The following is a 57671-nucleotide window of genomic DNA, read 5'->3' on the forward strand; positions in this document are numbered from 1 at the left end:
GTGCAGCGAAGCGGAGCGTTGGGGGCAATATCGAATATATCATCAATACCCAAGGGGCAAAGCCCTGTATTATTTTAGCCCAATGTGCAGCGAAGCGGAGCGTTGGGGGCAATATCAAGTATATTATCAATACCCAAGGGGTAAAGCCCCGTATTATTTCAGCCCAATGTGTAGCGAAGCGGAGCGTTGGGGGCAATATCAAATATATTATCAATACCAAAGGGACAAAGCCCCGTATTATTTCAGCCCAATGTGCAGCGAAGCGGAGCGTTGGGGGCAATGCCGAGTACATTATCAATACCAAAGGGGCAAAGCCCCGTATTATTTCAGCCCAATGTGCAGCGAAGCGGAGCGTTGGGGGCAATATCGAGTACATTATCAATACCAAAGGGGCAAAGCCCCGCATTATTTCAGCCCAATGTGCAGCGAAGCGGAGCGTTGGAAGCAAGGTCAAGTACAATATCAACAACAAAGGGATAAAGCCCCGCATTATTTTAGCCTAATGTGCAGTGAAGCGGAGCGTTGGGGGCAATATCAAATATATTATCAATACCCAAGGGGTAAAGCCCCGCATTATTTTAGCCCAATGTGCAGCGAAGCGGAGCGTTGGGGGCAATATCGAATATATCATCAATACCCAAGGGGCAAAGCCCTGTATTATTTTAGCCCAATGTGCAGCGAAGCGGAGCGTTGGGGGCAATGCCGAGTATATCATCAATACCCGAGGGGCAAAGCCTCGCATTATTTTAGCCCAATGTGCAGCGAAGCGGAGCGTTGGGGGCAATGTCGAGTACGTAATTCAGGAGGGCTGAAAGCCTGACATAAAAAGAAAAATATGCCTCAATCATTAGCTAAACTTTATATTCATATTATTTTCCATATAAAATCTACGAGTGTCCCAATCCGAAAACAGGATGCTCACGAATTGTATGCATATATTGGCTCCATTATTAAATCTGCGGAATCCATTCCCATTATGATTAACGGTATGGAAGATCATATTCATATTTTGTGTGCCCTGTCAAAAAATATATCTTTGGCTAAATTAATTGAGAAAATAAAAAGTTCAAGCAGTAAATGGATAAAGGGGAAAGATAACTACTATCATCATTTCGCATGGCAAGGAGGGTATGGAGGTTTTTCCGTAAGTCCTTCTTTACACGACAAAACGACGCAATATATTTTAAAACAAGAAGAACATCATCGAAGATTAACATTTAAAGAAGAATATCTACTTTTTCTAAAAGAATATAATATACAATATGATGAAAACTATCTATGAAAAAATAAATCCGGACATTCCATGCGCTGCATTATATAAAACTTTTACGCGTAAGGTTTATGCCATTGGAATGAAATATCGTGAAAAGAACAAAGCCCTGCCTTATTTCAGTCTGATATGTAATAAAGCAGAGACTTCGGTAAAAAGAATTTACGTTTAATTCTTCTTATTTATGATCAAATTTCTTCTTCAACGTCCTGTTGCTGTGCTGATGGTTTTCCTCGCTTGTGTGATTATCGGCATCATTACCTACGCCACGCTGCCCGTGTCGCTCTTGCCCGACATTGCCATCCCCGAAATCACCGTGCAGGTAACCGGCGACAACATGTCCGCCCGCGAATTGGAAAACACCGCCGTCAAACCCGTTCGCCGTCAGCTCATGCAGACCGGCAAACTCCGCGATATTCGCAGCGAGACCCGCGACGGATCCGCCATCATACGCTTAAAATTCGACTACGGCACCAATACCGACCTCGCCTTTATCGAAGTAAACGAGAAAATCGACGCGGCTATGAACAACCTTCCGCGCGACTTCCGCCGCCCCCGCGTTATCAAAGCCAGCGCCGCCGATATTCCCGTCTTCTACCTCAATCTTACGTTGAAGGACGACAAACCTTATACCGTGACCGACGAACAAAAGTTCCTCGATCTTTCCGAGTTCGCCGATAACATCGTTAAACGCCGCATTGAGCAGTTATCCGAAGTCGCGATGGCCGATATGACAGGCTTGATGCACCGTCATGTACAGATTGTTCCCGATATTGACAAGTTGAAATCCGCTTCTATCAACTTGAACGATATTGAAAGAACGTTGGCAGCCAACAATATCGAGCCCGGCAGCATGATTGTGCGCGACGGTTATTATGAATACAACATTAAATTCTCATCGCTGCTGCGCACGCCCGATGATGTCCGCAACATTTATTTGCGTAAGGACGAACGTATTTTTCAGCTCAAAGACTTGGCTAAAATTAACGTCGTGCGTCAAGCCGAGACAGGCCTTTCGCTTATTAACGGCAAGCGCGCCGTCACACTCGGCATCATCAAGCAAGCCGACGAAACGATGAAAAATCTTAAAAACTCGCTCGGCGAAACCATTACCGACCTTGAGCGCAGTTATCCCGACGTAGAATTTACGATTAACCGCAACCAGACCGAATTGCTCGACTACACGATTTCCAACCTCAAGGAAAATCTTTCGCTCGGCTTCCTGCTTGTGTTTATCGTCGCCCTGCTCTTTTTAGGCGATGCCCAGTCGCCCATTGTAATCGGCATCAGTATGGTAACTTCGCTCGTGACTTCGTTTATCTTTTTCTATCTTTTCGGAGAATCGCTCAACATCATTTCTTTATCCGGGCTTATCCTCGCCTTGGGAATGATGATCGACAGCTCCATTATCGTGACCGATATTATCAGTCAGTACCGTATGCAAGGAACCTCCCTCGAAGACGCTTGTATACGCGGTACGAACGAAGTAATCACTCCCATTCTCAGTTCGACGTTCACTACCATCGCCGTATTCGTGCCTCTTGTATTTATGAGCGGCATCGCGGGCGCTATCTTCTTCGCGCAAGCCTTTGCCGTCAGCGTTGGGTTGCTTGTGTCATACTTTACGGGCATTATGCTGTTGCCGGTGCTGTATAAAATCATCTACGGCATACGTTTTCGGAAGTTGTCGGCCGGTAATTTCTTCGTGCGCGTACAAGAAGGCATCGACCGTTGGGCATTCGGATGGTACGACCGGGGGATTGAATGGGTCTTCCGTCATAAAACCGTCACCTTTTTGTTTTTACTGCTCTCCATTCCTTTTTGCGTGCTGATGTTCCGCGTTATGCCGAAGTCTACCATGCCTCATATCGACCACACCGAAACGATGGTCATGGTAGAATGGAACGAAAACATTCACGTAGACGAAAATAACCGGAGGATTTGCGAATTGATGAAGTATGCCGATACGTTGACGATCGAGCATGCCGGTTATGTCGGGCACCGTCAATATCTTCTCGACAAAGAAAACGACTTGTCCCCGTCCGAAGCGCGACTTTACTTCCGCACGGCCAAAGCATCGGATATCGATGAATTAAAAGGCCACCTCGCCCAATGGACGAAAACGAACTATCCACAAGCTGTCATTACATTTTCTCCTCCCGAAAACATCTTCGAGAAAATATTCGACACCTCCGAAGCCGATGTCGTCGCGCAGCTTTATCCTGTCAAGCGCGATCACATCCCTGACGCCGCTGCGATCCGTCATATCGAGCAGCGGCTGAAGTCGGTCACCGAGGTCGAAGCCGAAGGCATTCCCTTTGAACAGCAGTTCACCGTTGCCATCGATAAGGAGAAGTTGCTGCTTTATGATGTCGATTATAACGAAGTATATCGCACGTTGCGCACCGCTTTTCGCGAGAATCGGATCGCCACGCTGCGCTCCTATCAGCAATATCTCCCGATCTCGCTCGCTGGAAAGCAGCAGACCGTCGAAGAAGTCTTGCGTGAAACGCTTGTGCAGACCGTTCCGGCCGCCGGTCGCGCCTCCATGTCTATACCATTACAGGCACTGGTAAGCATCAGTCGCGGCGAAGACGTTAAAACCATCGTTGCCGGCAAAAATGGCGAATATGTTCCCATAAATTATTACGACGTAAAAGATCCTGAAGCCTTGATTAAAAAAGCCGACGAGGTGATTCGCAGCGACGCGTCGTGGGAAGCCGTTTTCGGAGGAAGTTTTTTCTCCAATCAACAGATGCTGGGCGAATTGGTCGTGATTCTGCTCGTATCTATGCTGCTCATGTACTTTATCCTTTCTTCGCAGTTCGAAAGTTTCCTGCAACCGCTCATTGTACTGGCCGAAATCCCCATCGACATCGGTTTCGCACTCGCTTTGCTCTGGCTCACCGGTCATACGCTCAACCTGATGAGCGCCATCGGACTGATCGTTACCAGCGGAATCATCATCAACGACAGTATCTTGAAGCTCGATATGATCAATGAATTGCGCAAACAAGGCATCCCTCTGATGGAAGCCATTCATACAGCGGGGGTCAAACGTTTGCGCGCCATTATCATGACATCACTGACGACCATTTTCGCCATGGTCCCCTTGCTCTTCTCCTTCGATTTGGGTTCCGAATTACAAAAGCCCCTTGCGCTCGCCATGATCGGGACGATGACGATCGGAGTGCTCGTCAGTTTGTTTATTATCCCGTTGGTTTATTGGGCAATCTATCGGAAAGCAGATCATCGGTATCACGAAATCAAAAAATAAAAAACGGATATGAAAACGCTAAAGAAATACGAAGATTTAATCAAAAAGTGCGGCTTTATCACGTTCGCGGTTCTGCTATGCGGGCTGTGCGGCTTCCGTTTATCGGCGCAACAACCCGGCACGGTCACCCTTAACCTCAAAGAAACCGTGCGCCTTGCCGGCGACAGTTCCCTGTCCGCCTTTCGTGCCAAGAACATGTACATGGCTAACTATTGGGAATATCGTTCTTTCCGGGCCGATCGCTTACCTTCGCTGAGCCTCGGCATGACTCCGCTGAGCTATAAACATTCTTTCACCAACCGGTACGATTCGCAGCAGGATATCGACATCTATCGCCGGCAACAGACGCTTGCTTCTTACGGTAATTTATCCGCGAAGCAAAATTTTGACCTTACGGGAGGAACATTTTCCATCCATACGGGATTAGGTTATATTCAGAATTTCGGGAAGAACGAAAAAAGTCAGTTTAGCAGTATTCCTGTCAGTATCGGATATAATCAGGAGCTGATCGGTTACAATCGTTTCCGCTGGGAAAGAAAAATTGCACCCCTCAAATTTGAAAAAGCGCAGAAAGAATTGATTGCACAGTTGGAAGAAACGGCCGAAGTCGCCGCGGGTTATTTTTTCGACTTGGCGATGGCGCAAGCTGAATATGAGCTGGCCGAAGAGAATCGCAGCAATACGGAAAAACTGTACCGTATCGGCGAAGAGAAATACAAAATCGCGTCCATCGGACAGGCCGAACTGTTTACGTTGAAGCTCGACCGCGTAAATGCGCAGAATTCGTTTCAGAATGCCGAAATTCGTCTCAAACGTGCCATGTTCGCGCTCGCTGCTTACCTGAACTTCGACAAAAACACGAAAATTACGCTGCAATTACCCGACTACCCCAAAACATTCGCCATCTCGACAGACGATGCACTCATGCACGCCCGCCAAAATAATCCCCGCTACCTCGAATCGAAGCGCCAACTGCTCGAATCTCAACAAAAGTTGGACAAAACACGAAAGGAAGCGCTGTTTAACGCCGGCTTCTCGGCCAGTATCGGCTTTAACCAAATTGCCAATACCTTCCGCGATGTCTATCGTAATCCTTCGCAGCGGGAATTTGTGGAGCTTACGCTTTCCATTCCCCTCGTCGACTGGGGCGTGCGCAAGGGACAGTACAATATGGCCAAAAGCAACCTCAATATCGTGCAACTCACCGCGCAGCAAGATGAGCTTCGCCTCGAGGAAGACATCATTATGACCGTTGGCGATTTCACCATGCAGCAACAGATGATCCGCAGCGCCGAAGAAGCCGTCGAATTGGCAAAAGTCGCCTACGAACAGACGCAGGAACGGTTTATTATCGGCAAAGCAGACATCAGCAGTCTCACTCTTTCAACGAACCGTCGGCAGGAAGCGCAGCGCAACTATATCGCCGCCCTGAAAAACTATTGGCAAAGCTATTTCAAGCTGCGTAAACTCACCCTCTTCGATTTTGAAAAGAACCGCACCATCGAAATAGACTTCAACGCAATCAGAAAATGAATGGATAATCCGATGTCTGCTAAGAAATCCATATCCGCTTTTACCGTTATCGTAGCGTTTCTGAGTGTGGCGCTCATGGGACTGGCGCTTGTTCCGCTGTTGCCCGTCAAACTTGCGCCCTCACACACGTTGCCCGGTCTGACGGTCTACTTCTCGATGCCCAATAACTCCGCCCGCGTAATCGAGATGACGGCGACCTCGAAGCTCGAAGCGATGCTGGCACGTATCAAAGGCGTCAAAAACATCTATTCTACATCGGGCAACGGATGGGGAAGCGTCACCCTCGAACTCGACAAACATACGCCCATCGATGCCGCCCGCTTCGAAGCATCGACCATCGTTCGGCAAACATGGCACGACCTGCCGCGCGAAGTCTCGTACCCCTACATTTCCGTGCGTCGCCCCGACGAAAATGCGGCGCGCCCCTTCATGACTTTTACGGTCAACTCTGCCGCAGTACCTGTCGTCATCCAGCAATATGCCGAGAACAATATCAAACCCCGGCTCAACGATATTGCCGGACTTTACAAGATCGAAGTACACGGCGCCACACCGATGGAATGGCAACTGATGTATGACAATGACCGGTTGCAAGCCCTCGGTGTGACCGTCAACGACATCCGTGAAGCCGTTTCGCAACACTACACGACCGACTTTCTGGGTATGGCCGAGACGCGCAGCGCCGACGGCACAGCGGCATGGATGCGTATCATGCTGATGTCGGGCAGTCGAAACGATGCTTTTGATGCCACAGCCATCACCGTAAAAAACTGCGACGGCGCACTGATTCGTTTGGATCAGCTCGTCGAAGTAGTGCATACCGAACAGGAACCGCAAAGCTATTACCGCATCAACGGCTTGAATTCGATTTACATCTCGCTCACGGCCGAAGAAAGCGCCAACCAGCTTCGTCTCAGTGAACGCGTTCAAGAGACTATGGACGAAATCCGTCGCCTGCTTCCGCCCGGATACGAGATACACAGCAGCTACGACGCCACCGAATATATCCATGCCGAACTGAACAAAATCTACCTGCGCAGCGGCCTGACCGTCCTTATCCTGCTGCTCTTCGTCCTTCTGATTACCCGAAACGTGCGCTATCTGTTCCTTATCACCGTAAGTCTGACCATCAATCTGGCTATTGCCGTAATTTTCTACTATCTCCTCGGATTGGAGATTCAACTCTATTCGCTGGCCGGGATTACCATTTCATTAAGCCTGATCATCGACAATACGATCATCATGACCGACCACCTCATGCACCACGGCAACCGTAACGTTTTCATGCCCGTGTTAGCGGCGACGATGACAACCGTAGGCGCCCTCTCGATCATCTTTTTCCTCGACGAGAAAATACGCCTGAACCTGCAGGATTTCGCTGCCGTAGTGATGGTCAACTTGTGTGTGTCGCTCGCGGTAGCCTTGTTCTTCGTTCCCGCCATGGCTGAGAAAATACGCCTGAAAAAACGCATCTCCCGCACGCGTATTCTACGGTGGTTTCCTCTGCGTCCCAAGCGACTGATCGTATGGTTTAACCGTTTTTACGGTGCGATGATCCGCCTGCTCTCACGTCGCAAATGGATTCCTTTCACTGCCATCGTACTGACTTTCGGACTGCCTGTCTTCCTGATTCCCGACAAGATTGAAAAAGAAACGAAATTCGCAGAACAATACAACCGAATTTTCGACAACGCCACGTATAAGGAAAAAGTCAAACCCATTGTCAACAAAGTACTGGGTGGCACGTTGCGGCTTTTTGTCGACAAAGTGTATCAAGGCAGTTACTTCACCCGTAACGAAGAGTTGATTTTGACCATCACCGCTTCGATGCCAAACGGTACCACACTGGCGCAGATGAACGCGCTCGTCGAGAAGATGGAGCATTATCTAAGCAGTTTCTCCGAAATACGACAGTTTCAGACCCATATTCCCAATCCTCGCCGTGCATCCATCCGGGTATTTTTTACCAAAGCAGCTGAACGAGGCGGTTTTCCTTACCTGCTCAAAAGTAATGTCATCACCAAAGCGCTGGAGCTGGGCGGAGGCAGTTGGAGCGTCTACGGGTTGCAGGATCAGGGCTTCGATAACAGCGTGAGGGAATTTGCGGGCAACTATGGCGTGAAATTCTACGGATATAATTACGACGAGCTGGGCGCGTGGGCCGATACGCTCAAAAACACGCTCCTGCTCAACCGGCGCATCAAGGAGGTAACGATCAATTCCGACTTCTCGTGGTACAAAGATGACTACCGCGAGTTCTCTTTCGATCTGAAAAAAGAACGCCTCGCCGCCGACGGCTTTCTTCCGGGCGATCTGTTCGCATCGCTGCAACCCATCTTTGCAAGAGACATGTGGGCGGGTTCGCTGATTATCGAAGGTGAACGCGAAGACATCAAGCTGGCAAGTCATCAGGGGAAACATTACGACATCTGGGCCTTGCGACACGTCGCACATCGCATGGGAGGGCGTATGTACAAATTGGACGAACTGGCCGACATTTCGCAGGGACAGGCACCGCAGGAAGTGGCTAAGGAAAACCAGCAATATCGCCTCACGTTACAGTACGACTATATCGGTTCGGGGACACAGGGGCGGAAGATGCTCGAACGTGAAGTAAAGGCGCTCAGTGAACGTCTGCCGATGGGCTACACCGTCGAACAGCGAGACACCCAATGGGGATGGGGACATAAAGATAAGAAACAATACGGACTGCTCGGGCTGCTGATTATTATCATTTTCTTCACCTCGTCAGTGCTGTTCAACTCCATCAGGCAGCCGCTGGCCGTCATCTTCGTGATTCCTGTTTCGTTTATCGGGGTATTTCTGACGTTTTACTGGTTTAGGCTGAACTTCGATCAGGGTGGGTTCGCATCGTTTATCCTGCTTTCGGGTATCACCGTCAATGCCAGCATCTATATCCTGAACGAGTACAATCGTGTACGCCGACTCCGTCCACGTCTGGCTCCGATACACGCATATCTTAAAGCGTGGAACGCCAAAATCATCCCCATCTTCCTGACTGTCGTCTCTACGATGCTCGGTTTCGTCCCGTTTATGGCAGGCACGGAAAAAGAAGCCTTCTGGTTTCCGTTAGCTGCCGGCACCATCGGCGGATTAGCCATGTCGATCCTCGGCCTCTGGATCTTCCTGCCGCTTATGACCATAAGAGGAAAGAAAGCCATCAAATAAACCCCAAGCCTATGTTGACAGAATATTTATGTTATACAACACATCCAGCACATTTTTAACAAAAAAACACAATAACAAAATCAATGAAATCCATACACATACTTATACTATGGCTATTTTTTCAGCCTGTTTTCCCACAGAAAACAACAGACCAGTTCCTATTTCGGGCAAGCTATACATTCTCTTATAAAACAGATCCGCTGCAAAAAGATTTTGTAGAGACCGATCTGATATATTTGGATATTGGCAATAATTCATCTAAATATTATAGCCGTTATACGCAAGTCAGGGATTCAAATAAAATCGCAGGATTGAAGAAAGGGCTATCTGCTTACGATGTGGTTGAGGATAATCGCCGGTTTAAGAAAGGTACAAAGACCACGATTTATAATATGGATGAACCTGGTCAATTTCATGTAATAGAACATTTGGTTGATTACTATTATTATGATGAAAAAAGATTCCTTCCGGCTTGGACGTTTGGAGCAGGAGAGAAAACAATTGCAGGTTATGCCTGTAAAGAAGCGCAAGCCATATATCTGGGAAGAAAATGGACCGTTTATTTTGCACCAGAGATACCGCTGAATAAAGGTCCATGGAAGCTATGGGGACTGCCTGGATTAATTATTTATGCGATTGACTCTGAGCAACTTTTTCAGTTCGAACTACAAGGATTCGAAACCTTGAAAGATCAAACGCCTGTTTCGATAGAAAATAAAACACAATTTGGAAAGCTTTACAAAAAAACGACTAAAAAAGATTATCAGAAGATGGAAGCTCTTCGTTATCGCGATTTTATGACTTTCACCAACCTGTTTATCTTGGAAGGAAAAGGAGAAATTCTTCTTAGTCCCGAGCAGGAGCGAGAAAATGAACGGCATCGTGAAAAAGGTGGCACACCCTATATCCCCTTAGAAAAGCAGGAATAAACATCTTTTTATGAAATACGGTTTCTTGTTTTTTTTCTCTCTACCATCTTCTCTCTTTCTGCACAGCAGAAAATAAGAGGTATCCTAAAATGTGCGACGTCGGGACAACCAATTCCCGATGTATATATATATCATGCTCATGACTGAAGATGGAAAAAGAATTCTGGCCTATTCGTATTCGCAACCGGATGGTAGCTTTATACTCGAATGCCCACAAGACCCTCAACAAGAATTCCTTCTAACGACTTCGCGTCTGGGATACGAACCGTACCGGCAAAAAATACCGGCACAGACCCAACAGACGGAGATTCTGCTCAAAGAATCGTCCCTAACGCTACGTGAGGTAAAAGTCATTTCCTCTCCTATCCGCCGGCAAGGAGATACGATCAGTTACTATATGTCGAACTTTCATCGCCCGCAAGACCGAAATCTGGCCGATGTACTGGCACGTATGCCTGGAATCCATGTACAAAGTGACGGACGCGTACAATATGACGGAAAACCTATCAACCGGTTTTATATCGAAGATATGAATTTGCTCGGAGAACGCTATTCGCTTGCCACCAAAAATTTGTCACCCAGTGATATTGCTGCTGTGCAAGTTTATGAAAATCACGAACCGATAAAAATGCTTCGCGACCGTAGCCAGACGGAACAAGCCGCATTGAACATCAAGCTGAAAGACTTTTCCAGTCCATATACACTACGCCAGAAAATACATCTTCCGCGTGTGCACCTGAAAAATAACACCTCGATACTCCGACTTCTTGGCAACGTATCGGCCGGAATCGAGAATGAGTCCGAATACACACACCTCCCACAGAAGTTGATGCTCTCCTCATCCGACAGTTTGCCGCTATTTCGAGCCGGCAATGTCGGTCAATCTTGCAGATTTAATGAAGGTTTCAGCAACACGCATATTACGTTGAACTACAAAAAACACGACCAATCCTTCGGATTGAAATGTGGTATCGCATGGACCGGGCAAAAAATCGAATCAGATTTATCACCATGGCCGCTGGTGACAGATACCTTCGTTAACGATCTTACGTGGCACACGTCTCGGTTTTATGTAGAGCCTTCGTACCGACTGAATTACCGGAGTTGGACGATTTCATCGTCGGCCTCCGCCAATCACCTGCGAACAAATTACTCGGGAAAGAAAGCAACATATACCTATATCCATCCTCGCCTTCGTTTAATGTTCGCCCCCAGCGGAGATTTCAAATTCAATGCCGGATATTCATACACCACCCACTACGGCGATCTCAACGAGATGGGAACAGGCTATGTGCTCGAACGATATAATTTGTTTTCAAAAGGAATCGAGGCGTTACAGTTCAATGCTTCGCAAAGCATAAACTTTGGTGTTTTTAGTAAAAACATTTCACACTTTCTTCAGATGAGCTACCTAACTATTTATTCCCTCTATAAAGACAATCTTATACCAGCAAGCTTTGTTCGTGACATCTACACTTTCTCGTGGTGGGAACAAAAAGACCGATTGTCTTCCTTTTGGCTCAATACCCTGTCAGCGTCTAAATTATTTATGGAAATCTCGCTCACAGCAAGTATAAATTTGTCATATAATCAAAGCAAATCCGTGGTGGAACAGCAAGGATCGAGCATCAATTATACTCAACACTCATTCGGTGTGGAACCATCGTTGAAGTGGAAAGCTAAACGCAATCTAAATTTCGATTATACGATGAATGCTTTTTTTTCGGGAATAAGCATGAATCATAGGCCTATAGACTCATACATTCCTCTGATCAACCATCGGTTGTATACTTATTTCGGAGCAACCGATCGACTTTTCTTCACATGTAACCTGCAGCATTTCTACATCAAAGCTCCCTATACATCGACATCGAACCTACTATTTACCGACTTGGGTATCCAATATGATTTTCAACATCTTACCCTCAGCCTTGATTGGAGCAATATCTTCAACCGGAAACTGCATGTCATCAGTGATTATAACACGATAAACACGGTTACGCAAACAGATAAGTTACGTCCATCGGAAGTATTGATCAGTTTACGGTTTAAGCATTGATCGATGATTTAAGCATTTTCCGCTCAGCAGTCATATATCTCTCTGAGGAATGAAAAGTACATTTCATAATGAGTCAAACATACGTGATACGTCTTTCATTCGTAGCGGTATCATGGCAAAGCTGGCATACTATTGCCCCCGATCAACACCTCGAAAAGTTAATGAAAAGCACTTTCAATGTTTCATTTTGGGAAGCCTCCAATGGTATTTGACGGCAAGTATGCGTATCAGCAGGATCGTGGCCGATGAAGACAGTTCGCACACCTCATTGCTGTATGCCATGGTATAGCAAAGAGCAAAGACAATCCCTCCCATCACGCAGGCCAATGCATAGACTTCCTGCCGGAAGACGAGCGGTGTTTCGTTGATAAAAATATCACGCATGACTCCGCCTGCAATGCCTGTAATCGTCCCCATCGTAATGGCTACCCAGAACGGATAATTCAGCTCCAGCGTCTTCTCTACGCCGATGACGACAAAAAGCGCCAGACCAATCGCGTCGAAAATAAAGAAAGGCGTATCGAGCCGCACCAGCTGTTTGCTGAAGATAAACACAATCCCCATCCCCAGCAGGGTACAGTACATGTACGACGGGCTGAGCATCCAAAACGGAGTGACTCCGAGCAGCAAATCGCGCAGCGTCCCGCCACCGATGGCCGTAACAAGACCGACCACAAACGCCCCGAACCAGTCGAACTCCTTCGCTGCCGCCAACCGGATACCGCTGATGGCAAAAACGATCGTTCCCGCATATTCGATGATATCCCTGAGCGAAAACAGCGAGGCATCATATTGCAACGACTCCATTTTATTTCTCTTCTCTGTTTGTTTGAAGTTGCAAAGATATAATACATTATGATTTTTTATTAGATAAAACGAGAAAAATCATGTTTAATAACATAGTTTTTACTTTTCAAAAAAATGCCACTTTTAAAAAAATATCCTTTACTTTGAACCGTCTTACAAAAAAGACGAGTCGTGGTTTTTCTTTTTTTGAAACGTTCATACGGAAGCAAAGCTACAAGTCGTCTTTTGCAGACAGTACGAATTATAAACACAATCTTTAATTAATCTTTTCATTTTGTACCATGATGCACAAGCAATCAGTATTGAAACACGGAATGGGCATGGCGTTCGGCCTGTTGCTTACAACAGGAGTGCCTTCCTTTTCGTCGTATGCAGAGAATGTGACTGTTGCCGTTACGCAGCAGTCAAGAACCGTTTCAGGAACGGTAGTGGATGAACAGGGCGTCCCTTTGCTGGGAGTGAACGTATCCGTTTCCGGTACAACTACGGGAACGATCACCGACATTGACGGCAAATTTACACTCGAAGTACCGGCAGGAGCACAATTGACGTTCTCCTACATCGGTTTTATTTCCCAAACACTGCCCTCGTCCAACAATTTATCGAGAGTGGTTTTAAAAGAAGACACTCAAAAGCTACAGGAGGTTGTAGTCGTAGGGTACGGTACCCAGCAGAAGAAGGACATCACCGGCTCGGTAGCTGTGGTGAATGCAGACGAGTTGTTGAAAACACCTTCGGCTTCGGCTACTCAGCAGTTGCAGGGACGCGCCGCCGGCGTAGTGATCGGTTCCACCGGTTCGCCCGGCTCGAAGTCGATGGTGCGTATCCGCGGTATCGGTACGGTCAATGATAACGGCCCGCTTTACGTGATCGACGGAGTGTCAACCCGTAACCAGAACCTCAACAGCATCAACCCGAACGACATCGAGAGCATGCAGGTGTTGAAAGATGCGTCTTCGGCCGCGATCTACGGAGCAGAGGCCTCGAACGGTGTCATCCTAATCACCACGAAAAAAGGATTGAAAACCGCCCAGCGTCCGAAATTGACGTACGACGCGTACATCGGCGGATCGACGACTGGCAAGAAGTACGACGTTCTGAATGCCACCGACCGTCTGAACGTGGAATGGGCGGCACAAGCCAATGGCTACAAAATCAGAAACAGCAACGATCTGCCCTCGCATAAGCAATTCGGCACCGGAGCCACCCCTTCCATCCCCAATTATCTCTCGACCAAAGGAGCAGAGGGGCAGCAACTGAACCCTGCCGATTACAGTTATCCGGCGAATCAAATGGTTCCCTGGGATGCCCAAGGAACAGACTGGTGGAACGAATTAAGCCGTACCGGAGTGATTCAGAACCATCAACTCTCTTTGCAAGGCGGTTCGAACCACGGCTCTTACCTGTTCTCGGCCAATTATTACGATCAGGAAGGAACGGTCATTCACCAGTATTTCCGTCGTTATCAGATCCGCGCCAATACGTCGTATAATGTACGCGACTGGTTGCGCGTGGGGGAAAACCTGACATACGCATGGACAAAAGATAACGGTCTGAATGAAAAATCGAACGAAGCCACCCCTTATTCGTGGACGTACCGCGCCTCACCGTGGGTACCCGTCTACGATATACAGGGACATTTTGCCGGTTCGAAAATCGCCGGTACCGGAAACTTTATCAATCCGGTGGCTGATGCTATTCGAAACAAAGACAATTACTGGTCGAATACCCGCATTTTCGGAAACATCTGGGGCGAAGTAGATTTCATGAAAGACCTGACCTTCCGTACCAGCTTCGGTATCGACTATACTGGAAATTACAGTTACAGCATGTCGAAAAAAGATTTGGAATTCTCCGAATCGCCCGGGGCGAACGGATTGACCGAAGAAGCCGGCTTTAACTTCCGCTGGGTATGGACCAATACGTTAACATTCAATCGGACATTCAACGAAGTGCACAAACTCAACTTACTGGTGGGTACCGAAGCCGTTCGCGACGGATTAGGACGGAAGATGCTTGGATATCGCCGGAATTACCTTTACGAAGACGATGTCAGAACCTGGACCTTGGATATGGGTGAATACAATAATTTCCGTAGAGCGGAATCCGACTACAAAGGCGAATATGCTTCGTTCGGTATTTTCGGACGCGCCAACTATTCGTTTGCCGATAAATACCTGTTGACGGCTACGGTACGGCGCGACGGCGTATCGCGTTTCTCCAAGTCGAACCGTTACGGAACCTTCCCGTCTGTCTCGGCTGCATGGCGTCTCTCGTCCGAAGAGTTTATGAAAGACTTCGAATGGCTCGACGACCTGAAACTGCGTGTCGGATACGGACAGGCCGGTAACTCGACCTTCCCGCGAGCTACGAACTTTATTTCAACTTATTCTACCAATCCCAGTCGCACGAATTACGACTTCACTGGCAGACAAACATCTTCTCAGCTCGGTTACCGGATGGGTACCTTCGGCAACCCGGATACGAAGTGGGAGCGCGTAGAAACGACGAATATCGGTTTGGATGCCACCTTCCTCGAAGGTAAATTCTCGACCAATATAGAATGGTGGTATAAGAAAAGTACGGATATGCTGGTTGAGGCCGTTTATTCAAATCTGGCCGGAGGAGCAGACAAACCGTACATCAACATCGGCGACATGAAGAATACGGGAGTCGACTTTATGATCAACTATCAGGACAGAAACGGTGATCTGTCGTGGAATGTCAATCTGAACGTTTCTACCTATAAAAATGAGGTCTTGAAAATTGGCGTTTCGGACAAGGCGGCCAAGTATGGCTACTCCGACCGTATTTCAGGCCCGGTTTCGCGTACGATGAAAGGTCGTCCGATCGGTGAATTTTACGGATATCAGATCGACGGATTCTATGAGTCGGAAGAAGAAGTAAAGGCATTGACTCCGCTGGGTGAAACGGCCGGGAAATTCGACCCGAAAACGTATATCGGTAAATTCAAATATCGTGATGTAGATGGCGACGGTAAGATTACGACCAACGATCGTGATGTGCTTGGCTCACCGCATCCCGATTTTACGGCGGGGTTGAATGTCGGACTGGGTTATAAAGGATTTGACTTCTCGATGTTCTGGTATGCCTGTGTCGGAAACGAAATCTTCAACGGAGCCAAGTATTTTACCGACTTCTGGATGTTTAACGGGAACCGTTCGTCTCGTATGCGCGATCTCTCATGGGAACCGGGCAAGAAGAATGCCATTTTGCCGATCCTTGACAAACAGGATAACAAATCCGGAACGAATGCGAACTCCTACTATGTGGAAGATGGAACGTATGCACGGATGAAGCATATTACATTGGGATATACCCTCCCGAAGAACTGGCTCCGGAAAGCGACGATCGAGAACCTGCGCTTCTACGTGCAAGCGGAGAATCTACTGACGATCACAGGCTATAAGGGAATCGACCCTGAAGTAACGAACCGTGACAAAACGGCTTCGGGTGGCGATTTGGAAAAAGGAATCGACGTAGGGGGAATTCCGAACAGCATCAAATTTATCTTTGGTGTCAATCTGGTATTCTGAAGTAAATATGTATCATCTTAAAAAATAACATCATGAAACGAATTATATATACCATCACTCTGACAGCCGCAGTTCTGGGGATGACTTCATGCGGCGAAAACTTTCTTTACAAAGATCCTCAGGGCAGCTTTTCAGGTGACATGTTGGAAAACGCGCAGGGGGTAGAATTGCTTACGACCAACGCATATGCGAATCTGACGGAGAACGGCTGGGGAGCGACGCCCTTTAACTGGGTATTCGGCAGTATTATCGGCGGTGATGCCAACAAAGGCTCGGATGCCGGCGACCAATCCGTTATCAACGAAATAGAGACGTATGCTCCGCTCACGACGAACGATTACGTACGGCAAAAATGGGAATGGACCTATAAAGGGGTACAGCGATGTAATATTGCGTTGAGAGCCCTGAAGAAAGCCAAAGATATAGCCGCGGATGTAGCTAAATCGCGCGAAGGCGAGCTGTTCTTCCTGCGTTCGCTGTATTACTTCGAAGGGGTGAAACTCATGGGACCGGCATCACTGGCATGGATACCGTGGGACAATGAAGAAGACGATCCGAAAGTGTACAACGGAACGGATATCTACCCGAACATCATGGCAGAAATCGATCAGGCGATCTCGTTATTGCCGGAGAAACAGAGCGAAGTAGGACGCGTCAATGTATGGGCTGCCAAAGCCTTGAAAGCAAAGATGCTGATGCAACAGGGGAAGATGGCCGAAGCCAAACCGGTCTTAGCCGACCTGTTAGCCAACGGACAGACATCGAACGGATTGAAATACGGGCTGGAAGACGACCTGAACAACAATTTCAACGCCTTCAAGGATAACGGTAAAGAATCGATCTTCGCCGTGCAGCATTCGCTCGACGCCAACAACAACGGATTACCGGGCTATTCGCTGAACTTCCCGCATAACGTGAACAAAAATGCACCGGGCGGATGCTGCGGATTTTTCCAGCCGTCATACGATCTGGTCAACTCGTATCAAGTCGATGCCGACGGACTGCCGTATCTCGACTATTCTTACCGAAGCAAGCCCAGCGTGTCGGTGTTCGACGGAAGCGCACCGGCCGGCAGCCAGTTTAAAAATGACTTCACGATTGCCGTAGACCCGCGTCTCGACTTTGCCGTAGGACGTCAGGGCGTGCCGTATAAAGACTGGGGCATCTGCTTTAAAGACGGTTACGGAATCCGCGACAAAGGAAACGGCGGCATCTTCCTGCCCAAGAAACACGTCTGGACGAAAGCCGAAGAAGAGGCAGGCCTTGCTTCGCGCAGCCGATACGCAGGCTGGGCACCGGCCGTGGCCTTGAACATGCAGTACCTCTCGGTGCGTGATATGATTCTGCTTTATGCCGAATGTTTAGCCAACGACGGCGAATTATCGGCTGCCATGGAGCAAGTGAATAAAATTCGCACCCGTGCCGGTAACGCAGCTAATATCATTCAATTCCCCGACGGAAAGGGACAGAAATATGTAGTCAAAACCTATCCGTCTACTCACGCCGCGTTTACGGACAAAAATACGTGTATTACAGCCATCCGCTTCGAGCGCAAGTTGGAACTGGCCATGGAAGGACAACGATGGTACGACTATGCACGGTGGGGAAAAGAAGTGATGAAGAAAGAAACTTCAGCGTACGTAATGTACGAGAAACAGTACCTCTCGAAGTTTGCTTCGGCATCGACAACGTTTGATAAGGTATATTTCTTTGTGCCCGACGCTCAGATCAAAGATAAAGGAGTAGACGAAAACGGTAAGCCTTACCTCGTTCAGAACGATCTGTGGAAGTAAATCGAATTGAATCGTTCACGTAATCCGTAAAAAGAGGGTGTGCCAAAATACAATATTTGGGCACACCTTTTTTCTCTCACAGGTATCCGATAAGCTATTGAAACATTTGAAAAAGCGATCAGCCGTTTTCAGCCGTTAGAAACAATCCAACGCCCGAAGGCCAAAATCAGACCTTCAAAGTTCGTCCGCGAACAAGAAAAGTAATCATGCGAGCAGCCTTTTCACAACCTCGGAGATGGCTCCGCCTTCGGCCTTACCGGATAAGGCTTTCGAAGCAGCCCCCATCACTTTGCCCATTTCTTTGAGTGAAGTTGCACCGACCTGAGCAATAATTTTTTTCACCTCTTCCTCAAGCGCTTCGGGCGACAGTTGACTGGGCAGATAGCCTTCGAGCGCTTTCACCTGTTCCAACTCTGCCTCGGCAAGGTCGGCACGATGCTGCTCGGTATAAATGCGGGCGGATTCGCGACCTTGTTTAACTAATTTCTGAAGGATTTTCAATGCCGCCTCGTCGGCGAGCAGGTCATCAGCTCCCGGAGCGGTCTTGGCTTCCAGAAAGTATTTCTTCGCGTTACGAAGGGCTTCCAGTTTTACTTTGTCTTTCGCCAGCATGGCGGCTTTGATGTCGTTACTAACCTGATCGAATATACTCATATTGTTTATTTTAAATTGTTCGTGTGTCAATGATTATCCTATTCTAAAGCTGATTTTAGGTTTACCCGACTGTGAGGTCTGTGCTTTTGATGAGTGCGCTTGTTGCTCTCCGGCATTTTTGCTGCGGGCACGGAGCAGTAGCTTAGGGTCGCGATTGTATGTCGGATTCTCTTCCAGCAAGGTGATGATTGCATCGTCATCCAGTTCGTTGGCCGTCAACACGGCAATGCTTGCATTCATAACCTTGTGCGGGATGCGCTTGCTTCCCAATTTCTTGCCATAATACTTCGCAATCAACTCTTTCTCACGCTCTTTCGTCCGGAGACGTTCTTCCTCTTCCATGATCTCGGCTTCGCTCATGCGTGTACGTTGACTGTCATGAATATCTTTGATTTCAGGGATCGATTCCAGATCAAAGCCGGTAGCCAGCACGGTAAATTTGACCTTTCCTTTCAGCGATTCATCGATGGCCGTTCCCCAGATCACCTCAATGTCTTCGCCGAACTGTTTCATAAACTCCGTCATATAGCGTACCTCATCCATTCGCAGTTCATTGCTGTCTGCCTCCTGAGTGTTACTGCTGAACGAGATATTGAAAAGAATCTTCTTGGCATTTGATATCTCGTTGTTATTGAGCAGCGGCGATCGGAGTGCATCCTGAATAGCCTGTTCCAGCCGGCCTTCCCCTTCGCCGTATCCATTGCTGATCAACGCTACGCCCCCATTCTGCAAGGTCGTTTTTACATCGGCAAAGTCGAGATTGATGACTCCGTCGAGCGTGATGATTTCGGCAATGCTTTTGGCTGCGATGGTCAGCGTATCGTCCGCTTTTTTAAAGGCATTAAGCATCGTCAGATCGGCATAGATTTCGTTCAGTCGCTCGTTGTTCACGACTAACAGCGCATCCACGTTCCGGCTGATCGCTTCGACGCCGTTCAAGGCCTGAATGATTTTGGGCGGGCCTTCAAAAAGAAACGGAATCGTGACGATACCGACCGTCAGGATCCCCATCTCTTTGGCTATTTGAGCAATCACCGGAGCCGCCCCCGTCCCGGTGCCGCCTCCCATCCCGGCAGTGATGAAGACCATCTTCGTACCATCGTTCAGCATCGTGTGGATTTCTTCTTCGCTCTCTCTGGCCGCCAGTTCGGCACGCTCCGGATTATTTCCCGCGCCAAGTCCTTCGGTCACCGTGCGTCCCAGAGCAATCTTGACCGGCACTTCCGAACGCGACAACGCCTGACTGTCCGTATTGCAAAGCACAAAAGAAACATCGTGGATACCCTCCTTATACATATGTGTGACAGCGTTTCCGCCGCCACCACCGACACCGACCACTTTGATGATCTTACGCGTATCTGTCGGGAGATTGAATTGTAATATCGTATCACTCATAATCGTATGCATTTATTTTGCTGTTTAATCTTCGTCGAAAAATCCTTTGGCAAATTTTCCGAATCCACCCAAAAGGCTGCTTTTCTTCTGTTTTGAAGGCTTCTTCGGAGCCGGTTTCTCCGGCTCTTCCTCCTGTTCCGAGTCGTGATCATCTTCCGTCACGAGATCGGAATCAGTCGTTCGTTGTTGGTGAAGGAGTTCGATACAATTTTCCGTCCCCTGTAACAGAACAGCAATCGCACTCATGTATCGCGGATTGCCCACCATATCGTTTTCGTCCTCGATCAGCCCCTTTCGAATCGCCGAATAACGAACATCCAGCCTGAAACGTTCGCGTACCATCTCCTGTAAATTTTTCAATGACGAGGCACCGCCCGTGAGTACAATTCCTGCGCCTAATGCGTCTTTCAGATCGTTTTCTTCCAGCCGTGCATAGACATTCTCGACAATTTCCTTGGCACGCGCCTCAACGACGGTATTGATCTCGCTCATATCGATCTCCCGCATACCGGTTCCTTCCACTGCTCCCAAGGAGACTGTTCCGTCCTGGGTCTTATCGGGCATGGCATCGCCATACGTGATTTTCAGTCGCTCCGCTTCCGAGGCTACGAGATGAAGACTTGTCAGGTCGCGCGTAATCAGATTGCCACCCAGCGGGATTACAGACAAATGTTTCAGCGCCCCGTTCTTGTAAACGACGAGGGAAGTGACACCGGCGCCGAAGTCGATCACCGCACATCCCAATTCTTTCTCGTCGGGGCTTAGCATGGCATCGGCCAAGGCGAGAGGCGATACGATAATGCCGGCGACTGTAATATGCGCCTGATTCTCGATGCTGTTGATGACGGACTTGCGGATGATCGGCTGCCCCACAATCAGTTTATATCGCGCTTCAATACGTTTGCAGGGGATGCCTACCGGGTTTGTTGTACGCTTGTCGTCGAGATAGTATACCGGAGGAGCGATAGCCAGCACGTCAAGCATATCCGGATGATAGTTTCCGCACTGGCTGTTCAGGATTCGGATATCTTCTTCCGTCACGAAAGCATCGGCATTGATCGTACGCACTTCGGAATGGTCGATCGAACGAAGAGATTGCCCTCCTATCCCGATATACACCTTCTCAATACGGGAATTCGGGAGTTTGTTTTGCAACTCCAGAATAAGTCGTTTGATACGAATGGCTGTCTCCGCTACATTGTGGATACACCCACGCTGAATACATAAGGTCGACTCTTTGACCTCATCGGCTACCAGCGTAAATGTCCCCCGAGCATTTTTCTTCCCGATTATTCCGACCAGATGAGAAGTTCCCAAGTAAATCGCTACAATATAATCTGTCACCATAAGTTTATTTTTTTGTACAAACAATCTGGTTTCTGTATTTCAAATTAATAATCCTGTATTTCTCCCAGCCCACTTTGGGGATTGCCTGCTCATAAAAGAGCTGCAAATGATCCATTTTTTCCCTGAAGTCATCAAGACTGCCCAGGAAGATACGATGATCTCCTACTCGCGGGATCAGTTCTACTTCCTTATTGGGATAAACATAGATCTGTTCGATTTGGTTGTTCCAAAAATCATGTTTCTGCAAAAATAGTGCAAATTTATATAAATCCGTCGTTGCAAACGATTTTTCTATGATTCCGTTGGCAATCGGAAGGTAAGTTGCATAACGCGGACTGACGGGCATGGTATGTCCGCGTTCATCGACATAATAACTCCCCTGTGTACTGAAAACGCGTAAGACAGGCGTTTTTTGCGTAACTTCAATATGGATGTTAGCTGACGGCGTTTTATATACATTCACACGGTCTATCAATTCATTGCCGGCTATTTTTCGCTCGATCGTTTCGGTATTGATATCTCGAAGACGCTGATTGATCGGGTAAAGCGAGGTGTGTTTAAGGATAGAAAGGACATCGTGTCTGTCGATAAAATGCCTGTCCGCACTGTCTTTAACGACGACCGTCACCCGGTGGCACACACCGTCTTCTTCTTTACCGTTCATAAGGATAACGGAAAAGACAAGGTAGCAAAAGAGCACCACGGCTACGATGACGGACAGGATTTTTTTCATCGGCTTTGCAATATTTGACAGACAGGTTCTACCAGCCGGTCGATATCGCCGGCACCGAGCATCAGAAGGACCTCATATGTGCCGTTGGCGATGATGCCTGGCAATTCTTCTTTCGTACAGCATCGTTTGTCGGCGATCGTCACCTTGTCGAGAATCATTTGCGAGGTAACCCCCGGAATCGGTTCCTCACGCGCCGGATAGATGTCCAGCAGGATCAGCTCATCGAGGAGCGAAAGGCTTGAGGCAAACTCATCGGCAAAATCGCGTGTACGGGTATACAGGTGCGGCTGAAAAACACCCGTCACTTTGCGCCCGGCATACAGTTCCCTGACAGACGCGATACTGTTCTGCAACTCCTGCGGGTGATGCGCGTAGTCATCGATCACTACGATATGTTCCTTCTTCAAACGAATATCGAAACGCCGTTCGACCCCCGCGAATGATTGCATCGCCGCGCGAATTTCGTCGGGACGAACTCCGTTTAACCAAGCCAGCGCAATAGCCAAAAGACTGTTTTCAATATTGACACGCGCCGGCACTCCTAACGAAATATCCGGTATGCGAATGTCGCGGCCCACAAAATCGAACACAATTTCTCCGTTTCCGACACGGATATGTTCGGCATGAAAATCGGCCGTCTCATCCGATGCGGAGTAAGTATAAAGAGTGCCATCGTTTTGGAGACGAGGAACGAGATCGACTCCCTTTTTTAAGACGAGTGTACCTCCGGGACGGATCAACGAAGTAAACTTCTCAAAACTTTCGCGGTAGGCTTCCGGCGTACCGTATATGTCAAGGTGGTCGGGGTCGGCCGAAGTGATTCCGGCCATATAGGGCGTCAGATGATGAAAAGAACGGTCGAACTCATCAGCTTCGATGACCGTCAGGTCACTGTGTTCCGAAAGCAGCAGGTTGCTGTCGTAATTCTTCAGGATGCCTCCCAAGAAAGCGTTGCCGTCGACATGCGACTGCTTCAACAAATGCGCCGTCATAGACGATACGGTTGTCTTTCCATGGGTTCCGGCAATGCAAATTCCGCGCGCCGAGCGGGTAATCAGCCCGAGTAGCTGCGAACGTTTCAAGACTTCGAAGCCGTGCGACCGGAAATAGGTAAGCTCACGATGCGTGTCCGGGACAGCAGGAGTATAGACGACGAGGGTTTTCTCAGGCATCCTGAATGCCTCGGGAATTTGTTCTGCATCATCCGTATAATGAATCTCCGCGCCTTCGTCGCAGAGATGTTTCGTCAGTTTTGAAGGGGTGCGGTCATACCCTGCCACCCGAAAACCTTTCGCGAGGAAATAACGAATGAGGGAACTCATGCCGATACCGCCTGCACCGACAAAATAAATCGATTGTATCTGGTCTATCTTCATGATGAATGCTTTTGAATAAGTTTTTCAATTTCGTCGACGATACGTTCTGCGCTTCCGTGCTGTGCCAGCTGCCCGATATGTTCACCGAACGACTGAAGACGTTGCGTATCGGCCATCAGTTCCTTAATCGTATCGGCCAGGCGGGTGCCGGCTTCTTTATCGGGAAGCAGAACGGCTCCCTGTCGATCGACTACGGCCAACGCATTTTTCGTCTGATGATCTTCCGCCACGTTGGGAGAAGGGATGAGAATGGCCGGTTTCTTGAGCAGACACAGCTCGGATATCGTACCGGCGCCGGCCCGTGATACGACGAGGTCGGCAGCGGCATAAGCATAATCCATCCGCGATATAAAGTCGGAATACCAAAGCAGCCCCCGCGTATCTTTCCCCACTAATTGTCGCTTAATATCTTCGTAGTAATATCGTCCGGTTTGCCAAATGGGCTGAATACCGGAAGCGATCAGATCGTCCAGACCGTACAGCATGCCGGTATTCATCGTACGTGCGCCAAGGCTTCCACCGATCATCAAGACGGTTGGTTTGGCAGGATTCAACCGGAAGAAACCGAATGCTTCTTCTCTTTTTTCGAGACCGTGTTCAAGGTCTTTCCGTACCGGGTTACCGGTCAAAACAATCTTTTCCGCAGGGAAGAAACGCTCCATGCCTTCGTAGGCCACGCATATTTTAGAGGCGCGTTTGCTTAACAGCTTATTCGTGACGCCGGCATACGAGTTCTGCTCCTGGATAAGGGTCGGTATACCTGCCGAAGCTGCCGCCCAAAGTAGCGGTCCGCTGGCGTAACCGCCGACGCCGATCGCAATGTCGGGACGGAACTCACGAATAATCTTCTTAGCCATCCGAAGCTTTTGAACAATTTGCGTACCACTTCTATATTCTTCCACAAATGCGCTCTGTCAAAGCCACAAATCGGTAACCCGACAATGGGATATCCGGCAGCCGGTACACGCTCCATTTCCATCCGGTTGTCTGCCCCGACAAAACGTATTTCCGCTTCCGGAAAACGTTGCTTCAAGGTATTGGCAATCGATATGGCCGGAAAAATATGGCCTCCCGTGCCTCCTCCACTGACGATGATTTTATATTTGTTCATTCTCTCTCTGTCCCCCTGTTTGTTCTATCGTTTCGACAGCGAATATAGGATTTTCCGACGAGCTTTCTACATATTCCTCCGTATCCGTTTCTTCTTCCTCTTCCTCATCCTCTTCTTCCGGCCCCATGCCTGCACCAAAATGACTTACACTAAGAATAATTCCTATGTAGATACATGTCAGCATGGTCGACGTTCCTCCACGGCTGATTAACGGCAGGGGCTGACCGGTAACAGGAATCAGATTAACGGCAACCGCCATGTTCGTCAATGCCTGAATAACGATCAGCAACCCGCAACCGATCACCAAATATTTGGGGAACAGTTTTTCACATCGTCGGGCAATGATCCCGACACGAATCATCAGCATGATATACAACAGCAATACGACAATCCCGCCGACAATCCCCAGTTCCTCGATGATGATGGCGAAGATAAAGTCGGAATAAGCCTGCGGCAGAAAATCGCGCTGCACGCTGCGTCCGGGCATCTTACCGAAGAGACCGCCCCGTGCAATTGCGATCTTGGCATGTGTAACCTGATAGTTTTCGTCAGTGATCACATACGTTTTATCCGTCTGTTCTTTCTCTGCCTCTCCTCTTTCATCGGCATGTTTGATCAGACGATTGCTCCACGTTTCCAAACGCGGTAAGAACTTTTCCACCGTTCTCGGAGCGATGGTTGCAACCGCGATAAGCACCACGCCGCCCAAAAGTAAATATAACAACAGCTTCCCGATTCTAACAAGCGAAATCTGTCCGATAAACATCATCAGCAGACACACTATGCCCAACAGAAAAGCAGTTGAAAAATTGTAGAGAAGAATCAGAAAGCAAATGATACCGACTCCGACAACAATCCATTGGAAGATCGCCTTCTCGGAAAATTTTCCGCGCTTGCTAAGTAGAAAAGCCACATAGACAATGCAGGCAAGCTTCCCGAATTCGGACGGCTGGAACTGTACACCGAAGATCTCCAGCCATCGCGAAGCGTCGTTGGCGCTAACTCCGATGATGGGAGTAGCCACCAGCATCAGGATAGAGAGGGGCATCAGCAGGATCGCAAGAGAATAGTACCTGTAATGAATACGTACCATGCCCAGAATCATCAAAAAGCCTGCCAAGAGAAAAGAGGCATGCCTCACGATCGGAATCCAGATGTTCGACGTTTTATATGCGAGTGTACTCGTCGCGCTGAATACTTCGACGAGCGAAAAGCAACAGAGCAGCAGGAAAATAATCCATACCGATGTGTCGCCATGAAACACTTTTTTAGTCAGATTCGTTTGCGCCATCCTGCTTGACGAATTACAAGTTACGTACACACTTCTTGAATTGATCGCCGCGATCCTCGTAATTATCGAACAAATCGAAGCTGGCACAGCATGGCGAAAGCAGTACGGTATCACCTTTCTCGGCTAAGCGGTAAGCCTTGTTAACAGCCTCTTCCATCGAGCCGGCATCCTCTATCCGGGCGATCTTTCCATCGAAGAAGGCGTGCAGTTTCCGATTGTCTACTCCCAGAAAAATCAATGCACGCACTTTTCTTAATACAAGCGCTTCAATCTCGGAATAATCGTTGCCTTTATCCGTACCTCCCAAAATAAGCACCATCCTGGTATTGATGCTCTGCAAGGCATACCAGCACGAATTGACGTTGGTCGCTTTCGAGTCGTTGATGTAATCGACGCCTCGTATACGTGCAACCATCTCCAGACGATGCGCCACACCGGGGAAACCGCTCAAAGACGCTCTGATCTTCTCGTCGCGGATGTCCAGAATCTTCGCGGCTATGCCGGCAGCCATCGTATTATAAAGATTATGTGTGCCTCTGAGGGCGATTGCTTCTTGATCCATAGTGAATGTTCCGTTTAACGTTTGGATTATCATTTGTTTTTCTTTGATATAGCCTTTCAACTCCGGATGAAACGTATCGGAGAACGGATACGTTGTTGCTTTCGGACGATGCCGTTCCATTTCCTTTCGGATGATGGGGTCATCGTTCCAATAAATAAACGCATCTTTCTCTGTCTGATTACGGAGAATACGAAATTTGGCATCGATGTAGTTCTGCATACAATGCTGATAGCGATCTAAATGGTCGGGCGTGATGTTCAGCAATACGGCAATATCGGCCTTGAACTCATACATGTTGTCCAACTGAAAACTGCTCAATTCTATTACATAATACGCATGCGGCGATTCAGCCACCTGAAACGCCAGACTGTTCCCGACATTCCCTGCTAACCCTACGTCCAGCCCGGCTTCTTTGAGGATATGGTAGGTAAGTAAGGTCGTTGTTGTCTTGCCGTTGCTTCCGGTGATACAGATCATCGTCGCATCGGTATAACGCCCGGCAAATTCAATTTCGGAAATGATCGGGATACCTCTCTCCATTGCTTTCCTCACGACAGGTGCCTTATCCGGAATACCGGGGCTCTTAATGATCTCGTCCGCGTTAAGGATGGCCGACTCAGTGTGTCCGCCCTCTTCCCAGAGAATCCCACGTTCATCCATGATCTGTTTATATTTCGGCAAGATGCTTCCGTAGTCCGAAACAAACACATCGAAACCTTTCGCCTTAGCCAGCACCGAAGCTCCCGCTCCGCTTTCTCCCGCTCCCAATATAACCATTCGCTTTTTCATGATTACCGCACTTTTAACGTAATGATAGCGACAGCTGCCAAAATAATTCCGATGAGCCAGAACCGGACAACGATTTTAGACTCGGGAATAACATTATACGGCTTTTGTATCAGCGCTTGTATGCCACTCTTTCCCGGTTTCTGGAAATGATGATGCAAGGGAGTCATTTTAAATACTCGTCTTCCTTCGCCGTATCGCTTTTTCGTATACTTGAAATAGGCTACCTGAATCATGACCGAAAGCGTTTCGGCGAAGAACACGCCGCAAAGGATCGGGATAAGCAACTCCTTATGGATGATGATGGCAAAGACCGCGATGATTCCCCCCAAAGTCAAGCTTCCCGTATCTCCCATAAATACCTGAGCAGGGTAAGCATTGTACCAAAGGAAACCGATTGTCGCTCCGATAAATGCCGAAGCAAAGATCACCAATTCCTCCGCTCCGGGGATAAACATGATATTCAGGAACGAGGCAAACTCGAAATGCGAAGAGGTATATGCCAATATACCAAGCGCCACCCCGATGATGGCGGAGCTGCCGGCCGCCAGACCATCAAGACCGTCAGTCAGATTCGTACCATTCGAAACAGCCGTTACGACAAAGATGGTAATCAGGATAAAAATGATCCATGTCACTTCCGTTTTGTAATCTCCGGCCCACTCTGCCAAAACAGCATAATCGAAATTATTGTTTTTGACAAACGGAATCGTCGTCTTGGTCGATTTGATCATATCGGGGTGAAACCGTACTTCTTCGAGAGTGTTTTCCGAAGCACTGCGTATCTCCATATTTTCCCGGATCACCGCGTCCGGACTGAAATAAAGCGTCAGCCCGACGATCAACCCCAGACCGACCTGCGCAACGATCTTAAACCGCCCGTGCAACCCTTCCTTATCTTTTTTGAAGACTTTGATGTAATCGTCGGCAAAGCCTAAAGCCCCCAGCCACACGGTCGTGATCAGCATAATAATGAGATAGATATTATTAAGCCGTGCAAACAGCAGGATCGGGATAATGATCGCAATGATGATAATAATTCCTCCCATCGTCGGAGTACCTTTCTTACTCATCTGCCCTTCAAGACCGAGATTGCGAACGACCTCTCCGATTTGCAATTTTTGTAGTTTGTCGATGATCCGGCGTCCGATAGTTGTCGAGATAAACAAGGCCAAAATAAACGCCATCACGGAGCGGAACGAGACGTATTTGAATACGCCGGCTCCGGGAATATCAAGTTGATCGAGATAGTTAAACAGTTCGTAAAGCATGGGGATATTATAGATGTTGAGTTGCAAAAATAGTTCGTAAAATCTCGCGATCGTCGAAGTGATGTTTTATCCCGTTGATTTCCTGATAGTCTTCATGACCTTTGCCGGCTACCAGAATCACATCGCCTTTCTTCGCTAAACAAACGGCGGTTTTGATAGCCTGCTTACGATCGGTAATGCAAAGCGTATGCTCCGAATCGACAGGTGACAATCCTGCCAGCATCTCTTCTATGATAGCATCCGGATCTTCGAAACGCGGATTATCGGAGGTAAGAATCAGTCGGTCGCTAAGTTTTGCGGCTTCTTTGGCCATCAGCGGACGCTTGCCTTTGTCCCGGTTTCCTCCGGCGCCAACGACCGTTATAACGCGTCCGTTACCGCGTAGTACATCGTGAATACTGTTCAATACATTGGTCAAAGCATCCGGTGTGTGTGCATAGTCGACAATCGCCGTATATCCGAGGGGGGAAGAGAGCGTCTCGAAACGTCCGGTGACGGGGCGCAGATCACTCAGTACCACGAGCACCGTCTCCGGATCTTGTCCTAAACTAACGGCCGTACCGTAAACGGCCAGCAGGTTCGAGGCATTAAAACGGCCGACAAAATGAACGGCAACCTCTCTATCGTTAATCAAAAGCTCTGTCCCTTCGAAATGTGTCTCCAGTATTTTCCCTTTGAAATCGGCGACGGTCTGCAATGAATACGTTCGTTTCGTTGCGGCCGTATTTTGCAGCATCACCATCCCGGATTTCTCGTCAACATTCGTTAAGGCAAATGCGGAGGCCGGCAGATCGTCGAAAAACTTTTTTTTCGCTTCCAGGTAATGTTCAACCGTTTTATGATAGTCCAAATGATCGCGGGAGAGGTTTGTAAAAACACCTCCCCGGTATGTCAGTCCACTGATACGTTGCTGGTCGATCGCATGCGAACTGACTTCCATGAACACATAGGAGCATCCGGCTTCGGCCATCTGTGCCACGAGTGCATGCAGCGTCACGGCATCGGGAGTGGTATGAGTTGTCGGTATCGCTTCTTGGCCTATATAGTTGCATACCGTAGAAATCAGTCCGCACTTGTATCCCAAGCGGTCGAATAAATGATAGAGCAACGTTGCGACGGTTGTTTTTCCATTTGTTCCGGTTACCCCGATCAATGTCAGCTTCGACGACGGATGGTCATACCATGTATCCAACAGCATGCCGAGGGCTTGCGCCGTATCGGGAACGACAACGAACGGCACGTCGCATGTCCCGAGCTGTTCCGGTATTTTCTCGCATACAATCGCCCCCGCCCCTTTTTCTATGGCCTTTCCGATATAATCATGTCCGTCAACAGTCGTTCCGCTGACAGCGACAAAGAGCATACCTTTACTTATTTGGCGCGAGTCGGAATGAATACCCGATATTTCGCAAACGTCATCGCCCTGAATGCGCTTTATAGGTAAGTGCTTTATTAATGTTTTTAATTTCATTGTTCTGTTTCTTTAATCTTTTAATACGATTTCGACCGTTTGTCCTTTCACGACTCGCTGACCGGGCGCAACAGACTGCGAAACGACCTGTCCTCTGCCCGAAAGACTGACACGAAGCCCTGATTTCTCCAATGCATATACGGCATCTCTGGCTCCCATACCCACGACATACGGCACCAATCCCTTGCGGACTGTCAGTTCTCTTACCCGAAGCGTATCTTTTCCGGCACTACATCCGTAAATGGCATATTCGGAAGCGATTCGCTTCGACGATGCGTGAATATCCAGTTCCTCTATCACATACTTTGCGGCGCGTGCATCGCCGTTCTTCACGGCAGGTACCGCCACACAGCCTGCCTCTTTCGTCATGGCACGAAGGTTCAATGTGATCTGATACGAGTATGTTTTTTCCGCAATCTCTTTGAAGATCGTGCCGGCCATCAACCCGCCCGAAGGCGATCCGTTACGCGGTCTCGAGACAACGACAATACACGAATACTTCGGGTTTTCGTAAGGGAAGTATCCGCAAAACGACACATTATGCGCCGTGCTCGACGCGGCAATCTGTGCCGTACCTGTTTTTCCGGCTATGGTTACGACGTCCGATCCGGCCGGTTTGCCCGTACCGTCACGACGCCCGTCAGGGTCTTTGTAATTCACAACATTGTAAAGCATCTCCTGTATTATTTTCAGGGTACGGGGAGAACAGATAGACGGACGGATGACTTCGGTCGAGAAAGATTGGACTTCTTTACCGTTGTGCGTGACACTCTTCACAAACATGGGGCGTACCATCTTACCGTTGTTCGCTATGGCGTTGAAAAAAGTCAGGGTGTTGATCGGGGGGATTTGCACTTCGTAGCCGAACGACATCCACGGCAAGGTCAGTTTCGACCAGTTCGGGCTCTCCGGTGTACGTATCTTGGCACGTCCCGCTCCCGGTATTTCCAAACGGAGATCGGCGTCTATTCCCGTTCGTTTGAGGCCATCCGTGAATTTTTTCGGGTGGCTTCCGTAACCTTTCAACACCACTTTAGCAATTCCCACATTGGAAGAGTACCAGATACTTTGAGCCGCCGTGATCGTTCCGTATCCTCCTCGATGAGCGTTATGATCTCTGATGGTGCGTCCGTTGATGGTGTAGGTTCCGCTTCCGACATCAATCGGCGTTCCGGGAGTACATATCTCGTCTTCAACGGCTACCATCATGGCGGCAACCTTGAAGGTCGAGCCGGGTTCGATTTCGTCGGCCACGGCATGGTTTTTCGTTTCGGTATAGACACCGGGACGTACGCGCTCCATATTGGATATCGCCTTGATTTCACCGGTCTGCACCTCCATGACCACAGCGATGCCGGAAGCCGCATCCAATTCTTTCAGCTTATTCACCAGGGCCTTCTCGGTCAAGTCTTGTATATGCGTGTCGATGGTTGTTTGGATATCCAACCCATCGACCGGCTCCTGAGCAATCACATTGGTCCACCGGCCACCCACGCGCATCACGGAGTTATAACCCACCTGACCGTGCAGCAGCGTATCGTATTCGAGTTCAAGACCATTTTTACCTTTTGAGAGTCCCCCCGTCTCTATCTCGTTGTAGATGTCGCCGATAGTACGCGAAGCTAACGTACCGAACAACTTCTGTCGTTGTACCATCTCTTTTTCGTAAAGTCCGCTCACATTCCGGCCGAGCCGGAAAAAGGGATATTGGCGAATTTCCTTTAGATCAGTATATGAAACACGTCCTTCGTACACCGGATATTGACGGCTTTTCGACTTGAGTCCACGCAGCAAATGGGCTTTATAACCTGCTGCCGATCGGTTTTTAAGTTTGCGTGAAAGACGGTAAGCAAGGGAATCGATTCCGTTGCGCGACGAATGCATGAACGTATCGATGGAGGCTTTCGATTTTCCGGTTCCTTTTTGAAACCCGCTGGCCTGAAAATCCATGTACAGGTAATATCGGGGCACACTGGTTGCTAACAGTTTTCCGTCGGCCGAATAAATATTTCCGCGGTTAGGGTTCACCAACCGATTGGGTTTTTTCTGGCTCTCGGCCACCTTGTTCCATTGGTCTTTTTCGGCAAAAGCAATTTTGAAAGTAAAGAAAAGAATCCCGATGACGACCGGTAGAAGCAGTAACATCACCATCAGGTAACGTGCCAAAACATGTCCGTCGCCCGATTCTTTTTCTTCCATTTCTTCTTTCTCAAAACTCGCCATACGGTGTTATTTCTGTATGATATAAGGAGGTGTCTGAGGACTTTCCAGGTCCAGCCCTTTTTCTCTCACCAACAGTTCAATCTGTGACAGGCGATTATTCCCGATCAGTTGCCCCGAAACGGCCAGTGACTCATATTTCACATCTTTCAGTTCCTGTTGCAACTTATCGATTTCGCGCAGTTTCAACAAACACGTATAGCGATTGCTGATAAACATAAGCATCAAACCGACGATTAGTACAATCAATTTCGTATGCCGGACAATAAAATCTTCTTTCAGAATACCTCCTCCCAGAATATAGAGCGGAGATAAGTGCCGTTTCTTTTTCTGTCGTATTTTGTTTGTTTCATTCATGCGCATGCGGTGTTTATTTTTTTTCTGCAATCCGTAATTTCGCACTCCGGACGCGAGGATTTTTGTCGATCTCTGTCTTCGAGGGAGTGATCACTTTATTATTTATCAAGAGAAAAGGGCTAAGTCTGTTACCGAAAAAGTCTTGTTGGCTCTCTCCCTCAAAATTTCCGCTACGCATAAAATGTTTCACTAACCGGTCTTCAAGCGAATGATACGTGATGATGACCAGTCGCCCGCCCGGTTTCAGAACCTCTAACGCCTGCTGCAACATCTCCCGCAAAGCATTCATTTCATCGTTCACCTCAATACGTAAGGCTTGAAAAAACTGCGCTAAAAACTTATTTTCTTTCCCTTTACGAACGAACGGTTGCAGCAGCTCGATCAACGTCCCACTCGACAAAATCGGTTGCACATCACGCGACCGCACAATGAGTGACGCTATTTTTCGCGCCTCCTTCAACTCACCGTAGTGATGCAGCAGATCGCTTAGTTTCTCTTCCGGATACGTATTGAGAATATCAAAAGCCGTTTGTCCCGCACGATTGTTCATCCGCATATCCAATGTCCGGTCGAAGCGAAAAGAAAACCCTCGCGCCTCGTTGTCGAAGTGATGTGACGATACGCCAAGGTCGGCCAAAATCCCATCAACCTGCAATATGCTGTGATAACGAAGAAAGTTGGATAAATAACGGAAGTTACTGCGAATAAAGACAAAACGGTGATCGTCCGGAATATTTGCTTCCGCATCGGCATCCTGATCAAACCCGTAGAGTCTCCCCTCATCCCCCAAACGGTTCAAAATACCGAGGCTGTGCCCGCCGCCACCCAAGGTGACATCGACGTAAATACCCGAGAGCCGGACGGCTAATCCGTCCAGACTTTCATCCAACAAAGCCGGAATATGATAAACGCCTTCTTTTTTATTCATTCTCAATATCTTTCCGTCAACAATCGCTTTGCAAGCATGCTTAACAAGGCGTAAAAGTACACATTCTCAAGAATTTGCTAACCGTTTGAGAAGGAAAGTTTTCAACACCCCCGTTTTTCTCCGGCAAATGGTTTCGTCGTATGACGTCGTCGCACAGATTTTAACGCCTTTCCCTGCGGACTTTACTTTCTCATCCCCAAAAAAGACACAAAAAAATCGCGAAAAAACGTATTTATAAACGGCTTCTGCTTATCTTTGTGGACCGATGGAAGCACAAACACCAATCATCGATGTGCGCAAAGTCTTACGTGAGAAAGCGCCCCGAATATCGAAAAAGATTCCTGCATGTATCGTGAATTATCTGATTCGCACGATTCATCAGGACGAACTGAACCGTATCCTCCAATGCCACGCCGCCCTCGACGGTGTCGCATTCATGGAAGCACTGATCCGCGAATTCGATCTGACCCTACGCCTCACCGGCGAAGAACATCTGCCGTCCCCGGAGGGACGCTACCTGTTCGTGTCGAACCATCCGTTAGGCGGGCTGGACGGGATTTGTCTGACGGCACTGATAGGCCAACGATATGGAGAACAAGTCCGTTGTCTCGTCAACGACCTGCTCCTGTTTATCCCGAATCTGCGCTCCATTTTTATCCCGATCAACAAGCACGGAGCCCAAACGAAAGAAGCGGCCGTACGGCTTGATGAGGTCTTTGCTTCCGATTGTCAGGTGCTCACTTTCCCTGCCGGCCTCTGTTCACGCAAACAAAACGGGCATATCGAAGACACGGAATGGAAAAAATCGTTTGTGCGAAATGCCGTCAAATACCATCGAGATGTGGTGCCCGTCTTCTTCGAAGGACGTAACTCCGACTTCTTCTATCGGCTGGCACATATCCGCAAGCGGCTGGGCATCAAATTAAATATCGAGATGCTTTATTTACCCGACGAGATGTTTCGAAACAAACATAAAACATTTCATGTTTATATAGGAAAACCTATTTCCTGGAAAACTTTCGACGGGGGGAGGAAACCCGCAAAATGGGCTGAATGGGTCAAACAGAAAGTATATCAGTTGAGCGAAAAATAAACGTATGCAAAAAATTATCCGGCCGGTCGAAACGGCCTTACTGAAAAAAGAACTGACACCGGAAAAACGATTGCGGCGAACGAATAAATCGGACAACGAAATCTATATTGTGACGGCGCATGACTCTCCGAACGTCATGCGCGAAATCGGGCGTCAACGAGAGATCGCTTTTCGTCATTACGGCGGAGGTACCGGAAGAGCTATCGACATCGACGAGTTTGACACCATGGAGCGCGGTTACCGTCAACTGATTGTCTGGAGTCCGGAAGACGAGCAAATACTGGGAGGCTATCGTTTTCTCATCGGGTCGGATGTACAATACGATACGCAGGGAAGGCCCATACTGGCTACGGCACATCTGTTTCATTTTTCGAAACACTTTCTGAACGATTACCTGCCATATACGGTCGAGTTAGGACGCTCGTTCGTTTCGCTCGATTATCAGGCAACGCTCGGACGAAGCAAAGGCATTTTTGTACTTGATAACTTGTGGGACGGATTAGGAGCGCTGACAGTCATCGATCCGGCCATGAAATACTTCTACGGAAAAGTCACGATGTATACGACTTACAACGTGGAAGCACGGGATATGATTCTATACTTCCTCCGCCTGCATTTCCCGGACCCCGACAAGCTGGTTGAGCCGATTGCCCCGCTGCAGACGGGAATGGACGAAGAAAAGATGAAACAGCTCTTCTGCCACGATCACTTTAAAGACAACCTCAGAGTGTTAAATCAAGAGGTGAGGAAATACGGCATCAATGTTCCTCCCCTGATAAGTGCATATATGAGCCTTTCGCCCAAGATGCGTACGTTCGGCACAGCCATCAACCGTGAATTCGGCAATGTTGAGGAAACGGGAATCCTAATTGCCACCGACGAGATTCTGGAAGAAAAGAAAAAACGCCATATTGAAACGTATCTGAAGGAAATGACCCACCGCAAGGCCCGGCAAGATGATTCGACTTCGGATATGGATTAAGGACGGTACGGTCCCCCCCCCTGCCACTATTGTTTCCAAGACAATAAGCACCTCTGTGACGTTTATGTCATCAGTTGTTTGGGGGCAAGAGCTCCCCGTTCTCTTATGTTTGTCTTAAAACGGTTCCGGAATTTTATCGATACGTCGTTGATGTCGTCCGCCGTCGAATGAGGTCGAGAAAAAGATATCGACCATGGTTTTAGCTTCGTCGGAGGTGATGAAGCGTGCCGGCAGCACCAGAATGTTAGCATCGTTGTGTGCCCGGACCAGCCGTGCCATCTCTTCGTTCCAGCTAATGGCAGCGCGAATCCCCTGATGCTTGTTCAGTGCCATGGCAATCCCGTTCCCCGTACCGCAAAGGGCTATCCCGCGGTCTACCTGCGCCCCCTCGACCGCTCTGGCCAGCAAATGCGCATAATCGGGATAGTCACAACTCTCTTCCGAATAAGTTCCGAAGTCATGACATACATATCCTTTAGCTACCATGTAATTCAACAGTGTGTTTTTAAGGGCAAATCCCGCATGGTCGCTTGCAAATCCGATCGTCTTTATCTCCATCCTTACGACGTTACCTGTTCAGCATCTTTTTCACCAGCCGGCATACATTCTCACCCGTATAGCCCAGTTTCCTGTCGAGCACCTTGTAAGGCGCCGAGTAACCGAATTCGGACAGCCCGTGAACAACCCCGTTATCACCAACCAGCCCTTGTAATGTAACAGGCAATCCCGAAGTGAGGCCGAACCGCCGAACACCTTTAGGTAACACATGCTCCCTGTAATCGGCTTTCTGATCGCGGAACAGTCCTTCGGACGGTACCGACACGACACGCGTCTTAATACCTGCTTTCGCCAGTTTAGCCGCCCCTTCCACGAGGGTAGCTACTTCCGATCCGCTGGCCAGCATCACCACGTCAGGCTGGCCTTCACAGTCGCTGACAATATATCCGCCTTTCACGATCCGGCGCGCTTCTTTACGGCGATCACCGCTTGCGGCAGGCAGGTTGACGATACCCTGACGAGAGAGAATGAGCGCCGTCGGGCGATTCTCTTCGAGGGCAATTTTCCATGCATAAATCGTTTCTTCGGCGTCGGCCGGACGCAAAACAACCATAGCGCGTTTTCCCTTGTGATTGTGCAGATGCTCCAGCAGGCGTAGTTGCGCTTCGTGCTCAACCGGCTGATGAGTAGGTCCGTCTTCGCCAACACGAAACGAGTCATGCGTCCAGACATAAATAACATGCAGTTGCATCAGTGCAGCCAACCGGACGGCGGGCTTCATATAGTCGGAAAAGACAAAGAAAGTGCCACAAACGGGGATGATTCCGCCATGCAGCGCCATACCGTTCATGATGCAGGCCATGGTCAACTCACTGACTCCCATTTGTAAAAACTGTCCGGAGAAATCCCCTTTCCGGAAAGCATGCGTATGCTTCAGAAACCCGTCGGTCTTGTCCGAATTACTCAGATCGGCCGATGCAACGACCATATTTCCAATCTGCTGTGCATAGAGCCCGAGCATCGTAGAAGATGCGGCACGCGTCGCAATATGTTCTTTCATCTTGATCGATGAATAGTTGATCTTCGGAAGCTTTCCGCTAAGGAAAAGGTCTAATTTAGCCGATAATTCCGGATGGCCTTTGCGAAATTTTTCTTCCTTCTTCTGACGTGCCAAAAACCATGTGCGGAGTTCTTCCTTGCGATGGGCATAGATTTTTTGCACTTCGGGAAAGATCGCAAACGGCTTCGCAGGATTCCCTCCAAGATTTCTGATCGTCGCATCGATGTCGGCGCCGGCAGCCGAGAGCGGCTGACCGTGAGTCGATACTTTATCTTCATAGCTTGCTCCCTTAGCATCGACAGCCCCTTTACCCATTACCGTATGACCGATAATCAGCGTCGGACGTTCTTTTTCGGCATTCGCCGCTTGCAATGCTTTGCGGATTTCTTCGACCGAACTACCGTCGATAGAGAGAACATTCCAATTCCATGCGCGATACTTGGCGGCAATATCCTCCGAAGTCACCTCCTCGACTTTGGTCGAAAGCTGGATATTGTTTGCGTCATAATACATGATGAAATGATGCAGTCCGAGATGTCCGGCTACTCGCCCTACCCCCTGCGACACTTCTTCCTGAATCCCTCCATCGGAAATATAAACGTAGGTCTTATGCGCCATCCACTCACCGAAGCGTGCTGTCATAAAACGTTCGGCAATCGCCGCGCCGAGCGCCATCGCATGGCCTTGACCGAGCGGTCCGGAGGTGTTCTCAATCCCGTGAAGCACATCTACTTCGGGATGACCGGGAGTCTGACTCCCCCACTGGCGAAAATTCTCCAGTTCTGCGGCAGGCATCAGTCCCGCCAGTGCCAGAACTCCATACAACATGGGAGACATATGCCCGGGATCGAGAAAAAATCGGTCACGATAGGGATAGTCCGGCTGATCCGGATGATAATTGAGAAACTCGGCGAAGAGTACGTTTATAAAATCGGCTCCGCCCATTGCGCCGCCGGGATGTCCGGACTTTGCTTTTTCTACCATCGAAGCGGCAAGAATACGGATGTTGTCTGCCGCACGATTCATGTTTTTAATTTCGTTCATGATTCTTTGGTCGATTCGTTATGAAGAACTGCATGGCAAAGATAGGTTATTTTTATCAGATATACGATGTCCACTTCACGTTACGCATGTCTCCGCTTTTTGCAAACTCTTTATGGAATGCAAAGCAACAGTCGAGATTCTGCGGCGTATGTCCTTTTATGCCCATGTTGAGATAATCGTTCAGCAGCGGGCGATAGTCGGGATGTACACAGTTGTCGATGATTTCGTGTGCACGCTGTATCGGCGACTTGCCGCGCAGGTCGGCCACCCCGTATTCGGAAATCATAATTTTCACAGAGTGTTCACTATGATCGAGGTGCGAAACCATCGGCACAAAAGCACTGATTTTTCCATCCTTCGCCGTCGAAGGCGTAGTAAAGATCGAAAGGTATGCCGAGCGCGTGAAGTCTCCCGACCCGCCAATCCCGTTCATCATCTTCGTACCCAGTACGTGGGTCGAATTAATATTTCCGAAGATATCGGCTTCGAGTGCGGTATTGATCGTGATCAATCCCATACGGCGCACGAGCTCCGGATTGTTTGAAATCTCCTCGGGACGGAGCAGAAGCTTATCCTTGAAGAAGTCAAGGCGCGAATAGATTTCTTTCAAAGCTTCCTTGCTGACACTCAACGAACAGCCGCTTGCAAACATGACACGTCCTTCCTCCATCAACTTGATTACGGCATCCTGAATCACCTCCGTATAAATATTAAATGCGGGAATTTCCTTATTCTCTCCCATGCATCCGAGTACGGCATTCGCTACATTGCCGACCCCACTCTGCAGGGGCAGGAACGATGCCGGGATACGTCCGGCTTTCATTTCGTTCACTAAAAAGTTCGACACGTTACGTCCGATGGCTAATGTCACGTCATCCAGCGGGGCAAAAGTACTTCCGTCCGGCTCGTTCTTCGTCTCGACAATCCCGACAATCTTTTTCGGGTCAACCTTAACATACGGTTTGCCGATACGGTCGGAGGGTTGATAGATCGGAATCTCGCGGCGCATCGGCGGGTCAGCCGGCTCATAAATGTCATGCATCCCACGGATTTCTTTCGGATGAAACCGGTTCAACTCAATCAAAATCTTATCGGCCAGACGGCAGACGGTCGGGACAATCCCGACCCCTTCGGTGGGGATGATTTCACCATCTTCGGTCACTTCGGCAGCCTCTACAATCGCCACGTCCACTTTGCCTAAGAACCCGTAACGCAGCGACTGCGCCAACTCGGAAAGATGCATGTCGAAATAGTGAGCGCCGCCGGCATTAAGCAGAGCGCGCATATCCTTATTCGACTGGTAAGGGGTACGGAACTTAACGGCGCGGGCACGTGCCAAGGCTCCGTCAAGGTGGTCGCCGGTCGATGCACCGGTAAACATACCGATCTGAAAAGGATTTCCTTTACGATGCTCTTCTTCCGCTCTTTGGGCAATGGCTTCCGGAATAACTTTCGGACAGCCTGCAGGCGTAAATCCGCTGAATCCGACGTTATCGTCGTTGTTTACATACGAGGCAGCCTCTTCGGCCGTGATGAATTTAAATGACATGATATTCTTCTTTATTATTTATGGGTTAATGTTCTTATGGGGGCAAAGATAGCAATAATATCAGACCGGGGCAATGATCCGGAGGATTTCTTCTACCGTGTCTGCCACATGCTGTGCGCCACACGCATTCAACTCGCTAAGAGGACGGAATCCCCATGTCACGCCCACGGACGTCACCCCGGCGTTTGCTGCTGTTTGCATATCCACCCCCGAATCCCCCACATAAAGCGTCTCGGCTGCCGACCGGCCGGTGATTTTCAAAATATCGTGCACAATCGTCGGGTCGGGCTTGACCGGCACCCCTTGACGTTGACCGAAAACGGTTGCAAAACGGATGTCCGGGAAATAAGTACGTACAAGCTTTTCCGTTGCACGCTGATACTTGTTCGATGCGACCGACAGTATGATGCCTTGCTCCTGCAAAGCCTTAAGCAGGTATGAGATGCCATCGTAAGGAGACGTATAGTCCGCATTGTGTTCATCGTAATAAGGGAGAAAAACTTCGCGGACACGCAGAATATTGTCCTGCGTCTTTTCCCCTTCGGGCAGTGCACGCTCAAACAGTTTGTTGATGCCATTCCCCACAAAAGATTTGTAGGCTTCAACTGGGTGTGTCGGGAACCCCCTCTGCCGAAGAGCATAATTCGTACTGTATGCAAGGTCTGCAACCGTATTCAGCAATGTACCGTCAAGATCGAATATAACCGATTGTATTCTTCTCATATATAACTATTATCGTTTGATTTTTTTACCGGCCAAAGGTACGTGATCATCTTTTTTAACGGTCGACTCTCCCGCCGGTTTCAGGCTGCTCGGCTCCATTTGAACAGACTTGCATACGACTAATCGAACATCGTAAATACCATTTACAATCAAAAGCAGACGATCGTCCGGAAACCATAACGAGAACTATCTTCATCATAAAAAAAAAGCTGCCTCATTTTGAAACAGCCCCTTAAATAGTCGGGATGAGACGACTCGAACGTCCGACCTCCACGTCCCGAACGTGGCGCGCTAGCCAACTGTGCTACATCCCGTTTTTTTTTTCGGCTGCAAAGGTACAAAGAATTCGCAACCTGCAAAATTTTTTTCTCTTTTCCGATAATCAAAAATTCGTGTTCCCGTATAAATCCTGCCTTAACAAGCCGAAATAAATGACCGCTCTCGGCGATTACATCACGCTTTTCCCAACAGTATCCTACGTCTTTCTTTATCATCTCGCGAAGCCGTTTTATCGTAGCGAGGTTTTTCGTTTTTAGAAGACGCTGCTTTTCTTCCGGCTATACAGACGATATAAACGATCTGCATGCTCACGGTACAAGTCTCGGCTTGGCATCCGAGGGTATGTATGGACGCTATTCCGGCAATAGAAAAACGCAATACGAAAAACCTATCGGAACCCCATAAAAATTCAAAAGCTTCTTTTGACTGATATGGACGGGAGGACAGGTATCAACACGAAAGCCTTATACCTCCCGTCCTTTTTATAGACGGCATACGGATTAGCGCGGTTCGTTACGTTCAACAACGAAAACTGCCACGTCAGCCCGCCGTGTTTCAATTTCCTTTCGACCGTGTAATTGATATCGGCCCTGAAATAGTTTTTCAGCCGGATATTCGGATAAGGCGGAACATGATGAACTTCAAACAAATCTCCATTCGTTTCGATGTATCCGTTCGGGAACGTAGGTAAGCCCATACCCGGGTAAGATACTTCGGGAACATAATAGGGATAGCCGCTTTTAAACTGCATTTGCAGGGATAGCGTATGGGTATTCGTGGGCTTCCTGCGTACTACGTATCCGGCAAAAGCCGACAAGTCGTGAGGCGCATCGTATTTAAACGGATACGAACGGCCTCCAAACGTGCGTCGCGATTGTGACAAGGTATACGACACCCATCCGGTAAATGCCCCTCGGCCATATTCGGCCATAAACTCTACCCCCATCGAAACGCCTTTTCCCTGTGCATAATCCGAATGAGCGTCCAAATAATATTCCAAGTTTCTGATCAACAGAAGATTCCGCATGCTTTTGTAGTAAGCCTCAATCGAGAGCGTCAGATGCTCGTTCGTATAATTTTTCCAGCCGACGGATATTTGGTCGGATTGCGGCAAAATATTTTCGCGAAATGGCACCCAGTAGTCCGTCTTTGCATTATAATCGATCTCATTGATCGTATGTACGGGCTGATACATTCGGTCGTAAGCCAGCATCAGTTTGTCCTTCTCGCCGATAAATGTGTTTATTTTCAACCTCGGCTCCCAAGCAAACCGACTGATGTTTTCGCTGCGATACAACGAGGCGCGAAGCCCTGCGCTGAAAAGCCATTTCCGGTACTTGAACTCATCGTACACATAGGCCGATGTTTTAAAAAGTGTCAGATGATCGCTATGATATACGGATTTGTGCTTGTTGAGCGATTTATATACGTAATCCGGCATATATCGTTGATAAGCCCCTTCCCATCCGTAAAAAAACGTGTGATGGTCCGCGATCTCATGCTTTAACAAGAACCTCACCCCCAATTCGTTCATACGTGAAGCATTTTCATTTTTCAGCTCCTGTTTCGATTCCGGAGATTCTTGTTTGTTCCTGTAATAATTGAAGTTGTTCAGTCCGGTGTAATAGGTGTGACCGGATAATGACAGACCTTGTTTGAGCCGCGCCTGATAACGGAGCGATGTGGTGAGCGTCTTCCAGCCATAGCCGAACTTCTCCCAAGAACTCTCTTCCGAATATTTTTTATGTTCCTTATTCGTTCCTCCCATATCATCGTAACCGTAATAAAAGAGCCACGATAGTTGATGGCTGTCGTTGAGTTTCCAGGTAAGTTTACCGTTCAAGTCGGCAAAAGAAACCATCGGATAGCCGGCTTGACGTTGATCGATGACCGACATCAAACCGTTAAGCAGCAAATCGAGAAAAGAACGTCGGCCCGCAATCAGATAACTCAACCGGTCTTTGACGATCGGACCTTCGGAGGCTGCCGTACCGGCAAGAAGCCCCAACGATACCGAATGCCGGTACTTCCCGAAGTCTCCTTCTTTCGCATCGACCGAAACCACCCCCGACAACTTATCGCCATAATGTGCCGGAATGCCTCCCTTATAGATTTCTGCCGTACGGATGGCATCCGCATTGAAGATGGAAAAGAGGCCAAACGTATGATTCTGATTATATATCGGCACATCGTCTGTCAGGTAGAGCGTCTGATCGTTCGTGCCTCCGCGGATGTTCAGTTGGGAAGAGCCCTCCATACCCGCCGACACGCCGGGAAGAAATTGCAATGTCTTGATCACGTCGCGCTCGCCGAGAAAAAGCGGAGCAACCTTCAGCAGATTCGTATTGATTCGCATATTGCCCAGTCCCCGACTGTCGATGTTCCTGCTTCGCGCTTCCACGACTACCTCATCGAGCAAGACCTGCCTTCTGATTTCTGACGCCGCCGTGCTGTCGGTCGGAACGACAGGTTGTTGCGCCGAGACAAAACCGGACACGATACTATGAAGAAAAAACAAACCGATTCTTTTCATGGCCATATCGTTTCCCTCTTAGGCAAATCAAATACGTAATTCTCTTCGTTCATGCCCGCAAATATACCAAGCCCCTGTTCCACATTGCCGTATACGGGCTGAGGCTTGTAAAAAATCGATGAGATATCGTCCTCCGTAACGATCATCGTTTTTTGTTCATACAGCGTTTTGTTATACCGGTCGTATTCGGGAGTTGCCGTGATCAACTTGACCCGTATTCTGTCCGGTTCGGGCCTCCGGACGGTATCCCTTCCGCTCGACGCATAGACCGGAGCAAAGACAAGCTCGGTCAGAGCCGACAGATTCTTATGCTTGACTCGCAGAAAGCCGATATGATACATCGCGCCCACTTGCTCGTTGATCATGCCCGTACCGACCTGACGGTTCACCATGTCGATCAATCCGTTATTGGCATATAAATCGGAGTATTGATCGACGACCGTATCCTGCCGTTGCCGGTAGGCGGTTATCCAAAGACTCTCGTCTTCGCACCGGGAGATATCGAAAGAGGTCAAGCGGACAAGTTGTCTGTAACCTCCGGACGAATATGCGGCCGTACAGCGGATTGAAGCCGGCACACGGGTATGCGCCCGGACCTCCGGCAGACCGGCATAAGCTACCCGGATCGAATAAGTTGCTCCCGCCCGCGGATGCCTGGGCAACAGCAACACGGAATCCGTACAGACGGCATCGAACAGTAGCGCATCGTTTTCTTGCAAAACGATATGCGCTCCCGTCAAAGCGTGTATGGCATAGCCTTTCTCCGAATACGTTAATTTGTGCAGCCTCACCCGAATCGAGTCCGACGGATTCAGATAGCTGTTTACAATGATACGCTCCGCCTCCGTCACCGACGACGGCGGTATATCGTAATTCACCGAACAGGCGCTCACAAACAGTCCGATCAGGCCCCAAAAAAGGTTCTCTCTCATTTTTATTTTATGCAATGAATCGGTGTGGTGACTTAGAAGGGAATCCATACGGACACCTGCCAGTCACGGAATTTCCCGGAGGTGAAGTCTTTCGTCTCGATGACATTCGAAAGACCGTGTTTATAGCTGATCCCTAACTCCATGAATTTTAAGTTATATGCTATTTTTCCGACAAACGGCACATCGAACGGATGCTTCATATCCTCCTTTTCATAACCTGCGAAATAGTAGACCGGCTCCACACCTGCCCCCACACTCAATCCTTTATAAACAGGATAGTTGATAGTTCCTCCCAATGAAGCGAAACAGGCATAGGCGGACGATGATAGAAAATAGATTCCACCGACCTGCGGGTTGTCGGACGGTTGCTGCTTTAGAATCGGGCGATACAGGTAATCCCATGATTTTACCCCGACGGAAGCATCCAGATCGACAAATGCCTTACACGAAGTAAACGGATGCAAACGAAAGCGATAACCTACGAATCCGTTCAGTTTGTAATCGACGTCTCTAAGGGTCATATTCTCATATCTTGCCTTGATACCGCCGTAACTGAAACTGCCCGAACCTCCTCCCACCAACAAGCCGGTCTGCGTCTGCGCCCCAACAGGCAAGGATAAAAAAAGAAGAAAGAGGAAGAGAAGAGTTGTTTTTATTTTTATCATGATAATTCAAAATAGATACATTTTTGCAAATAAAAGAACAAAAGTAATACAAAGACCTTGCATTCCAAATTTTGAGAATAGATATGCATACGATATGAAAATAAGAAATCATTACGGATACATGGATTTTCGTGTATGTTTTTTACCGATTTTACGGATTGGCTAAAAAAAAGAAGTTTTTTTACCCCTATCCGGTAAAAAATCATTCTCTTCGAAAAAGGCTGAAATTTATGTTTTATTAATAATTTCACCAAGAAAAGAGAGAAATTTTCTTTCTCTGACTTGGCACCATCATTCTTAAATAAACATAAAAAGCGATCTGTTACCGCCACATTTATTCCTCTTTTGCATCATACTTATAAAACCGTATCTCAATGGATTATGTTAAATATTCTAATTCATTTGCTTGGAATACGGAAAAACCGTATGTTTGCTTTCAAAAAATGCGTTTTATATCGTAATAAAGACAGACAGACATTAAACTTTAGCGGTAAAATCAGGTCTAATCATCAAGTAACAACAGACATAAATATATAAACTAAACATAAGAGGAGAAACGAATATGAAAACAATGAAATTAACTTCCATCATGGTAATGCTTACGTTAGCATTCGGTGCAATGGCGCAGGAAGAGTTTTACGATGACGTGTATTTCTCTTCCGGGAAGACAAAGAAAAAGGAGAAAACGAGTCGTCAGAATACGTCATCCGCCTATGCATCTTCCGATTCAAGGACAACTGCAAGGCAGCGATCGATCACAGAGATGGATGTAGATGCATATAATCGCCGGTACAACGAAAGAGCGGACGAAGCTTATGATGACATGACAGACGATACGATTCAAGTGCAGGAACGCCGTTCGGACAATGAATATTCGGAACGTATTGTTCGTTATCATTCGCCCAGCAAAATCACCATTGCCGGAGCAGATAATGTGGAACTGAATCTGAGTGACGGCTATTATTCCTACGGATACGACACCGATTATTCCGACGGGGAATCCAATGTGAATATCCATGTGAACATCGGCAACGGATGGGATAGCTGGTATTCGTGGTATGATCCGTGGTCTTACTACTCGCCTTATTCGTGGCGATGGAGACGTCCTTATTGGGGCTGGAGCTTCGGTTGGGGTTGGGGCGGTTTTTATGCCGGCTGGTACGATCCGTGGTATGATCCGTGGTACGGAGGGTATTACGGTGGCTGTTGGAGCTGCTATCATTACCCTTACTATCCGTATTACACAGACAGCTATTACAGTTGGGGGGGGCCAAGCTATGGGCATGGCCGGATGACGGTAGGCAGCAATCGCTCAACCAGCTACCGTACCTCTTCTTCCTCACGTGACGGGATCGCCTCATCGCGTTCTTCGTCATACGGAGACAGGTACTCTTCCGACCGAAGTTCATCGATGCGTAGCAGCGACCGGTCGGGCCGGAATTCGAGCTCGCTGAGTCGTTCAAGTCGTTCCGGACGCTCGGAGGATGGGTATGCAGGCAGCAGCCGCTCGGGCAGTTACGGCAGTAGCCGTTCATCGGGCAGCAGCCGCTCGGGTTATGATCCGTATTCGGGCAGCTCAAACCGCAGCAGCAGTATGCGTACCACACGTACCACTCGCAGTTCCGATGCTTACTCGGGCGATCGAGGCTCGAGCATGCGCGGCAACACGGGGGGGAGTTATTCGGGCAGCAGTCGCTCCGGCAGCTTCGGGAGCAGTCGCTCGGCAGGTGGCAGCTATTCGGGCGGAAGCAGTCGTTCGAGCAGCTATAGCGGCGGTAGCAGTACACGTTCGAGCGGAAGTTATAACAGCGGTAGCAGTTTTGGCGGAAGCAGCAGTCGTTCGAGTGGCGGAAGCTATGGCGGCGGAAGCTATGGCGGTGGCGGCGGAAACAGCAGTAACCGTTCGGGGTCGGGCGGCGGCCGGCGATAAAACACGCCATTTCAGAAAAATACATACGAGACAGATAGAATCTTAAGGGTGCATCTTGCACCCTTAATCCATATTCGAACAAAAAAAAGGAAAACGATGAACAAAAAAGGATGGTATATAGGCATAATGGTTTTAAGCAGCGGATGGCTGTTTGCACAGGGTGAGATGGACGCCTATCGCTTTTCGCAGACGGAACTAAACGGCACGGCGCGATCGATGAGTATGGGCGGAGCCTTCGGCGCTTTGGGTGGAGACATGTCCGTCATGTCTCATAACCCCGCAGGACTCGGTGTATATCGCAGTTCGGAGGTGCAAGCCACCTTGAACCTGTCGATGGCCAATATGTCGTCAAACTGGACCGGGATCAATCGATCACAAAACCGCACGCGATTCAATTTCGACAATTTGTCGTATGTCGGATATTTTCCCACAGGATACGATACGGGAATAAAAGGGTGGAACTTCGGTGTTTCATACCACCGGGTGAAGAATTTTTACCGTACTTATCAGGCCGTCGGCAATCCGAAACATTCATTAGCGGACTATACGGCAGCGATGGCAACGAATGCACGCAAAGATGGCGGAATTCCGGAAAGAGACTTGAAGGCCAATGATCCTTATCAGAATTCGAAACTAAGCGCTCACTGGCTGTCTATTCTGGGATACCAATCCGGTTTCTTCGGCACCAAGTACAAGTGGAATGACGTATATCACAGCGGTTTCGGTGAATATGACGGAAGCGGCATCTGGAACCCTGCTTCACCGAAAGAAGCGATGATGAATATCCGGGAAAGCGGCTGGATCAGTGAGTATAATTTTTCGGCTTCGCTGAACATCTCCGATTACGTTTTTTTAGGAGCGACATTGGGACTTTCCGATATCAACTACCGATTATACTCGAAACATGATGAGGACTTCGGTGGGGGCGATTATTTGTTTATGGAAAACGCTTTGGAAACGAATGGAACAGGTTATTCGCTGAATACGGGAGTCATTGTTCGTCCGGCACAGGCTTTCCGCTTTGGTGTCGCATACAATTCGCCCAAATGGTATAAAATGACGGATTTTGCATATGCCCGGGGCGAGAGTTATATCAAGGCTTATACAGACAAGCCTAAAATGGAAGGAAAAACTCCTACCGGAACATTCCATTATTCGTATCGTTCGCCCGACCGGTGGATTTTCAGTATGGCAGGAATTATCGGCACATCGGCACTTATCAGCGTCGATTATGAATTGACCAATTACAAAGCGATGCGTTTGGGCAATGAAGATGCGACAGAATACTACGACGATATTACAATGCAGGTAAAACGGGATTTCAAGATAGGTCAGACACTTAAAGTCGGGGCGGAATACCGGGTTACTCCTCAGTTTGCAATACGAGGCGGTTATGTATGGCAACCGTCTCCCATGCAAGAAACATTAACGCTGGGGAAGCAGGAAGTATTTACTGCCGGTACGGTAACGCATTATACGATCGCCGGGCAGACCCATTATTATACGGCAGGATTAGGATATCGCTTCACACCGAATTTCTACATGGATTTGGCATGTATCTACCGGACACAACAAGAAGATCTGTATCCGTTCTCTAACGTTTTTATCAAAGATGCCAGATATCATATCAAGCCGGTGAATGCCGAGCCTGCCAAAGTAACAGCCAATACGACAAGATTGGCATTGACCCTCGGTTATAAGTTTTGAGGAACAAGGAATCGTCCGAAAAGATGATTTCATCCCCCTGATTCCCCGTTTTGTACAAAAAGATACGAAACGGGGAATATTTTAAGATAAAAATTTGGTCACTTCCGTATTTCTTCTTTCCTTTGCCCCCGTAAAAAAAATAAAACGTATCATTCTAAAAAATTCGAATTGCCTATTGCATAGACATTACTCTGAAATCAATCTTTAGGACGTAATGAAAAATTTAAAATCGATGGCCGACGAAGAGTTGGTCGTGATGTATGCAAAAGGAAATAATATTGCATTTGATGTATTGTTGAACCGTTACAAAAGCAGTGTGCACTCGTATATCTACTATATCGTACGTGATCGCGATTTGACGGAAGACATTTTTCAGGAAACATTTGTGAAAGTGATCCTAACGATCAAACAGGGCCGTTATACGGAAAACGGTAAGTTTAAGGCCTGGATCACTCGCATCGCACACAACCTGATTATCGACCATTTCCGTCAGGAACGGAATGAAAATACGATCTCCAACGATGAGGTGGAGGTTGATCTGTTCAACGATATGCGTCTCTGCGAGAAGACGGTTGAAGATGCTATGGTGGAGACTCAGGTATTCTCCGATGTAAAAAAAATGGTGGAATATCTGCCGGACAATCAACGTGAAGTGCTGGAGATGCGCTACTATCAAAACATGAGTTTCAAAGAAATCGCAGATCGTACGGGAGTAAGCATCAATACGGCGTTGGGACGGATGCGCTATGCAATTCTGAACATGCGTCGGATGGCGGAAGAAAACCGGATCGAACTTTCGATCGCATAACTTTCTTGTGGCTTCCATACGTTTGCAGAAAACAAACGGGCGGGAAACAATATTTCATCTTAGGTTTCGTTCTTTTTACAGTACGATAAAAAGAAGAATGCCTATGAAAATGATTACACCGTATGTTGCAAACGAGAACCGGGATATGAAAGTAAAGGAGAGGAAGGGTGAAAATTCCGGGCCGCGTCAGAGCACTTTGGAGTGGATACGCCAGTTTGCAAGGGTTTATGCCTATGAGCCCCAATTAGGAACGGACAGCTTAGGTTCGTTTGTTATGAATTGAATCCCTTTATCACTCGTTTTAGAAAACACAGTCGGTTAAATGTTAACCGACTGTGTTTTTCTGTTACAATTCCTTCGTTTTTGCTATCTTTGCAAAAAATAACGAATCAGTCATGAGTCATAAGATTGCCCCCTCCTTATTATCTGCCGATTTTCTGAATTTGCAGCGCGATATCGAAATGATTAACCGGAGCGAGGCCGACTGGCTTCATCTGGATGTGATGGACGGAGTATTCGTACCGAACATTTCGTTTGGTTTCTCTGTATTGGATGCCCTGAAAGGAGTATGTACGAAGCCGATGGATGTGCACTTGATGATTATAGAGCCCCAGAAGTTTATCCGCGAAGTGGCAGCGGCAGGTGCATACATGATGAATGTACACTATGAGGCATGTACCCATCTGCACCGTACGATTCATGCAATCAAAGATGCCGGCATGAAAGCCGGTGTGACGCTGAATCCGCATACGCCGACAGGGCTGCTCGAAGATATTATCCAGGATGTGGATATGGTGTTGCTCATGTCGGTTAATCCCGGCTATGCCGCTCAGTCATTCATCCAACATTCGGTGCTCAAGGTAGCCAAGCTCAAACAGATGATTACAGCTCGAGGATTACCGACGCTCATCGAGGTCGATGGTGGGGTGAATAAGGAAACAGCCCGTCCGTTACTCGATGCCGGCGCCGATGTGCTGGTGGCAGGAAGTTCTATCTTCAAGTCTTCGAATCCGATTGAGACCATTCGCGAGTTAAAGGCTATCTAATCTGATCTTATGTCTCCTTTTTTATGATGGAAGAGATACAGAGGCGACCTTTTGTGAGGCCGCTTTTCTTCTGGATCACAGGAATATGGATAGAAATTTGTTTTCCGCTCGAACGTTGGTCGTTGGTGCTATTGTTTCCGATTCTTCTGTCTGTATTTCTTTCTTTTTTTGCCAAGCGAAGAAATTCCCCATATTTATATGATGCTCGCTGGATCGGAGGTGCACTGATTGCCTGTTGCTTCGTTTTTCTGGCCATTCAGGCGACCGCTTTGGCCGAGCATCGGTTATCAGAAACTCCGCATACCTCCCGATTGCAAGAGAAAGCACAGAAAATACAACTTCGAGTAGTAGAGAAAATAAACCGGCTGCAACTGTCGGACAGCGAAAAAGCAGTACTGGCAACGATGACGGTCAACTACCGGCAGGCGATGACACGCGAAGTACGCAATCGCTTCTCGATCACAGGCGTTGCTCATTTGCTTTCGGTCAGCGGATTTCATGTGGCCATCGTATGTGGGTTCTTAGGGGTCTGTTTTTCCTTTTTCCCTGACCGATCATTCTTTCGATGGCTTCGGTATGTGCTGATGATGATCTTGATGTGGGCATTTGCTGCGATATCGGGATTTTCTCCTCCGGCGGTACGTGCCACCCTGATGTTAACGATCTTCGTGACCGGACAGGTGCTTCTTCGGTCACCGGACAAATATAACACGCTTGCGGCAGCCGCACTGCTGATGTTGGTTTATGATCCGTTCTATCTGTTCAATGCAGGTTTTCAGTTAAGCTTCACAGCCGTTTTCTTCATTCTGTATGTTCAACCTCCTTTATTCCGCCTGCTTCCAATCCGAAACCCATTGATCACCGTTCCTTGGGGAATATTGACTGTTACCGTTGCGGCTCAAATCGGGACCTTCCCGCTTTGTTGCCATTACTTTGGGCAGAGCTCGACCGTTTTCCTGTTTACTAACTTATTTTTGTCGCTCATCGCCACCTTGCTGATCCCTTTATGTCTGATCTGGATACTGCTCCCTGTCTCCGTTCCCGGAACAACCGTGCTGCAATCATGGATCGAACAGTTGACGCATGGCATGATGCGGATGGTGAATCGTTTCTGTCAGATACCGGGAGCTACGTTTACACTGCGTTTTGATGGGGTTGCGCTTCTCGGAGCCTATGGTATGCTATTTCTGATCATTGGCTTTCTCCGTTCGAAGAAAAACGGCTTCTTGTTCGCCGCACTATTCCTCCTCCTGCTTCTGTTGTGTCGGCAAATTATCAAGGGGTGACAATGCTCTATCTGACGATTGTTTTGTTTTATGATTCATATCGTCGTCTTATCCTCTCAAAAAAAGAAATCCCGGAAATGCACTGCACGTCCGAGACTTTTTCAGAAGAAAGTAATTGCTCTAATCGATGCAAGCCCTCTCTTTTCCTTAACCTAAATACGTTTTCAGTAGCCTGCTGCGCGTTCCTTGCCGTAACCTTCTAATTGCTTTTTCCTTGATCTGGCGGACACGTTCACGGGTCAATCCGAATTTATCGCCGATCTCTTCTAATGTTACCTCCTGGCATCCGATACCGAAAAACATCTTAATGATGTCACTTTCCCGTTCGGTCAGCGTAGCAAGCGCCCTGTCGATTTCTCTTGAGAGCGATTCGTTCATCAACGTTCCATCCGCATTCGGAGCATCATCGTTCACCAATACATCCAAAAGGCTGTTGTCTTCACCCTCAACAAACGGTGCATCCACGGAGATATGACGTCCGGACACTTTGAGCGTATCCGAAATTTTATCCACCGGGATATCCAGTTCCTGGGCAAGTTCTTCGGGAGAAGGCTTCCGTTCGTTCTCTTGCTCGAATCGGGAAAAGGCTTTGCCTATTTTATTCAGCGAACCTACCTGATTGAGCGGCAAACGTACGATACGTGACTGCTCGGCCAATGCTTGCAAGATCGATTGACGAATCCACCATACGGCGTACGAGATGAATTTGAATCCTCTCGTCTCGTCAAATTTTTCTGCAGCCTTGATCAGTCCCAGATTGCCTTCGTTGATCAAGTCGGGTAGGCTAAGTCCTTGATTCTGATATTGCTTTGCAACAGATACCACAAAACGCAGATTCGCCCGAGTCAACTTTTCCAACGCTCTCCGATCACCTTTCCTGATGGCTTGTGCCAACTCTACTTCCTCTTCGACGGTGATCAGATCTTCTCGACCAATCTCTTGAAGATACTTATCCAGCGAAGCGCTTTCGCGATTGGTAATGGATTTTGTAATTTTTAACTGTCTCATTCAATGAATAGTTGAAAAACATGGGGGTGCAAAGATACTGTTTTTTTGCGTATGATATGTCAGCCCCTATGTTTTTATCATTTTATAACGCTATAACAATCTCACCGACCGATGAGTTTATTCGGAGAGATTGATCGCGTAAAACTGTGTCCGGCCGTTCGGATAAAATCCTTTGATAAACAAGCCTTGCTCTTCGGATGAGCCTTTTTGTACGCGTTCTACGATCCGGTATAAATCTTCAGGGGTCGAAACCTTCTGATCGTTCACGACCATAATGATAAATCCTTTCCGAATACCGGCATCCTGTACCTTCCCTTTGCCGATACCGTTGACTTCAATGCCGTAGCTTACCCCGTATTCTTTCTTCTGTGCATCACTCAGTTCGCGGAAAGCAGCTCCCAGCATTTCGGCTGCATCGCCATTTTTCTTTACAACCTCTGTTCCACCTTGTGAATTCCGCAGTTCCACCGTAAAATTTTTGATTGATCCGTAACGGTTTACTTCGAGTTTGACTTTATCGCCCGGACGATATTTACTGATCTGCTCCTGCAGAGCATTATTGGAGCGGATACGCACACCGTTGACCGATGTAATCACATCGCCTACTTCGACACCGGCCTCCTTCGCCGAGCTGCGCTGAGCAAATTCTGCCACATAAGCACCTTCCAATTCTTTCACCTTTTTGTCATTTTGGCTTGCTGCCTGAGCGTTTTGTATGACAACACCAAGGATGGCACGCTGTACGGTGCCGTACTGCTTCAGGTCGGCGACGACTTTGCCAGCGATGCTGATGGGCACCGCAAAAGAATAACCCGCAAAATTACCGGTTTCCGAATAGATGGCCGTATTGATTCCGATCAATTCTCCTTTCGTATTCACTAATGCCCCCCCACTGTTTCCTGCATTGACAGCTGCATCGGTTTGAATAAACGACTCGATTTTATTCAGGTTCGTGCTGCCCGACATGATGGCGCGTCCCTTGGCACTGACAATACCGGCTGTCACGGTCGAGGTCAGGTTAAACGGGTTCCCCACGGCTAACACCCACTCGCCGACTTTGAGTTGTTCGGAATCGCCAAACGACAGGGTTTTTAAATCTTTCGCTTCAATCTTGATGAGTGCGATGTCCGTATTGGGGTCCGTACCGATAATCTTAGCCGGAAATTTCCGGTTGTCATTCAGCGTTACTTCGAGTTCGTCCGCATTTTCGATTACGTGATTGTTTGTCACGATATATCCATCGGTCGAGATAATGACTCCTGACCCCGAGCCCGAGCGAGGACGCGGCGTGCGTTCCTGAAAACCCCGTCCGTTCCCGAAAAAGAACTCAAAAGGATCGAAATATTCTCCGCGACCGGACGATCGCTCATTGACTGTTGACCGGATATGTACCACTGCATGAACAGCCATATCGGCAGCATACGTGAAATCCGTATTTTCTGCCGCATTGGCATGATAGCCTGTCAGTCGGAACGGTTGTTTGAATGTTCCTTCACCGTCATCGACCAAGGCTGCCCGTACTGTCGCATTGTGCTTCACCATATAAGTCACTGCGCCAATGGCTGTAACAAAGCTTACTACAGCCACAAAAACAATGACCAGTCCTTTTTTCCACATTGTTTTCATACTTCTTATATTTTAGTTGAACGTTTAAATTTAACACTTTCATACAACAAAAGAAACTCAAAAATGATGCAATTATTCCTTTTGAAGGTGATTTTTTAACACTTTTAACGGCTACATTCGGCACTTAACCGCGTTTAACGATAAAAAGAGGGATTTCGCTTCATTTTAACACTTCGCATCGGCCATTTTGACAGTCAGAAAAACAAAGAGACTACGCCCCTCCAACCAATGGCGCAGTCTCTTGAAATATAGGCTTTCCGGTGTTTTATTTTTTCTTCAGGATCAACGTGCGGAACGCATCGTTCTTCCAAAGCAGCACCAGTGAGCGGAACGCATGATATTCGTTCGGTTCGATAATCGATTTTTGGAGTTCAATCTCGCGACGAATGATCAGTCGGTTGTCTTCCCGATGCATCGTCAAACTGATTTTTCCGACCGGATTGCTGATTTCTTTCCGAAAGGGGCGTGTTTCAACGTCCCAGCCATCAACCGTCAGCGTATAGCTGCACGCCTCTTTGATTCGGCAAGGCAGTTCCATCGGTTGAGTACGCGTACTGTTGAGTCGTAGCCGCCATGTGTCAATTCCTTTATCGATAGCCGGTAAAGTATATAATGCATAACCGTTGTTCGGCCGGAGTGCTTGTTGGCGACTAAAGTCGGCCTGGGCTGTCGCATCTTCGCTGTTTATCAAGGTACCGTTCACACTAGCCATCGTATCATTCAGTGCAATGTGCGCTTGATAGTCTAAGGTCATCTGTTTTTCATCCAACTGAATCAGCCCCACGCCGTTTTCTCCCGTCTGCCAGAATTGGTCGAGTCGGGCACGTAGCGCCGGATCGGGTGCATCTTTGCGCAAAGGAGACAGATAATGATCACCGGATTTCACTCGAATATCCGAAATGGCACGGACGGCTATCGGCGTAGCGAAAGACGGGAAACTCATCATAATCTCGGCATCTAATCCCGCAGCCATCAACATGGAGGCCAACAGAGTCGCCTTTTCTGCCGGTGTACCGTAGGCCGATTGCAAGACCTCGGCAGGCGGACGAATTTTGGCCGACAAGAGGATTGGAAGTTGAGAGGTGGCGATCTCATCGATCACGTAACGCAGAATCTCCGAGCGCTTCTCATCGGTCTTCTGCCTGCCTTCCAACAATTTAGCAACAAGCGATGTACATGCTTCGGGATCGACTTTCATTGCCGAGAGCCATGCCACACCGTTTTCTCCTTCCGCATTCGAAGCGAAAAGCATGGGCGATGCCTTTCCGGCGGTATATGATTCCATCGGGAAAGCCGGAATATTTTGGAAGTGCCATGCATACGTTGTCATGCTATGATGCCGGCGAACAATCGGTTCACCCTTTAACGCATTCAGTCCGTAGGTAAGTTTCTCTTCCTCAGGCAGCGTGATTTCTATTTGATAGTCCTTCACGGGCGAATGCTCCTGCAGCTGTTCGGCTACATCGAGAAAGGGATAGAATCCGACATGGGTAGTGAGCGTATAATCAAGGCAGATTGTGGCGCCGATTTCCAGCCCCGTATGGGTAACGACCATTTCCCGCAGATGATTATATGCCGGAGCGTCAGCCGCGAAAGACGGCAGTACCTCATTGAAAGCATTGTCCGGTGTGCGGATCACTGTTCCGTCGGCCTGCTTCGTGTAAGACTCGTTCATTTTCAGGATCTGGAATTCCGGATTATAAACGATAAATGTTTCACCGTATAAATTATTGAACGCGAAATGCGTGTTCAGTTTCAATTCTTTCCGGTATCGGAAAGTCATGCTCCCGTCCCTGTTCCATGTATATTGTTTGACGATTTTGTCAAAAACCGCCTCCGGCTGTGCCGTGACTGCAAGAACAACGAATAAACTAATGATCAGCAGATTATATTTTTTCATCCTGTATCGTATTTACATTTATTTTCTTTCAAAGATCAACCATTCGTCGGCGAAGTCTTTATGCGCTTTGACCGCTGTACGAAAGCCGTTCCAGTCTGCCGCGTCATACACACGCTTACGCAACGTCAGTTGATGACTGATATTCACCTTGTTGTTTCGCTGACTCAGCGAACCGATGAAATCGGCGACAGCACTTGTTTTTCGCTGTTCCCTTGCTTCGCTCCGCATGGTATATCCTGCCGGCACGGTCATCGTCTCTTTCAGTTCGACCAGACGCGAGCAGGCGTCTTTGAACGCATAACGACGATCGTCCCGCTCCGTATTGATGCGCAGGTAAGTGCGTGCGCTCCGATACAATTGTCCGCAGACAGGGCGGAGCATCAGCACCCCGTCGCCCGTAAGCGCGTAATCGGGGATTTCGAATTTCATTGTGATGTGTATTGGTCCAGCGGTGTAGTCTTTCGGATTCGTACCGTAATCGACGCTCAACATGCGAGCTTGCGGCGACACTTGCAGCAGCTCGTTCTCCATGGCTTGCCGCCAACCGGTCATAAAACCTCGCGTGAAAGGGCGGCGCACGCTACCGTCCGACTGTCCTTCGGCGGTAACCGTAAATTCGCCACGTAGCGTTCCATCGGCATCGACCGAAGTACGTGCTGAGAGCTTGAAATAATGATTTTCGGGAGGCGATACCGGCGTTTCCAGCAAGCCCGATCCTTCGGGAATACCCGGCAGGTAGTGCTGCTGTTGTTCGGCACTCGACCACAGTTCGCGCAAGAACGGTACCCATGTCGGATCGAGAGGGATATACTGTCCGCTCGATAACTTCACAACCGTCACGCAATGGTTGAAGTGATCAGCCGGAATCGCTTCGATGCGTGACCCTGCCATCGTCATGGCCGGATAAGCCTCGAAACCAGCCATTCGCAACATCGAGATCAACAGGGCCGCCTTGTCCTTACAGACACCGCAACGATCGGTAAAGTTCATCTTCGTCGTATGCAACGTATAGCCTTCGCCTTTCCCCATCGAGATGCCCGAATAGCGCATGTTGTCGGCCACCCAGTGGGTCAGCGCGGCGATCTT

At 48.3% G+C, this 57671-nt stretch carries 41 protein-coding genes, 1 tRNA gene and 1 pseudogene (2 of these 43 running past the window's edge); 17 read left to right on the forward strand and 26 right to left on the reverse strand.

What is annotated here, in order from left to right:
• The 7 genes from BFO_RS15440 to BFO_RS01765 all read left to right on the forward strand — a co-directional run.
• Window positions 1-820, forward strand: the 3' portion of a protein-coding gene (locus BFO_RS15440) for a hypothetical protein (RefSeq protein ID WP_157755270.1). The gene continues 638 nt to the left of window position 1, outside the view; the window shows 820 of its 1458 coding nt (coding positions 639-1458); its start codon lies beyond the left edge, outside the window; the stop codon is at window positions 818-820.
• Window positions 821-835: 15 nt separating this feature from the next.
• Window positions 836-1282, forward strand: coding sequence for a transposase (locus BFO_RS01735; RefSeq protein ID WP_014223843.1), 447 nt, complete (start codon window positions 836-838; stop codon window positions 1280-1282).
• Window positions 1283-1454: 172 nt separating this feature from the next.
• Window positions 1455-4547, forward strand: a complete 3093-nt coding sequence (locus BFO_RS01745) for an efflux RND transporter permease subunit (protein WP_014223845.1) — start codon at window positions 1455-1457, stop codon at window positions 4545-4547.
• A gap of 9 nt (window positions 4548-4556) precedes the next feature.
• Complete coding sequence (locus BFO_RS01750) at window positions 4557-6080, forward strand: TolC family protein (protein WP_014223846.1); 1524 nt, start codon at window positions 4557-4559, stop codon at window positions 6078-6080.
• Entirely contained in the window at window positions 6081-9269 is a 3189-nt protein-coding gene (locus BFO_RS01755; RefSeq protein WP_014223847.1) for an efflux RND transporter permease subunit, read from the forward strand. It begins immediately after the preceding gene.
• An 83-nt stretch (window positions 9270-9352) separates the two neighbouring features.
• Window positions 9353-10198 carry a GLPGLI family protein gene (locus BFO_RS01760; protein WP_014223848.1) on the forward strand — a complete coding sequence of 282 codons (846 nt, stop codon included), beginning with the start codon at window positions 9353-9355 and terminating at the stop codon, window positions 10196-10198.
• A 118-nt stretch (window positions 10199-10316) separates the two neighbouring features.
• Window positions 10317-12257 carry a TonB-dependent receptor gene (locus BFO_RS01765; RefSeq protein ID WP_157755271.1) on the forward strand — a complete coding sequence of 647 codons (1941 nt, stop codon included), beginning with the start codon at window positions 10317-10319 and terminating at the stop codon, window positions 12255-12257.
• A 174-nt stretch (window positions 12258-12431) separates the two neighbouring features.
• On the opposite strand, the gene BFO_RS01770 is transcribed toward BFO_RS01765, so the two are convergent.
• Window positions 12432-13064: a trimeric intracellular cation channel family protein gene (locus BFO_RS01770; RefSeq protein WP_014223850.1), complete on the reverse strand. Its 633-nt coding sequence runs from the start codon at window positions 13062-13064 to the stop codon at window positions 12432-12434.
• 281 nt (window positions 13065-13345) lie between these two features.
• On the opposite strand from BFO_RS01770, the gene BFO_RS01775 reads away from it, so the two are divergent.
• Window positions 13346-16621, forward strand: coding sequence for a SusC/RagA family TonB-linked outer membrane protein (locus tag BFO_RS01775; protein ID WP_041590573.1), 3276 nt, complete (start codon window positions 13346-13348; stop codon window positions 16619-16621).
• Window positions 16622-16653: 32 nt separating this feature from the next.
• Entirely contained in the window at window positions 16654-18414 is a 1761-nt protein-coding gene (locus BFO_RS01780; protein ID WP_014223853.1) for a RagB/SusD family nutrient uptake outer membrane protein, read from the forward strand.
• Window positions 18415-18618: 204 nt separating this feature from the next.
• On the opposite strand, the gene BFO_RS01785 is transcribed toward BFO_RS01780, so the two are convergent.
• From BFO_RS01785 to rsmH, 13 genes and pseudogenes are all read right to left on the reverse strand, one after another.
• Complete coding sequence (locus BFO_RS01785; RefSeq protein WP_041590574.1) at window positions 18619-19068, reverse strand: GatB/YqeY domain-containing protein; 450 nt, start codon at window positions 19066-19068, stop codon at window positions 18619-18621.
• A gap of 33 nt (window positions 19069-19101) precedes the next feature.
• Window positions 19102-20463 carry a cell division protein FtsZ gene (gene ftsZ / locus BFO_RS01790; protein WP_041591032.1) on the reverse strand — a complete coding sequence of 454 codons (1362 nt, stop codon included), beginning with the start codon at window positions 20461-20463 and terminating at the stop codon, window positions 19102-19104.
• A 24-nt stretch (window positions 20464-20487) separates the two neighbouring features.
• Complete coding sequence (gene ftsA / locus BFO_RS01795; protein WP_014223856.1) at window positions 20488-21810, reverse strand: cell division protein FtsA; 1323 nt, start codon at window positions 21808-21810, stop codon at window positions 20488-20490.
• A gap of 4 nt (window positions 21811-21814) precedes the next feature.
• Window positions 21815-22543, reverse strand: a complete 729-nt coding sequence (locus tag BFO_RS01800; RefSeq protein WP_014223857.1) for a cell division protein FtsQ/DivIB — start codon at window positions 22541-22543, stop codon at window positions 21815-21817.
• Window positions 22540-23919, reverse strand: coding sequence for a UDP-N-acetylmuramate--L-alanine ligase (gene murC / locus BFO_RS01805; protein WP_014223858.1), 1380 nt, complete (start codon window positions 23917-23919; stop codon window positions 22540-22542). Before murC ends, BFO_RS01800 begins: the two co-directional genes overlap by 4 nt.
• Window positions 23916-25030, reverse strand: a pseudogene (murG, locus tag BFO_RS13955) (undecaprenyldiphospho-muramoylpentapeptide beta-N-acetylglucosaminyltransferase). The gene murC and the pseudogene murG overlap by 4 nt, the downstream one beginning before the upstream one ends.
• A complete protein-coding gene (locus BFO_RS01815; protein ID WP_014223859.1) occupies window positions 25017-26321 on the reverse strand; it encodes an FtsW/RodA/SpoVE family cell cycle protein in 1305 nt (434 codons plus the stop codon). Before BFO_RS01815 ends, murG begins: the two are co-directional and overlap by 14 nt.
• Before the next feature lie 13 nt (window positions 26322-26334).
• Window positions 26335-27672, reverse strand: a complete 1338-nt coding sequence (gene murD / locus BFO_RS01820) for a UDP-N-acetylmuramoyl-L-alanine--D-glutamate ligase (RefSeq protein ID WP_014223860.1) — start codon at window positions 27670-27672, stop codon at window positions 26335-26337.
• A gap of 2 nt (window positions 27673-27674) precedes the next feature.
• The gene (mraY, locus tag BFO_RS01825) at window positions 27675-28940 is read right to left on the reverse strand and encodes a phospho-N-acetylmuramoyl-pentapeptide-transferase (RefSeq protein WP_014223861.1); all 1266 of its coding nucleotides are present in this window, start codon (window positions 28938-28940) and stop codon (window positions 27675-27677) included.
• Between the two features lie 7 nt (window positions 28941-28947).
• The gene (locus tag BFO_RS01830) at window positions 28948-30411 is read right to left on the reverse strand and encodes a UDP-N-acetylmuramoyl-L-alanyl-D-glutamate--2,6-diaminopimelate ligase (protein ID WP_014223862.1); all 1464 of its coding nucleotides are present in this window, start codon (window positions 30409-30411) and stop codon (window positions 28948-28950) included.
• 12 nt (window positions 30412-30423) lie between these two features.
• Window positions 30424-32634, reverse strand: a complete 2211-nt coding sequence (locus BFO_RS01835; protein ID WP_014223863.1) for a penicillin-binding protein — start codon at window positions 32632-32634, stop codon at window positions 30424-30426.
• A 6-nt stretch (window positions 32635-32640) separates the two neighbouring features.
• Entirely contained in the window at window positions 32641-32988 is a 348-nt protein-coding gene (locus BFO_RS01840; RefSeq protein ID WP_014223864.1) for an FtsL-like putative cell division protein, read from the reverse strand.
• Window positions 32989-33001: 13 nt separating this feature from the next.
• Complete coding sequence (rsmH, locus tag BFO_RS01845; protein ID WP_014223865.1) at window positions 33002-33916, reverse strand: 16S rRNA (cytosine(1402)-N(4))-methyltransferase RsmH; 915 nt, start codon at window positions 33914-33916, stop codon at window positions 33002-33004.
• Window positions 33917-34181: 265 nt separating this feature from the next.
• On the opposite strand from rsmH, the gene BFO_RS01850 reads away from it, so the two are divergent.
• Window positions 34182-35009, forward strand: a complete 828-nt coding sequence (locus BFO_RS01850) for a 1-acyl-sn-glycerol-3-phosphate acyltransferase (RefSeq protein WP_014223866.1) — start codon at window positions 34182-34184, stop codon at window positions 35007-35009.
• Between the two features lie 4 nt (window positions 35010-35013).
• The gene (locus tag BFO_RS01855) at window positions 35014-35991 is read left to right on the forward strand and encodes a GNAT family N-acetyltransferase (protein WP_014223867.1); all 978 of its coding nucleotides are present in this window, start codon (window positions 35014-35016) and stop codon (window positions 35989-35991) included.
• Between the two features lie 114 nt (window positions 35992-36105).
• On the opposite strand, the gene rpiB is transcribed toward BFO_RS01855, so the two are convergent.
• The 8 genes from rpiB to BFO_RS01900 all read right to left on the reverse strand — a co-directional run bounded on the left by rpiB (window position 36106) and on the right by BFO_RS01900 (window position 45274).
• The gene (gene rpiB, locus BFO_RS01860; protein WP_014223868.1) at window positions 36106-36549 is read right to left on the reverse strand and encodes a ribose 5-phosphate isomerase B; all 444 of its coding nucleotides are present in this window, start codon (window positions 36547-36549) and stop codon (window positions 36106-36108) included.
• A 10-nt stretch (window positions 36550-36559) separates the two neighbouring features.
• The gene (locus BFO_RS01865; protein WP_014223869.1) at window positions 36560-38593 is read right to left on the reverse strand and encodes a transketolase family protein; all 2034 of its coding nucleotides are present in this window, start codon (window positions 38591-38593) and stop codon (window positions 36560-36562) included.
• Between the two features lie 55 nt (window positions 38594-38648).
• On the reverse strand, window positions 38649-40142 hold the full coding sequence (locus tag BFO_RS01870; protein WP_014223870.1) for an acetyl-CoA hydrolase/transferase family protein: 1494 nt from the start codon (window positions 40140-40142) through the stop codon (window positions 38649-38651).
• A gap of 60 nt (window positions 40143-40202) precedes the next feature.
• A complete protein-coding gene (locus tag BFO_RS01875) occupies window positions 40203-40865 on the reverse strand; it encodes an HAD family hydrolase (protein WP_014223871.1) in 663 nt (220 codons plus the stop codon).
• Window positions 40866-41105: 240 nt separating this feature from the next.
• Window positions 41106-41179, reverse strand: a tRNA-Pro gene (locus BFO_RS01880).
• A gap of 374 nt (window positions 41180-41553) precedes the next feature.
• Entirely contained in the window at window positions 41554-43683 is a 2130-nt protein-coding gene (locus BFO_RS01890) for a TonB-dependent receptor plug domain-containing protein (protein ID WP_041590577.1), read from the reverse strand.
• Window positions 43674-44609, reverse strand: coding sequence for a DUF4249 family protein (locus BFO_RS01895; protein WP_041590578.1), 936 nt, complete (start codon window positions 44607-44609; stop codon window positions 43674-43676). The genes BFO_RS01890 and BFO_RS01895 overlap by 10 nt, the downstream gene beginning before the upstream one ends.
• Before the next feature lie 32 nt (window positions 44610-44641).
• Complete coding sequence (locus tag BFO_RS01900; protein WP_014223876.1) at window positions 44642-45274, reverse strand: hypothetical protein; 633 nt, start codon at window positions 45272-45274, stop codon at window positions 44642-44644.
• A 562-nt stretch (window positions 45275-45836) separates the two neighbouring features.
• Here BFO_RS01900 and BFO_RS01910 point away from each other — a divergent pair.
• The 6 genes from BFO_RS01910 (at window position 45837) to BFO_RS01935 (ending at window position 52051) form a co-directional block, all read left to right on the forward strand.
• Window positions 45837-47204: a hypothetical protein gene (locus tag BFO_RS01910; protein ID WP_014223878.1), complete on the forward strand. Its 1368-nt coding sequence runs from the start codon at window positions 45837-45839 to the stop codon at window positions 47202-47204.
• 96 nt (window positions 47205-47300) lie between these two features.
• Window positions 47301-48911, forward strand: a complete 1611-nt coding sequence (locus BFO_RS01915) for an OmpP1/FadL family transporter (RefSeq protein WP_014223879.1) — start codon at window positions 47301-47303, stop codon at window positions 48909-48911.
• A gap of 214 nt (window positions 48912-49125) precedes the next feature.
• On the forward strand, window positions 49126-49719 hold the full coding sequence (locus BFO_RS01920) for an RNA polymerase sigma factor (protein ID WP_014223880.1): 594 nt from the start codon (window positions 49126-49128) through the stop codon (window positions 49717-49719).
• Window positions 49720-49822: 103 nt separating this feature from the next.
• Window positions 49823-50002, forward strand: a complete 180-nt coding sequence (locus tag BFO_RS01925) for a hypothetical protein (RefSeq protein ID WP_014223881.1) — start codon at window positions 49823-49825, stop codon at window positions 50000-50002.
• A gap of 112 nt (window positions 50003-50114) precedes the next feature.
• The gene (gene rpe, locus BFO_RS01930) at window positions 50115-50765 is read left to right on the forward strand and encodes a ribulose-phosphate 3-epimerase (protein WP_014223882.1); all 651 of its coding nucleotides are present in this window, start codon (window positions 50115-50117) and stop codon (window positions 50763-50765) included.
• Between the two features lie 23 nt (window positions 50766-50788).
• Window positions 50789-52051 (forward strand): ComEC/Rec2 family competence protein, encoded by a 1263-nt coding sequence (locus BFO_RS01935; protein WP_014223883.1) that lies wholly within the window; start codon window positions 50789-50791, stop codon window positions 52049-52051.
• Window positions 52052-52198: 147 nt separating this feature from the next.
• Here the strand turns inward: BFO_RS01935 and BFO_RS01940 are convergent, their stop codons facing one another.
• The 4 genes from BFO_RS01940 to BFO_RS01955 all read right to left on the reverse strand — a co-directional run.
• Entirely contained in the window at window positions 52199-53059 is an 861-nt protein-coding gene (locus tag BFO_RS01940) for a sigma-70 family RNA polymerase sigma factor (protein ID WP_014223885.1), read from the reverse strand.
• A gap of 117 nt (window positions 53060-53176) precedes the next feature.
• Window positions 53177-54685 carry a Do family serine endopeptidase gene (locus BFO_RS01945; RefSeq protein WP_041590581.1) on the reverse strand — a complete coding sequence of 503 codons (1509 nt, stop codon included), beginning with the start codon at window positions 54683-54685 and terminating at the stop codon, window positions 53177-53179.
• A gap of 265 nt (window positions 54686-54950) precedes the next feature.
• A complete protein-coding gene (locus tag BFO_RS01950) occupies window positions 54951-56585 on the reverse strand; it encodes a DUF3858 domain-containing protein (RefSeq protein ID WP_014223887.1) in 1635 nt (544 codons plus the stop codon).
• Between the two features lie 18 nt (window positions 56586-56603).
• Window positions 56604-57671, reverse strand: the 3' portion of a protein-coding gene (locus BFO_RS01955; RefSeq protein WP_041591034.1) for a DUF3857 domain-containing protein. It continues 879 nt past the right edge of the window; the window shows 1068 of its 1947 coding nt (coding positions 880-1947); its start codon lies off the right edge, out of view — the gene reads right to left on this strand; it ends in the stop codon at window positions 56604-56606.

Source organism: Tannerella forsythia 92A2 (assembly GCF_000238215.1).
Classification (GTDB): domain Bacteria; phylum Bacteroidota; class Bacteroidia; order Bacteroidales; family Tannerellaceae; genus Tannerella; species Tannerella forsythia.

What these genes read in the sequence shown, in the direction of transcription:
- BFO_RS01735 (WP_014223843.1), top strand. Translation starts at nt 836, where the DNA reads ATGCCTCAATCATTAGCTAAACTTTATATTCATATTATTTTCCATATA.
- BFO_RS01745 (WP_014223845.1), top strand. Translation starts at nt 1,455, where the DNA reads ATGATCAAATTTCTTCTTCAACGTCCTGTTGCTGTGCTGATGGTTTTC.
- BFO_RS01750 (WP_014223846.1), top strand. Translation starts at nt 4,557, where the DNA reads ATGAAAACGCTAAAGAAATACGAAGATTTAATCAAAAAGTGCGGCTTT.
- BFO_RS01755 (WP_014223847.1), top strand. Translation starts at nt 6,081, where the DNA reads ATGGATAATCCGATGTCTGCTAAGAAATCCATATCCGCTTTTACCGTT.
- BFO_RS01760 (WP_014223848.1), top strand. Translation starts at nt 9,353, where the DNA reads ATGAAATCCATACACATACTTATACTATGGCTATTTTTTCAGCCTGTT.
- BFO_RS01765 (WP_157755271.1), top strand. Translation starts at nt 10,317, where the DNA reads ATGTATATATATATCATGCTCATGACTGAAGATGGAAAAAGAATTCTG.
- BFO_RS01770 (WP_014223850.1), bottom strand. Translation starts at nt 13,064, where the DNA reads ATGGAGTCGTTGCAATATGATGCCTCGCTGTTTTCGCTCAGGGATATC.
- BFO_RS01775 (WP_041590573.1), top strand. Translation starts at nt 13,346, where the DNA reads ATGATGCACAAGCAATCAGTATTGAAACACGGAATGGGCATGGCGTTC.
- BFO_RS01780 (WP_014223853.1), top strand. Translation starts at nt 16,654, where the DNA reads ATGAAACGAATTATATATACCATCACTCTGACAGCCGCAGTTCTGGGG.
- BFO_RS01785 (WP_041590574.1), bottom strand. Translation starts at nt 19,068, where the DNA reads ATGAGTATATTCGATCAGGTTAGTAACGACATCAAAGCCGCCATGCTG.
- ftsZ (WP_041591032.1), bottom strand. Translation starts at nt 20,463, where the DNA reads ATGAGTGATACGATATTACAATTCAATCTCCCGACAGATACGCGTAAG.
- ftsA (WP_014223856.1), bottom strand. Translation starts at nt 21,810, where the DNA reads ATGGTGACAGATTATATTGTAGCGATTTACTTGGGAACTTCTCATCTG.
- BFO_RS01800 (WP_014223857.1), bottom strand. Translation starts at nt 22,543, where the DNA reads ATGAAAAAAATCCTGTCCGTCATCGTAGCCGTGGTGCTCTTTTGCTAC.
- murC (WP_014223858.1), bottom strand. Translation starts at nt 23,919, where the DNA reads ATGAAGATAGACCAGATACAATCGATTTATTTTGTCGGTGCAGGCGGT.
- BFO_RS01815 (WP_014223859.1), bottom strand. Translation starts at nt 26,321, where the DNA reads ATGGCGCAAACGAATCTGACTAAAAAAGTGTTTCATGGCGACACATCG.
- murD (WP_014223860.1), bottom strand. Translation starts at nt 27,672, where the DNA reads ATGAAAAAGCGAATGGTTATATTGGGAGCGGGAGAAAGCGGAGCGGGA.
- mraY (WP_014223861.1), bottom strand. Translation starts at nt 28,940, where the DNA reads ATGCTTTACGAACTGTTTAACTATCTCGATCAACTTGATATTCCCGGA.
- BFO_RS01830 (WP_014223862.1), bottom strand. Translation starts at nt 30,411, where the DNA reads ATGAAATTAAAAACATTAATAAAGCACTTACCTATAAAGCGCATTCAG.
- BFO_RS01835 (WP_014223863.1), bottom strand. Translation starts at nt 32,634, where the DNA reads ATGGCGAGTTTTGAGAAAGAAGAAATGGAAGAAAAAGAATCGGGCGAC.
- BFO_RS01840 (WP_014223864.1), bottom strand. Translation starts at nt 32,988, where the DNA reads ATGAATGAAACAAACAAAATACGACAGAAAAAGAAACGGCACTTATCT.
- rsmH (WP_014223865.1), bottom strand. Translation starts at nt 33,916, where the DNA reads ATGAATAAAAAAGAAGGCGTTTATCATATTCCGGCTTTGTTGGATGAA.
- BFO_RS01850 (WP_014223866.1), top strand. Translation starts at nt 34,182, where the DNA reads ATGGAAGCACAAACACCAATCATCGATGTGCGCAAAGTCTTACGTGAG.
- BFO_RS01855 (WP_014223867.1), top strand. Translation starts at nt 35,014, where the DNA reads ATGCAAAAAATTATCCGGCCGGTCGAAACGGCCTTACTGAAAAAAGAA.
- rpiB (WP_014223868.1), bottom strand. Translation starts at nt 36,549, where the DNA reads ATGGAGATAAAGACGATCGGATTTGCAAGCGACCATGCGGGATTTGCC.
- BFO_RS01865 (WP_014223869.1), bottom strand. Translation starts at nt 38,593, where the DNA reads ATGAACGAAATTAAAAACATGAATCGTGCGGCAGACAACATCCGTATT.
- BFO_RS01870 (WP_014223870.1), bottom strand. Translation starts at nt 40,142, where the DNA reads ATGTCATTTAAATTCATCACGGCCGAAGAGGCTGCCTCGTATGTAAAC.
- BFO_RS01875 (WP_014223871.1), bottom strand. Translation starts at nt 40,865, where the DNA reads ATGAGAAGAATACAATCGGTTATATTCGATCTTGACGGTACATTGCTG.
- BFO_RS01890 (WP_041590577.1), bottom strand. Translation starts at nt 43,683, where the DNA reads ATGGCCATGAAAAGAATCGGTTTGTTTTTTCTTCATAGTATCGTGTCC.
- BFO_RS01895 (WP_041590578.1), bottom strand. Translation starts at nt 44,609, where the DNA reads ATGAGAGAGAACCTTTTTTGGGGCCTGATCGGACTGTTTGTGAGCGCC.
- BFO_RS01900 (WP_014223876.1), bottom strand. Translation starts at nt 45,274, where the DNA reads ATGATAAAAATAAAAACAACTCTTCTCTTCCTCTTTCTTCTTTTTTTA.
- BFO_RS01910 (WP_014223878.1), top strand. Translation starts at nt 45,837, where the DNA reads ATGAAAACAATGAAATTAACTTCCATCATGGTAATGCTTACGTTAGCA.
- BFO_RS01915 (WP_014223879.1), top strand. Translation starts at nt 47,301, where the DNA reads ATGAACAAAAAAGGATGGTATATAGGCATAATGGTTTTAAGCAGCGGA.
- BFO_RS01920 (WP_014223880.1), top strand. Translation starts at nt 49,126, where the DNA reads ATGAAAAATTTAAAATCGATGGCCGACGAAGAGTTGGTCGTGATGTAT.
- BFO_RS01925 (WP_014223881.1), top strand. Translation starts at nt 49,823, where the DNA reads ATGAAAATGATTACACCGTATGTTGCAAACGAGAACCGGGATATGAAA.
- rpe (WP_014223882.1), top strand. Translation starts at nt 50,115, where the DNA reads ATGAGTCATAAGATTGCCCCCTCCTTATTATCTGCCGATTTTCTGAAT.
- BFO_RS01935 (WP_014223883.1), top strand. Translation starts at nt 50,789, where the DNA reads ATGATGGAAGAGATACAGAGGCGACCTTTTGTGAGGCCGCTTTTCTTC.
- BFO_RS01940 (WP_014223885.1), bottom strand. Translation starts at nt 53,059, where the DNA reads ATGAGACAGTTAAAAATTACAAAATCCATTACCAATCGCGAAAGCGCT.
- BFO_RS01945 (WP_041590581.1), bottom strand. Translation starts at nt 54,685, where the DNA reads ATGAAAACAATGTGGAAAAAAGGACTGGTCATTGTTTTTGTGGCTGTA.
- BFO_RS01950 (WP_014223887.1), bottom strand. Translation starts at nt 56,585, where the DNA reads ATGAAAAAATATAATCTGCTGATCATTAGTTTATTCGTTGTTCTTGCA.